51 protein-coding genes, 1 tRNA gene and 1 riboswitch (2 of these 53 cut by a window edge) are annotated in these 57,671 nt (G+C 65.2%); of the genes, 25 read left to right on the top strand and 27 right to left on the bottom strand.

The annotated features are described in order from the left end of the window. The 4 genes from gsiB to OVY01_RS01025 all read right to left on the bottom strand — a co-directional run. Positions 1–528 carry the start of a glutathione ABC transporter substrate-binding protein GsiB gene (gsiB, locus tag OVY01_RS01040; RefSeq protein ID WP_267844973.1) on the bottom strand. The gene continues 1,098 nt to the left of window position 1, outside the view, so the window shows 528 of its 1,626 coding nt (coding positions 1–528); the start codon lies at positions 526–528; the stop codon falls past the left edge of the window. 141 nt (positions 529–669) lie between these two features. Beyond that, positions 670–2,544: a dipeptide ABC transporter ATP-binding protein gene (locus OVY01_RS01035; protein ID WP_267847624.1), complete on the bottom strand. Its 1,875-nt coding sequence runs from the start codon at positions 2,542–2,544 to the stop codon at positions 670–672. Between the two features lie 263 nt (positions 2,545–2,807). After that, a complete protein-coding gene (locus tag OVY01_RS01030; protein WP_432422212.1) occupies positions 2,808–3,728 on the bottom strand; it encodes an isoaspartyl peptidase/L-asparaginase family protein in 921 nt (306 codons plus the stop codon). A 161-nt stretch (positions 3,729–3,889) separates the two neighbouring features. Beyond that, entirely contained in the window at positions 3,890–4,888 is a 999-nt protein-coding gene (locus tag OVY01_RS01025) for a MurR/RpiR family transcriptional regulator (protein ID WP_267844971.1), read from the bottom strand. 328 nt (positions 4,889–5,216) lie between these two features. Here OVY01_RS01025 and fdnG point away from each other — a divergent pair, with 328 nt between their 5' ends. The 7 genes from fdnG to OVY01_RS00990 all read left to right on the top strand — a co-directional run bounded on the left by fdnG (position 5,217) and on the right by OVY01_RS00990 (position 14,934). Continuing rightward, complete coding sequence (gene fdnG, locus OVY01_RS01020) at positions 5,217–8,285, top strand: formate dehydrogenase-N subunit alpha (protein ID WP_267844969.1); 3,069 nt, start codon at positions 5,217–5,219, stop codon at positions 8,283–8,285. A gap of 18 nt (positions 8,286–8,303) precedes the next feature. Continuing rightward, positions 8,304–9,245 carry a formate dehydrogenase subunit beta gene (fdxH, locus tag OVY01_RS01015; protein WP_267844967.1) on the top strand — a complete coding sequence of 314 codons (942 nt, stop codon included), beginning with the start codon at positions 8,304–8,306 and terminating at the stop codon, positions 9,243–9,245. Beyond that, the gene (locus tag OVY01_RS01010) at positions 9,242–9,898 is read left to right on the top strand and encodes a formate dehydrogenase subunit gamma (protein WP_267844965.1); all 657 of its coding nucleotides are present in this window, start codon (positions 9,242–9,244) and stop codon (positions 9,896–9,898) included. Before fdxH ends, OVY01_RS01010 begins: the two co-directional genes overlap by 4 nt. Positions 9,899–10,077: 179 nt before the next feature. Then, positions 10,078–11,112, top strand: a complete 1,035-nt coding sequence (gene fdhE, locus OVY01_RS01005) for a formate dehydrogenase accessory protein FdhE (RefSeq protein ID WP_267844964.1) — start codon at positions 10,078–10,080, stop codon at positions 11,110–11,112. After that, complete coding sequence (gene selA / locus OVY01_RS01000; protein WP_267844963.1) at positions 11,096–12,721, top strand: L-seryl-tRNA(Sec) selenium transferase; 1,626 nt, start codon at positions 11,096–11,098, stop codon at positions 12,719–12,721. Before fdhE ends, selA begins: the two co-directional genes overlap by 17 nt. Next, a complete protein-coding gene (gene selB, locus OVY01_RS00995) occupies positions 12,718–14,736 on the top strand; it encodes a selenocysteine-specific translation elongation factor (protein WP_267844961.1) in 2,019 nt (672 codons plus the stop codon). The genes selA and selB overlap by 4 nt, the downstream gene beginning before the upstream one ends. Positions 14,737–14,838: 102 nt before the next feature. Further along, a tRNA-Sec gene (locus OVY01_RS00990) sits at positions 14,839–14,934 on the top strand. 465 nt (positions 14,935–15,399) lie between these two features. Here the strand turns inward: OVY01_RS00990 and OVY01_RS00985 are convergent. Continuing rightward, positions 15,400–16,083: a hypothetical protein gene (locus OVY01_RS00985; protein WP_267844960.1), complete on the bottom strand. Its 684-nt coding sequence runs from the start codon at positions 16,081–16,083 to the stop codon at positions 15,400–15,402. Between the two features lie 489 nt (positions 16,084–16,572). Here OVY01_RS00985 and OVY01_RS00980 point away from each other — a divergent pair, with 489 nt between their 5' ends. Both OVY01_RS00980 and OVY01_RS00975 read left to right on the top strand, forming a co-directional pair. After that, positions 16,573–16,716: a hypothetical protein gene (locus OVY01_RS00980; RefSeq protein ID WP_267844958.1), complete on the top strand. Its 144-nt coding sequence runs from the start codon at positions 16,573–16,575 to the stop codon at positions 16,714–16,716. A gap of 101 nt (positions 16,717–16,817) precedes the next feature. Then, positions 16,818–17,018 carry a hypothetical protein gene (locus tag OVY01_RS00975; RefSeq protein ID WP_267844956.1) on the top strand — a complete coding sequence of 67 codons (201 nt, stop codon included), beginning with the start codon at positions 16,818–16,820 and terminating at the stop codon, positions 17,016–17,018. A 340-nt stretch (positions 17,019–17,358) separates the two neighbouring features. Here the strand turns inward: OVY01_RS00975 and OVY01_RS00965 are convergent, their stop codons facing one another. Further along, positions 17,359–18,666 carry an MFS transporter gene (locus tag OVY01_RS00965; RefSeq protein ID WP_267844955.1) on the bottom strand — a complete coding sequence of 436 codons (1,308 nt, stop codon included), beginning with the start codon at positions 18,664–18,666 and terminating at the stop codon, positions 17,359–17,361. 161 nt (positions 18,667–18,827) lie between these two features. Here OVY01_RS00965 and OVY01_RS00960 point away from each other — a divergent pair, with 161 nt between their 5' ends. After that, entirely contained in the window at positions 18,828–19,082 is a 255-nt protein-coding gene (locus tag OVY01_RS00960) for a hypothetical protein (protein WP_267844953.1), read from the top strand. Between the two features lie 49 nt (positions 19,083–19,131). Here the strand turns inward: OVY01_RS00960 and OVY01_RS00955 are convergent, their stop codons facing one another. Together OVY01_RS00955 and OVY01_RS00950 are read right to left on the bottom strand one after the other, a co-directional pair. Continuing rightward, on the bottom strand, positions 19,132–19,521 hold the full coding sequence (locus tag OVY01_RS00955; protein ID WP_267844951.1) for a hypothetical protein: 390 nt from the start codon (positions 19,519–19,521) through the stop codon (positions 19,132–19,134). Between the two features lie 157 nt (positions 19,522–19,678). Then, positions 19,679–20,455 (bottom strand): EAL domain-containing protein, encoded by a 777-nt coding sequence (locus OVY01_RS00950; RefSeq protein ID WP_432422211.1) that lies wholly within the window; start codon positions 20,453–20,455, stop codon positions 19,679–19,681. A gap of 274 nt (positions 20,456–20,729) precedes the next feature. Here OVY01_RS00950 and OVY01_RS00945 point away from each other — a divergent pair, with 274 nt between their 5' ends. Next, complete coding sequence (locus tag OVY01_RS00945) at positions 20,730–22,331, top strand: hybrid sensor histidine kinase/response regulator (protein ID WP_267844947.1); 1,602 nt, start codon at positions 20,730–20,732, stop codon at positions 22,329–22,331. A gap of 9 nt (positions 22,332–22,340) precedes the next feature. Here the strand turns inward: OVY01_RS00945 and OVY01_RS00940 are convergent, their stop codons facing one another. The 4 genes from OVY01_RS00940 to OVY01_RS00925 form a co-directional block, all read right to left on the bottom strand. Next, positions 22,341–23,159 carry an alpha/beta fold hydrolase gene (locus OVY01_RS00940; RefSeq protein WP_267844946.1) on the bottom strand — a complete coding sequence of 273 codons (819 nt, stop codon included), beginning with the start codon at positions 23,157–23,159 and terminating at the stop codon, positions 22,341–22,343. Beyond that, positions 23,156–23,833 carry a metallophosphoesterase gene (locus OVY01_RS00935; RefSeq protein ID WP_267844945.1) on the bottom strand — a complete coding sequence of 226 codons (678 nt, stop codon included), beginning with the start codon at positions 23,831–23,833 and terminating at the stop codon, positions 23,156–23,158. The genes OVY01_RS00940 and OVY01_RS00935 overlap by 4 nt, the downstream gene beginning before the upstream one ends. Before the next feature lie 72 nt (positions 23,834–23,905). After that, complete coding sequence (locus OVY01_RS00930) at positions 23,906–24,226, bottom strand: hypothetical protein (RefSeq protein WP_267844944.1); 321 nt, start codon at positions 24,224–24,226, stop codon at positions 23,906–23,908. Between the two features lie 108 nt (positions 24,227–24,334). Further along, on the bottom strand, positions 24,335–25,507 hold the full coding sequence (locus tag OVY01_RS00925) for an NERD domain-containing protein (RefSeq protein ID WP_267844943.1): 1,173 nt from the start codon (positions 25,505–25,507) through the stop codon (positions 24,335–24,337). 194 nt (positions 25,508–25,701) lie between these two features. Here OVY01_RS00925 and OVY01_RS00920 point away from each other — a divergent pair, with 194 nt between their 5' ends. After that, complete coding sequence (locus OVY01_RS00920) at positions 25,702–27,486, top strand: gamma-glutamyltransferase family protein (RefSeq protein WP_267844942.1); 1,785 nt, start codon at positions 25,702–25,704, stop codon at positions 27,484–27,486. Positions 27,487–27,646: 160 nt separating this feature from the next. Next, entirely contained in the window at positions 27,647–28,747 is a 1,101-nt protein-coding gene (gene selD / locus OVY01_RS00915) for a selenide, water dikinase SelD (protein WP_267844941.1), read from the top strand. A 49-nt stretch (positions 28,748–28,796) separates the two neighbouring features. Here selD and OVY01_RS00910 read toward each other — a convergent pair whose 3' ends face one another. After that, positions 28,797–29,903, bottom strand: a complete 1,107-nt coding sequence (locus OVY01_RS00910) for an S-(hydroxymethyl)glutathione dehydrogenase/class III alcohol dehydrogenase (protein ID WP_267844940.1) — start codon at positions 29,901–29,903, stop codon at positions 28,797–28,799. A 274-nt stretch (positions 29,904–30,177) separates the two neighbouring features. Between OVY01_RS00910 and shiA the strand changes: the two genes are divergently transcribed. After that, positions 30,178–31,506, top strand: coding sequence for a shikimate transporter (gene shiA, locus OVY01_RS00905; protein WP_432422210.1), 1,329 nt, complete (start codon positions 30,178–30,180; stop codon positions 31,504–31,506). Positions 31,507–31,570: 64 nt separating this feature from the next. Here the strand turns inward: shiA and OVY01_RS00900 are convergent, their stop codons facing one another. From OVY01_RS00900 to OVY01_RS00875, 6 genes are all read right to left on the bottom strand, one after another. Next, positions 31,571–32,470 (bottom strand): formate/nitrite transporter family protein, encoded by a 900-nt coding sequence (locus OVY01_RS00900; protein ID WP_267844938.1) that lies wholly within the window; start codon positions 32,468–32,470, stop codon positions 31,571–31,573. A 288-nt stretch (positions 32,471–32,758) separates the two neighbouring features. Then, positions 32,759–32,929: a hypothetical protein gene (locus tag OVY01_RS00895; RefSeq protein ID WP_267844937.1), complete on the bottom strand. Its 171-nt coding sequence runs from the start codon at positions 32,927–32,929 to the stop codon at positions 32,759–32,761. A gap of 68 nt (positions 32,930–32,997) precedes the next feature. Further along, positions 32,998–33,870, bottom strand: a complete 873-nt coding sequence (locus OVY01_RS00890; protein ID WP_267844936.1) for a pirin family protein — start codon at positions 33,868–33,870, stop codon at positions 32,998–33,000. A gap of 52 nt (positions 33,871–33,922) precedes the next feature. Beyond that, on the bottom strand, positions 33,923–34,948 hold the full coding sequence (locus OVY01_RS00885) for an FUSC family protein (RefSeq protein WP_267844935.1): 1,026 nt from the start codon (positions 34,946–34,948) through the stop codon (positions 33,923–33,925). A gap of 57 nt (positions 34,949–35,005) precedes the next feature. Beyond that, positions 35,006–36,433: a heavy metal sensor histidine kinase gene (locus tag OVY01_RS00880; RefSeq protein WP_267844934.1), complete on the bottom strand. Its 1,428-nt coding sequence runs from the start codon at positions 36,431–36,433 to the stop codon at positions 35,006–35,008. Next, complete coding sequence (locus OVY01_RS00875) at positions 36,430–37,101, bottom strand: heavy metal response regulator transcription factor (RefSeq protein WP_267844933.1); 672 nt, start codon at positions 37,099–37,101, stop codon at positions 36,430–36,432. The genes OVY01_RS00880 and OVY01_RS00875 overlap by 4 nt, the downstream gene beginning before the upstream one ends. A gap of 209 nt (positions 37,102–37,310) precedes the next feature. Here OVY01_RS00875 and OVY01_RS00870 point away from each other — a divergent pair, with 209 nt between their 5' ends. The 4 genes from OVY01_RS00870 to OVY01_RS00855 all read left to right on the top strand — a co-directional run bounded on the left by OVY01_RS00870 (position 37,311) and on the right by OVY01_RS00855 (position 40,337). Continuing rightward, positions 37,311–37,913, top strand: a complete 603-nt coding sequence (locus OVY01_RS00870) for a cytochrome b/b6 domain-containing protein (RefSeq protein ID WP_267844932.1) — start codon at positions 37,311–37,313, stop codon at positions 37,911–37,913. Positions 37,914–37,952: 39 nt separating this feature from the next. Further along, the gene (locus tag OVY01_RS00865) at positions 37,953–38,750 is read left to right on the top strand and encodes a molybdopterin-dependent oxidoreductase (RefSeq protein ID WP_267844931.1); all 798 of its coding nucleotides are present in this window, start codon (positions 37,953–37,955) and stop codon (positions 38,748–38,750) included. 134 nt (positions 38,751–38,884) lie between these two features. Beyond that, positions 38,885–39,496: a hypothetical protein gene (locus OVY01_RS00860; protein WP_267844930.1), complete on the top strand. Its 612-nt coding sequence runs from the start codon at positions 38,885–38,887 to the stop codon at positions 39,494–39,496. 160 nt (positions 39,497–39,656) lie between these two features. Continuing rightward, positions 39,657–40,337 carry a MarC family protein gene (locus OVY01_RS00855; protein WP_267844929.1) on the top strand — a complete coding sequence of 227 codons (681 nt, stop codon included), beginning with the start codon at positions 39,657–39,659 and terminating at the stop codon, positions 40,335–40,337. A gap of 205 nt (positions 40,338–40,542) precedes the next feature. Here OVY01_RS00855 and OVY01_RS00850 read toward each other — a convergent pair whose 3' ends face one another. Together OVY01_RS00850 and mntP are read right to left on the bottom strand one after the other, a co-directional pair. Next, positions 40,543–41,505 (bottom strand): ProQ/FinO family protein, encoded by a 963-nt coding sequence (locus OVY01_RS00850; RefSeq protein ID WP_267844928.1) that lies wholly within the window; start codon positions 41,503–41,505, stop codon positions 40,543–40,545. 149 nt (positions 41,506–41,654) lie between these two features. Next, positions 41,655–42,224 (bottom strand): manganese efflux pump MntP, encoded by a 570-nt coding sequence (gene mntP, locus OVY01_RS00845; RefSeq protein WP_267844927.1) that lies wholly within the window; start codon positions 42,222–42,224, stop codon positions 41,655–41,657. A 10-nt stretch (positions 42,225–42,234) separates the two neighbouring features. Next, positions 42,235–42,399, bottom strand: a riboswitch (yybP-ykoY riboswitch). 216 nt (positions 42,400–42,615) lie between these two features. On the opposite strand from mntP, the gene OVY01_RS00840 reads away from it, so the two are divergent. Then, positions 42,616–44,847: a GAF domain-containing protein gene (locus OVY01_RS00840; RefSeq protein WP_267844926.1), complete on the top strand. Its 2,232-nt coding sequence runs from the start codon at positions 42,616–42,618 to the stop codon at positions 44,845–44,847. A 56-nt stretch (positions 44,848–44,903) separates the two neighbouring features. On the opposite strand, the gene copM is transcribed toward OVY01_RS00840, so the two are convergent. The 3 genes from copM to OVY01_RS00825 form a co-directional block, all read right to left on the bottom strand. Beyond that, positions 44,904–45,338 carry a CopM family metallochaperone gene (copM, locus tag OVY01_RS00835; protein WP_267844925.1) on the bottom strand — a complete coding sequence of 145 codons (435 nt, stop codon included), beginning with the start codon at positions 45,336–45,338 and terminating at the stop codon, positions 44,904–44,906. Between the two features lie 239 nt (positions 45,339–45,577). After that, the gene (locus tag OVY01_RS00830; protein WP_267844924.1) at positions 45,578–46,579 is read right to left on the bottom strand and encodes an NADP-dependent oxidoreductase; all 1,002 of its coding nucleotides are present in this window, start codon (positions 46,577–46,579) and stop codon (positions 45,578–45,580) included. Between the two features lie 113 nt (positions 46,580–46,692). Further along, positions 46,693–48,294: a DHA2 family efflux MFS transporter permease subunit gene (locus tag OVY01_RS00825; protein ID WP_267844923.1), complete on the bottom strand. Its 1,602-nt coding sequence runs from the start codon at positions 48,292–48,294 to the stop codon at positions 46,693–46,695. Positions 48,295–48,603: 309 nt separating this feature from the next. Here OVY01_RS00825 and OVY01_RS00820 point away from each other — a divergent pair, with 309 nt between their 5' ends. Continuing rightward, the gene (locus tag OVY01_RS00820) at positions 48,604–48,861 is read left to right on the top strand and encodes a hypothetical protein (protein WP_267844922.1); all 258 of its coding nucleotides are present in this window, start codon (positions 48,604–48,606) and stop codon (positions 48,859–48,861) included. 341 nt (positions 48,862–49,202) lie between these two features. Here the strand turns inward: OVY01_RS00820 and OVY01_RS00815 are convergent, their stop codons facing one another. Continuing rightward, positions 49,203–49,406 (bottom strand): cold-shock protein, encoded by a 204-nt coding sequence (locus OVY01_RS00815; protein ID WP_267847623.1) that lies wholly within the window; start codon positions 49,404–49,406, stop codon positions 49,203–49,205. Between the two features lie 300 nt (positions 49,407–49,706). Then, on the bottom strand, positions 49,707–49,841 hold the full coding sequence (locus OVY01_RS00810) for a hypothetical protein (protein ID WP_267844921.1): 135 nt from the start codon (positions 49,839–49,841) through the stop codon (positions 49,707–49,709). A gap of 240 nt (positions 49,842–50,081) precedes the next feature. Between OVY01_RS00810 and OVY01_RS00805 the strand changes: the two genes are divergently transcribed. Next, a complete protein-coding gene (locus OVY01_RS00805) occupies positions 50,082–51,104 on the top strand; it encodes a sulfate ABC transporter substrate-binding protein (protein ID WP_267844920.1) in 1,023 nt (340 codons plus the stop codon). A 191-nt stretch (positions 51,105–51,295) separates the two neighbouring features. Here the strand turns inward: OVY01_RS00805 and prpR are convergent, their stop codons facing one another. After that, positions 51,296–53,218: a propionate catabolism operon regulatory protein PrpR gene (gene prpR / locus OVY01_RS00800; RefSeq protein WP_267844919.1), complete on the bottom strand. Its 1,923-nt coding sequence runs from the start codon at positions 53,216–53,218 to the stop codon at positions 51,296–51,298. A 201-nt stretch (positions 53,219–53,419) separates the two neighbouring features. On the opposite strand from prpR, the gene prpB reads away from it, so the two are divergent. The 4 genes from prpB to OVY01_RS00780 form a co-directional block, all read left to right on the top strand. Then, positions 53,420–54,313, top strand: a complete 894-nt coding sequence (gene prpB, locus OVY01_RS00795; RefSeq protein WP_267844918.1) for a methylisocitrate lyase — start codon at positions 53,420–53,422, stop codon at positions 54,311–54,313. A gap of 13 nt (positions 54,314–54,326) precedes the next feature. Beyond that, entirely contained in the window at positions 54,327–55,520 is a 1,194-nt protein-coding gene (prpC, locus tag OVY01_RS00790; RefSeq protein ID WP_267844917.1) for a bifunctional 2-methylcitrate synthase/citrate synthase, read from the top strand. 133 nt (positions 55,521–55,653) lie between these two features. Further along, positions 55,654–57,105: a bifunctional 2-methylcitrate dehydratase/aconitate hydratase gene (locus OVY01_RS00785; RefSeq protein WP_267844916.1), complete on the top strand. Its 1,452-nt coding sequence runs from the start codon at positions 55,654–55,656 to the stop codon at positions 57,103–57,105. Between the two features lie 192 nt (positions 57,106–57,297). Continuing rightward, positions 57,298–57,671: the start of an NAD-dependent malic enzyme gene (locus OVY01_RS00780; protein ID WP_267844915.1), read on the top strand. 1,255 nt of this gene lie beyond the right edge of the window; only the first 374 of its 1,629 coding nucleotides appear in the window; the start codon lies at positions 57,298–57,300; the stop codon falls past the right edge of the window.

Below are 57,671 nucleotides of genomic sequence, written 5' to 3'. Positions count from 1 at the left end.
ATACTTCAACGTGAAGCGCACGGTGCTCGAATCGAGCACGTCGGTTTTCGCGATCACGCTGAAGAGGTTGTAGCGCTTGAGTTTGTTCGCCGGGTCGGTCACGCGGTCGAAGTTCGCCTTGACCGCGGCGGCGTCGAAATTCGTGCCGTCCTGGAACTTGACGTTCGGGCGCAGCTTGACGATGTAGGTGAGGCCGTCCGGACTCGATTCGTAGCCGGTGGCGAGCACGTCGTGCACCTTCATGTTCTGGTCGAAGCCGAACAGTCCTTCGTAGAAGGACTTCGCCACCGCGAGCGACAGCGTGTCGTTCGCATCGTAGGGGTCCATCGTCGTGAAGGTCGAAAACACGGCCATGACGGGTTCGTTGCCGGCTGCGAGCGCGCCATGCGTCACGCTCAGCGCCACGGCGGTCAGGATGCCGGCGGCGAGCGCCTTCAGCGCGAACGGCTGGCCGGCGCGCGCGGCGCGGCCGGCGGCGGGAGCGGATGAGCGGGCAGGAACAAGCAAGTGCGCAAGCGGATTCAACATGGTGCGATTCCCTGTGACATATGAAGTAGGTGATTCGGGACGGCGATTCGTTACGGCAATATCGATACTTCGGTTTCTGTACTGCGATTCGACGCTGTCATTCAGCATTGCGGTCCGAGGCAACGGTCCGAGGGCGCAATCTCAATAAGCGCCGCCGACCGCGTGGCGTGCGACGTAGTGCCCCGGCGCGACCTCGACCAGCGGCGCGACCTGGGGCGCGTCGCCGACATCCCGGATCGCGCTGGGAATCTCGTCGGCGGACAGCAGGCGCGGCGCGTGGCGGCGCGCCGGATCGGCGACCGGCACCGCGCTCATCAGCTTGCGGGTGTACGCGTGCTGCGGCGCTTCGAACACCGCGCGGCGCGGCCCGATCTCGACGATCTGTCCCAGGTACATGACGGCGACCCGATGGCTGATGCGCTCGACCACCGCCATATCGTGCGAGATGAAGAGGTAGGCCAGTCCCAGCTCGGCCTGCAGGTCGAGCATCAGGTTGACGATCTGCGCCTGCACAGAGACGTCGAGCGCGGACACGGATTCGTCGGCGATCACGACCTGCGGGTTGAGCGCGAGCGCGCGCGCGATCGCGATGCGCTGACGCTGGCCGCCGGAGAACTCGTGCGGATAGCGCCGCGCCGCGCTGGCCTGCAGGTCGACCCGTTCGAGCAGCCAGGCGACGCGTTTCTCGGCTTCGGCGCGGCTTGCGGCGCGGTGCACCAGCAACGGCTCCATGATCGAAAAACCGACCGTCTGGCGCGGGTTCAACGAGGCGAACGGATCCTGGAAGATGAACTGGATATGGCGGCGCAGCGCCTGCAGGGCGGGGCCGCGCAACGCCGAGATGTCCTGGCCCATGAAACGGATGCTGCCGCTCTGGCTGTCGACCAGACGCAGCAGCGAGCGCCCGGTGGTCGACTTGCCGCAGCCGGATTCGCCCACCAGGGCCAGCGTTTCGCCGGGATAGAGATCGAAGCTGACGTGCTCGACCGCGTGGACCTGGCGCGTGATGCGGCCGAAGAAGCCGGTCTTGACGGGAAAGCGCGTGACCAGGTCCCGGACCTCCAGCACCGGCGGCTTGCCGGCGTCGGCGGGCTGCGCGCGCGGTGCTGCATGCACGACGGGTGCGACGGGCGTGGCCGATGCTGCCGAAGCGGCGGATCCCATCGTCTCGCTCATGCGCAGCAGGTCGAAGCGTGCGGGCAGATCGGTGCCGTGCATCGCGCCCAGCTTCGGCACGGCGGCCAGCAGCGCCCGCGTGTACGGATGGGCGGGCGCGGCGAAGACCTGCGGCGCGAGGCCTTCCTCGACCTTCTCGCCCTTGTACATCACCAACACCCGGTCCGCCACTTCGGCGACCACGCCCATGTCGTGCGTGATGAAGATCACGCCCATCTGCATTTCGTCCTGCAGCGTGCGGATCAATTGGAGGATCTGCGCCTGCACGGTGACGTCGAGCGCGGTGGTGGGCTCGTCGGCGATCAACAGCGTCGGCTTGCACGACAAGGCCATGGCGATCATCACCCGCTGGCGCATGCCGCCCGAGAGCTGATGCGGATAGCGGGCGAAGACGTTGGCGGCCTCGGCGATGCGCACGCGTTCGAGCAGGCGCAGCACTTCGGTCTTCGCCTCGGCGGCGCTCTTGCCCTGGTGCAGCATGATCGCCTCGGCGATCTGGTCGCCGACCGTGAACACCGGGTTCAGCGAAGTCATCGGTTCCTGGAAGATCATCGAGACGTCGGCGCCGCGTACGCCGCGCAGCGCCGACGCGCTCGCGCTCGCCAGATCGAGCACCGCGCCGTCGTGGCGGCGCAGCCGCATGCTGCCGCCGTCGATGCGGCCGCCGCCGTGCTCGACGAGGCGCATCAGCGCGAGCGAGGTCACCGATTTTCCCGATCCGGATTCGCCCACGATCGCCAGCGTTTCACCGCGCGCCACCGTGAAGGACAGGTCGCGCACCGCGCGCACGGGGCCGCCCTCGGCGCGAAACGTCACGCTCAGTCCGTCGACCGCCAGCACGCGCGAGGCGGGGAAATCCGCGCGCGCGCGGTCGCCGGCGGCCGCGGCGGCCTGTCCGGAAACCGGCGGCGGGGTCTGCCGGAGACCGGCAACGCCCGCTGCAGGGGTGGCGTGGGCGGCGGCGTCGCGGCGGGGGGAGCGGTCTGGGGTCTGCACCGGGTGAAATCTCTCTTGCTGGACGATGGAATGGGGGCGGATCGGAGCGAAGGCGCGCGGCGGGACGTTCGGCGTCGGGGTCCGTTCAGGGTGGGGTCAGAGCCGATTCAGGGTTCGTCGCGGTAGATCGCGACGACGGGGCGTTCGCCCACCCGCGCATGGCCCCGGTACATGCCTTCGGTATTGAACGGCATCGCGATCCGGCCCCGTGCATCGACGGCGATCAACCCGCCGCGTCCGCCGATGGCCGCCAGCTTGCCGTCGATGACGTCGCGCGCGGCGGCGTCGAGCGGCGCGCCGGTATGTTCGATGCGGGCGGCGAGCGCATGTCCGGCGACGATGCGGATGAAATGCTCGCCGCTGCCGGTCGCCGATACCGCGCAGGTCGCGTCGTCGGCGTAGCATCCCGCGCCGATCAGCGGCGAGTCGCCGATGCGGCCCACGCGCTTGTTGGTCATGCCACCCGTGGAGGTGGCCGCGGCGACATGTCCCTGGGCATCGCAGGCGACCGCGCCAACCGTGCCGAACTTGCGGTCGGGATCGATCGGGGCGGCGGCAGGCACGGCGGCAAGCTTTTCGGCATCGTGGTCGAGCAGCATGCCGGCACTCGCCGCGCGGGCTGCCTGCCACTGCGTACGCCGCGCATCGGTGCCGAAGAAAGCGTTCGGCACGGTCTCGCAGCCCTGCGCCTCGGCGAAGCGTTCGGCGCCCGCGCCCGCGAGCAGGACATGCTCGCCCTGGCGCAGCACCGCGCGCGCGCACAGCACGGGGTTGCGCAGCCGCGTGACGCCCGCCACGGCGCCGGCGGCAAGCGACGCGCCGTCCATGATCGCGGCGTCGAGTTCGTGCGTACCGTCTTCGTTGAACACCGCGCCATGCCCCGCATTGAACAACGGACACTCTTCGAGCAGGCGCACCGCTTCGGTCACCGCGTCGAGCGCGCTGCCGCCGGCGGCGAGAATCGCCTGGCCCGCTTCGAGCACGCTTCGCAGTGCCGCGCGGTACGCGATTTCCGCCGTCGCCGACATCGCGGCGCGCACCAGCGTGCCGGCGCCACCGTGAATGACGATGACCGCTGGGTTGGCGGGCGCCGCCTGGCGGAGTGCGTCCGGCGCGTCCTGCGCCTGTTGCGCCTGTCGCGCGTCTGGGTGCCCCACTGCCTGGTTCATTGCGTCGGTAATCCTGTCGGTCATTTCGTGACACCTGGCGGCTGCCGCCGTGGCGCGATGCGGGAGCCGGCGGCGCGGCGGTTCGTTTCCGATGCCGCCGCGGACGTCGCGCGGGCGCTCTCCGGGACCGGCTGCTGCACCAGCCAGGGCAACACCGACTCGGTGAGATCGGTGGCCGCGCGGACCGCGTCGTGGCTGCGGTGCGCGGCCAGGTCGCACAGCGCCTCGATCACCGTCAGCACCGCCGCATCGGAATTGGCGGCGAGCTGGCGCGTCGAACGGATGAACAGCGACACCTGCGCAAGCGCGGCGAGCGGCGACACGGGGCAATCGGTCAGCGCGAAGATCCGCACCCCGCGCTTGGCCGCGTAGCGGGTCAGCGTCACGGTGTCGGCCGAGTAACGCGGAAATCCGATCGACAGCAGCACGTCCTCGCGCCCCGCGCTCGACAGCCGCCGCGCCGCGTGCGAAGGGCCGCCCAGCAGCGCCAGCGACTGGATGTCGGGGCAGTAGGGGGTGAAGCCGTGCTCGGTCAGGCCCGCGAGGAAGGCGCTCGCGCCATATCCCAGAACATGCACCCGGCGCGCGCCCAGCATCGCATCGACGATCGTCGTGCAGGCCGCCGGGTCGAGCGCGAGCCGGGTCGTCTCGATATTGTTCACGCTCTGCGCGAGCGACGCGTCGAGCAGGCCATCGCGGCCCGGCGCGCTCGCCTGCGCGCTGTTCTGCGCGCGCCGCAGGCGTTCGACCGGCGCCAGATTGGCCTCGTAACCGCGGACCAGAGCGCCTCTGAACGACGGATAGCCATCGAAACCGAGCGCGCGCGCGAACCGGTTCGCCGTGGCCGCCGACGCGCCTGCCGCCACGGCGAACTCGTCGATGCTCATCGTCGCGGCGCGGAACATGTTGTCCTGGACGAAGTTCGCCATCCGGCGCTGCACCGGCGTGAGCGACGCAGCCGTGGCGATCGTGCGCAGAATCGAGTTCTCGGTGTCGAGGGGCGGAGACGGGGGCGGCATGTAAGTTCTATGTAATCTTGAAAATATTCTTGCACGGAAAAAATATTATGAAAATATCTTTTCGACATTCCGCAACGATCCTCCACGGAATACGCCCGTCTTATCCGGAGAGAAGGTTTTTTTCGACTGATTTTTCAGTCGTTTGGCGGAATAAACGGGGAATTGGAAGAGGTTTACAAACAACGCCGCCGATTCTCATGAAGCGGGAATGGGGATTCGCCGCCCGGGCTGTTGCTTTCCGCCCCGCGACCGATTGGCGCCGCGACGGAAAACCGCAGCTTGGACGTATAATCCAGGCGTTTTCCCACAATACAAGCCGAGGCACATCATGGTTCAGATGTCACGGCGCCAGTTCCTAAAAGTAACGGGCGCCACACTGGCCGGTTCAAGCATGGCGATGCTCGGGTTTGCTCCCCAGCAGGCGCTTGCTGAAGTGCGTCAGTACAAGCTGTCGCGCACGACCGAAACTCGCAACACCTGCACCTACTGCGCAGTAGGATGCGGCATTTTGATGTACGGTCTGGGCGACGGCGCGAAGAACGCCACGGCCAGCATCATCCACATCGAGGGCGACCCCGATCACCCCGTCAATCGCGGCACGCTGTGCCCGAAGGGCGCAAGCCTGATCGATTTCGTCCACAGCGCGAGCCGGTTGAAAGTGCCGGAATACCGGGCCCCGGGTTCCGACAAGTGGCAACCGATCTCGTGGGACGACGCGTTGAACCGCATCGCCGCGCTGATGAAGGCGGACCGCGACGCGAACTTCGTGGAAAAGAACGAGAAAGGCCAGACGGTCAACCGATGGTTGACCACCGGCATGCTGGCGGCCTCGGCGAGCAGCAACGAAGTGGGCTACCTGACGCACAAGGCGATCCGGGCGACCGGCATGCTGGCGTTCGACAACCAGGCGCGTGTCTGACACGGTCCGACGGTGGCAGGTCTTGCCCCGACGTTTGGCCGTGGAGCGATGACGAACCATTGGGTCGACATCAAGAATGCGGACGTGATCCTGGTGATGGGCGGCAACGCCGCAGAAGCGCATCCCTGTGGGTTCAAGTGGGTGACGGAAGCGAAGGCGCACAACAAGGCGCGTCTGCTGGTCGTCGACCCGCGCTTCACCCGTACGGCATCGGTCGCGGATTTCTACGCCCCGATTCGTACCGGCTCGGACATCGTTTTCCTCGGCGGGGTGATCAACTACCTGCTGACGAATGACAAGATCCAGCACGAGTACGTGAAGAACTACACCGACATGCCGTTCATCGTCAGTGAGGCTTTCCAGTTCACGGACGGCATCTTCTCGGGCTACGACGAGAAGGCGCACAAGTACGACAAGACGACCTGGGACTACGAGAAGGACGACCAGGGCTACGCGAAGGTCGACATGACCATGCAGCACCCGCGTTGCGTCTACAACCTGATGAAGGCGCATTACGCGCGCTACACGCCCGAGAAGGTCGAGAGCGTGTGCGGCACGCCCAAGGCCAAGTTCCTCGCCGTGTGCGAGATGCTGGCGACCACGGCCCGTCCGGACCGCGCCGGCACGATCCTGTACGCGCTGGGCTGGACGCACCATTCGATCGGTGCGCAGATCATCCGCACCGGTGCGATGGTGCAGCTGCTGCTGGGCAACATCGGCATCGCCGGCGGCGGCATGAACGCGCTGCGGGGTCACTCGAACATCCAGGGCCTGACCGACCTGGGCCTGATGTCGAACCTGCTCACCGGCTACATGACGCTGCCGACGGAGAAGGAGCAGGAGTACGAGGACTACATCAAGGCGCGCGCCGCGCAGCCGCTGCGGCCGAACCAGTTGAGTTACTGGAAGAACTACCGCAGCTTTTTCGTCAGCCTGATGAAGACCTGGTACGGCGACGCCGCGACCAAGGACAACAACTGGGGCTACGACTACCTGCCCAAGCTCGACAAGTCGTACGACCTGCTGCAGGCGTTCGAACTGATGCACCAGGGCAAGATGAACGGCTACATCTGCCAGGGCTTCAACCCGCTGGCGTCGGCGCCGAACAAGCAGAAGAGCACGGAAGCGCTGTCGAAGCTGAAGTGGCTCGTGATCATGGATCCGCTGGCCACCGAAACGTCCGAATTCTGGGCGAACCACGGCGCGCTCAACGACGTCGACCCGAGCAAGATCCAGACGGAAGTGTTCCGCCTGCCGACGACCTGCTTCGCCGAGGAGCGCGGATCGGTGACGAACTCGGCCCGCTGGCTGCAATGGCACTGGCAGGGCGCGCAGCCGCCGTGGGAAACGCGCAGCGACCTGGAAATCATGTCGGGCCTGTTCCTGCGCATGCGCGCGGCGTACAAGAAGGACGGCGGCAAGTATCCGGACCCGATCACCAAGCTGACGTGGACCTATCTCCAGCCGGAAAGCCCGACGCCGGAAGAGCTGGCGATGGAGTACAACGGCCGGGCGCTGGCGGATATCAAGGACCCGAAGGATCCGACCAAGATCCTCGCGAAGGCCGGCGAGCAGTTGCCGTCGTTCGCGCTGCTGCGGGATGACGGCACGACGACCAGCGGCTGCTGGATCTATTGCGGCGCGTGGACGAAGGCCGGCAACCAGATGGGTCGTCGCGACAACTCCGACCCGAGCGGCATCGGCAACACGCTGAACTGGGCGTGGGCCTGGCCGGTCAATCGGCGGATCCTGTACAACCGCGCATCCTGCGACGTGGCGGGTCAGCCCTTCGACGCGCGGCGCAAGATCATCGGGTGGAACGGCAAGACGTGGAGCGGCATCGACGTGCCGGACTACAAGGTTGACGAGCCGCCCGAGACGGGCATGGGGCCCTTCATCATGAATCCGGAGGGTGTCGCACGGTTCTTCGCGCGCGACGGGCTGGCCGAAGGGCCGTTCCCCGAGCATTACGAACCGTTCGAGACGCCGGTGGGTTACAACCCGATGCATCCGAACAATGCGCTGGCGCTGAACAACCCGGCGGCGCGCGTGTTCCCGGACGATCGGGCCGCGTTCGGCAAGAAGGAGCAGTTCCCGCACGCCGCCACGACCTACCGTCTCACCGAGCACTTCCACTACTGGACCAAGCACGCGAAGCTGAACGCGATCGTGCAGCCGGAGCAGTTCGTCGAAATCGGCGAGGATCTGGCCAAGGAGGTCGGCGTGATCGCGGGCGACCGGGTCAAGGTGAGTTCGAACCGGGGGTCGATCGTCGCGAAGGCGGTGGTCACCAAGCGGATCAAGGCACTGATGATCGAGGGCAAGAAGGTCCAGCACGTGGGCATCCCGATTCACTGGGGATTCAAGGGCGTCGCCAAGGCAGGCTACCTCGCCAATACATTGACCCCGGTCGTGGGGGACGGGAACTCGCAGACACCGGAGTTCAAGTCCTTCCTGGTGAAGGTCGAGAAAGCTTAATGCGCGAGGAATCCTGAAATGGCATTGCAATCGTTGGATATCAAGCGTCTCTCCGCGACGACCGTGCAGCCTCCCGAGGCGCGCACGCCCGTCACTGGTTCGGTCGCCAAGCTGATCGATGTATCGAAATGCATCGGCTGCAAGGCGTGCCAGACCGCGTGCATGGAATGGAATGATCTGCGCGACGACATCGGCATCACAACGGGTGAGTACGACAACCCGCGCGACCTGAGTCCGCAGTCCTGGACCGTGATGCGTTTCTCGGAATACGAGAACGCGTCGGGCGATCTCGAATGGCTGATCCGCAAGGACGGCTGCATGCACTGCGAGGACCCGGGCTGCCTGAAAGCCTGCCCGTCGCCCGGCGCCATCGTGCAGTACACGAACGGCATCGTCGACTTCCACGAGGAAAACTGCATCGGTTGCGGCTATTGCATCAGCGGCTGCCCGTTCAACATTCCGCGGATGTCGAAGAAGGACAACCGGGTGTACAAGTGCACGCTCTGTTCGGACCGCGTCGCCGTCGGCCAGGAACCCGCGTGCGTGAAGACCTGCCCGACCGGCGCCATCATGTTCGGTACCAAGGAAGACATGAAGGTGCAGGCCGCGGACCGGATCGTCGACCTGAAGGAGCGCGGTTTCGAGAACGCGGGTCTGTACGACCCGCCGGGCGTGAGCGGCACGCACGTGATGTACGTGCTGCATCACGCGGACAAGCCGTCGCTGTATCACGGTCTGGCCGACAATCCGCGCATCAGCCCGATGGTGCGGGTCTGGAAGGGCATCGCCAAGCCGCTCGCGGTGGCGGGCATCGCCCTGACCGCCCTGGCCGGCTTCTTCCACTACACGCGCATCGGCCCGAACGAGACGCATGAAGAGGATGAGGAAGCGGCCCTGGCCGAGGCGGACGCCGCGCATATCCGCACGCATCGGGAAAACGACAAGGAGATCGTGGAATGAGCCAGCTCGACGATGGTCACAAGCCGCACGGCGAACCGTTGGTGGTGCGCTACACGGCGAACGAGCGGAGCAATCACTGGCTTACCGCGATCACTTTCGTGATCCTGGCGCTGTCGGGCCTGTCGTTGTTTCACCCGTCGATGTTCTGGTTGAGCGCGCTCTTCGGCGGCGGCCAGTGGACGCGCATCCTGCACCCGTACGTGGGTGTCGTGATGTTCCTGTCGTTCTTCGGTCTGGTGTTCCGCTTCTGGCACCACAACATGCTCGACCGCAGCGACGTCCAGTGGATGAAGCAGATCGGCGACGTGCTGACCAACCGCGAGGAGAAGCTGCCGCGCATCGGCCGTTACAACGCCGGTCAGAAGCTGCTGTTCTTCGCGCTGGTCGCCTGCATGCTGGTGTTGCTGTTCTCCGGCATCGTGATCTGGCGGCAATGGTTCTCGGTGTACTTCGGTATTCCGATCATCCGCCTCGCGGCGCTCGCGCACGCGGCCGCGGCTTTCGTGCTGATCACCTCCATCGTCGTGCATATCTATGCCGCGATCTGGATCAAGGGCTCGATCGGCGCGATGGTGAAGGGCACCGTGACGCTGGGCTGGGCGCGCAAGCATCACCCGCGCTGGTTCGACGACATTATCAAGAAGAATCGCTGATGTGATTCGGCCGGCGTGAAGCCGCCGGACGAAAGGGGCCGCCGACCCGCAGCGATGCGGATCGGCGGCCTTTTTCATGAGATGCCCGGCTGCATGCCGGGCCGTACATGGGTTAGGATTGAGCGTCCGGCGTCGTTCCGCGGCGCCGGTGACGCGTGGTTTCCAAGAAAGGTGTTGTCGTGCAACGTATCCTAGAAGCAGGTCAGATCGAATCGCTCGATCATTCATCCATTCCGCGCGTGCGCCTGCCGGAGCGCTATGGCGCGTTCGGCGCACGGGCGACGCGCATGCGCCGGCTCGCCGCGAACAGCGTGGCGGGCATTCCCGTCGAACCGGCGTTGGGCGGCTACCTGAATCTGATGGGCCGGCTCGCCGACGCGCAGCAGGGCGTCCTCAACGGGCTGACCGACTCCGACGTCGGGCCGCTCGACCACGACATGATCGCCCGCTCGCAGGCGCATTCGATGCCGGTGTTGCCGGCGTCCGGCCCGCGGCAGGCGAGTTGGCACGTGGTTTTCGACCGGCTGCTGGGCGCGCTGACCGCTGCGGCGGACGCAGCAGGCGCAAACGGTGCCGACTCGCCCCTCGGCACGACGCTACGCGCATTGCAGGCCTTGTCGCCCGCCGAGCGCGACGCCGCGGCCGACGCCGTCCTGACGGGCCTGGCCGCGCCCGACGCGGCCACGGCGCCGTTTCTGTTCGCCGCCCTGCAGGTCTGGTGGACCGAGCGCGCCAGCCGTCTCCAGGTCACTGATATTCCGTACATGGAACATCCCGGGCTGTGTCCGGTATGCGGCTCGCAACCCGTCGCGAGCGTCGTGCGCATCGGTGGCGCGTCCCAGAATTACCGCTATCTGCAATGCGGCCTGTGCACGACCGAATTCCACATGGTGCGCGTGAAGTGCACGAATTGCGAATCGACGGACACCATTTCCTATAACGGCATCGTCGAGACCGGCGCCCCCGACGTGATCGAGGACGCCGGCGCGCCCGGCGGCAAGCGCCCGGCGGCCGACCCCGCGAAGTTCGCCAAAGCCGAGACCTGCGGCAAGTGCCACTGCTACCGGAAGATCTTCTACCAGGAGCACGATTACGACACCGAGCCGCTTGCCGACGATCTCGCCAGCCTGTCGCTGGACGTGCTGATGACCGAGGCGGGCTACGAACGGATCAGCGGCAATCCTCTCTTCTGGCTCGATGACGCGACTTCCTGACGCCGCCGCGGTCCCCGTGGCCGGACCCGTGACGCCGGCGCACGCAGCCGACGGGGCGTCCGTGCCGAGCGCGTCTGCCACGCGCAGCGCCGCCGCGCGCATTCCTTCCGTCGAGCGGGTGATCGCCTTTCCCGCGCTCGCGCCCTCGATCGCCCGGCACGGACGCACGCGCGTTCTCGCGGTGATTCGCGACGCGCTCGCCGCGCGGCGCGAACAATTGACGCGCGAATCGCGGGGCGAGGCGGCAAGTGCGACCCGCGGACCCGTGCCGGGCGCGGGTGCCGTCCCCGCGACGTCGGATGTGGCCTCCGACACGATGCCCGGCGCGGCGCGGGACGCCATGCTGGAGGCGGTCGTCACCGACGTCCAATGGCGGCTCGCCGCCGCCGCCGTGCCGCGTCTGCGTCTCGTCTTCAACCTCACCGGCACGGTCCTGCACACCAATCTCGGCCGCGCGCTGTTGCCCGATGTCGCGGTCGAATCGGTCGTCGCCGCGCTGCGCGCGCCGGCGAATCTCGAATTCGATCTCGAGACCGGCGGGCGGGGCGACCGCGACGACCTCGTCGCCGACCTGATCTGCGAACTGACCGGCGCCGAAGCCGCCACCGTCGTCAACAACAACGCCGCCGCGGTCCTGCTGATGCTCGGCACGCTCGGCGTGGACCGGGACGTCGTCGTCTCGCGCGGCGAACTGGTCGAGATCGGCGGTGCGTTTCGCATTCCCGACATCATGAACCGCGCGGGTGCGCGGCTGGTCGAGGTCGGCACCACCAACCGGACCCACCTCGCCGACTACGCACAGGCGATCGGCCCGACCACCGCCATGCTGATGAAGGTGCATTGCAGCAATTACGCGATCACCGGCTTCACCAAAAGCGTCGAACTCGACGAGCTCGCGCCGCTCGGCCGTCAGCACGGCGTGCCCGTCGTCGTGGATCTCGGCAGCGGCACGCTGATCGACCTCTCCGCCTACGGGCTCGCCCGCGAACCCACCGTCGCCGAGACCATCGCCGCCGGTGCCGACCTGGTCACCTTCAGCGGCGACAAACTGCTGGGCGGCCCCCAGGCCGGCATCATCGTCGGTCGGGCCGACCTGATCGCCCGGATCAAGAAAAACCCGCTCAAGCGCGCGCTGCGCGTCGGCAAGCTCACGCTCGCCGCGCTCGAACCCGTGCTCGCGCTGTATCGCGAACCGGAATTCCTGGCCGAGCGGCTCACGACCTTGCGCCTGCTCACGCGCGACGCGGCGCACATCCGCGCGCAGGCCGACACGCTTGCGCCCGCGATGCAGCGCGCACTGGGCGAGGACTGGACCGTGAGCGTCGAACCGGTGTTCAGCCAGATCGGCAGCGGCGCGTTGCCGGTCGAATCGCTCCCCAGTTGCGCGCTCGCGATCCGGCGTGCCGCCGGGCGCCGCACCGGCCCCTCGCTCAACCGTCTTGAAAAAAACCTGCGCGAACTGCCACGCCCGGTGATCGGCCGTATCGCGCAGGACGCGCTCGTGCTCGACCTGCGTTGTCTCGAAGCGCGGGAGCAGGACGCCTTCGTGGCGCAACTCGGCGGGCTGGCGCCCGCATCCACGCCGACGCCCCCCGGAGCCGCGCGATGATCGTCGGCACCGCGGGCCATATCGATCACGGCAAGACCACCCTGACGCGCGCACTCACCGGCGTCGACACCGACCGTCTCAAGGAAGAAAAAGCGCGCGGCATCTCGATCGAACTCGGATATGCGTATCTGGACCTCGATCGCGACGGCGACGGCGACGGCGCGCGCGACCCGTCGTCCGCCGACGCCATCCTCGGCATCATCGACGTGCCCGGACACGAACGGCTCGTCCACACCATGGCGTCCGGCGCCACCGGCATCGATTACGCGCTGCTCGTCGTCGCCGCCGATGACGGCGTCATGCCGCAGACGCGCGAGCACCTTGCGATCCTCGCGCTGCTCGGCGTCTCGGCCGGCGCGGTCGCCATCACGAAAAGCGACCGCGTCGATGCCGCCCGTCTGCACGCCGTGCGCGGCGAGATCGCCGCCCTGCTGGCCGACACGCCGCTCGCCGACGCGACCCTGTTCGAAACCGCCGCGAACCGCCCCGGCGACCCCGGCACGCACGCCCTGCTCGCGCATTTGCGCGGCGCCGCCCGGCACTGGCGCCGCCGCCACGACGACGGCCTGTTTCGGCTCGCCATCGATCGCGTCTTCACATTGCCCGGGCAGGGCACCGTCGTCACCGGCACCGTCTTCGCCGGGCGCGTGGCCGTCGGCGAAACCCTCGATCGCGTTCCCGAGACCGCCGGCGCGCTGCCCGTGCGCGTGCGCAGCATCCATGCGCAGAATCGTCCCGCCGCGCTGGGCTACGCGGGGCAGCGCTGCGCGCTCAACCTTGCCGGCGCCGAGCGCGACGCTTTGCGGCGTGGGGACTGGATCGTCGACCCCCGTCTGCGCGCGACGTCTCTGCGCCTCGATTGCTCGCTGACGCTGCTGGCGGATGCCGGTTTGACGTTGTCGCACTGGTTGCCCCTGCACGTTCATCTGGGCAGCGGACACCATGTCGCCCATCTCGTATTGCTCGACGACGCGCCGTTCGCCGCCGGGCGGCAGGGCCGCGTGCAGCTGGTCTTCGACACCCCCATCAGCGCGGTGCCCGGCGACCGTTTCATCGTGCGCAACGCGCAGGCGACGCGCACCGTGGGGGGCGGGCGCGTCCTCGACCCGTTCGCACCCGCACGGCGGCGGCGCTCGGCGGCGCGTCATGCCTGGCTCGATGCCATGGAAAGCCTCGTCGCCACCGGTCGGATCGACGCGCTGCTCGCCGAGTCCGGCGACGGCCTCGCGACGGACGTCCTCATGCATCTCACCGGCTTGCCGCTGGCAGCCATCGCCTTGCCCGCGGACGCGGTGCGGCTTGCGCCGCGTGGCGAGCCGCACGCCGACGGCTGGCTCTTCGACGCTGCGCGTTGGGCGGATCTCACCGCGCGCATGCAGGCGACACTCGCGCAATACCACCTGAAGGTACCGGACGAGCAGGGCGTCGAACTCGCGCGGTTGCGACGCATGGTCGCTCCGCTCGCCGCCGATGCACTCTGGCGTGCCGCCGTTCAGCAGTGGTTGCGCGCGGGCGACGTGGCATTGTCGGGCCCCTGGCTGCATCTTTCCGAGCACGCGCTGCGGCTCGATCCCGCCGACGAAGCGCTGGCCGCGCGGCTGCTGCCCCGTCTCGTCGCGGGTGGGTTCGATCCGCCCTGGGTACGCAATCTGGCCACGGCGGAAAGCGTCGACGAAGAAACCGTCCGCACCGTCCTGCGCAAGCTCGCGCGTCAAGGCCAGGTGTATCAGGTCATACGCGATCTTTTTTACGACCGGGCGCGTGTCGTGGCGCTCGCGCGCCTCGTCGCGACCGTCGCGGCGGAAGCGCCGAACGCCGACGTGTCCGCGGGCGCCTATCGCGACGCCACCGGCCTCGGCCGCAAGCGCGCGATCCAGGTGCTGGAGTTCTTCGATCGTGTTGGCTATACTCGGCGGCACCGCGACGCGCATCTGCTGCGGGTGGATAGCCGGTGGCTGGCATTGCTGGATGCCGGCGACGGGAGCGAGGATGGCTTGGTCGTCTCGCTCACATGATCCGGCAGGTGGGTTTGGGTAGCACGACCGGACGCGGTGCGTCCCGTGTTATCTTTCAAAAGGGACCGGGCCGCCGGTAGCGGTCCCTTGTCTCGGATTCAGGGAGGGCATCCGCATCCGGTGGTGCGGCCGGGCTTCAAACCCGGTTGGGGGCGTCAGCCGCTCCCATGTAGGTTCGACTCCTGCTGCCTTCCGCCATAAGGCTTTCAGCGTTTTCAGAACGCTCTGAAACCAGTCAAAAAAGGTCAGGGGTGTGGGTTTTTCTGCCTTAAAAGCAAAACTTCGCCTCACTTCCCACCTATCTTATTCACCGCTTCGGCCAGTTTGCCCGTTACCAAATGGGCATACCGTTTTGCCGGTATGGTGGTTTCGTGACCGAGCACCGCGCCGACCGTGTGCAAGTCACTCCCCACAGCCATCATTTCCAACGCCGCGCTACGATTTCTCTGAAATATGGACGCGCGCTTTTACCTCCTTCCATCCGCTGCTCCCGTCCTCGAAGTGCGTTGGGACAGGGCAATGGCGGCGCGCTCGACCACGATCAGTTCCTGCATTTTCGCGTCGCGTCCGGCTCGGCGGTTTCAGCGTGCGTCATGACACTCTCGGCGACGACGAACGCCCGTCGTCACTCGCGGCGGCGGATGCCGTCGATCGGAAGGGGGATCATTTTCCCACTGTGCCGGTCGTCCCTGCCGTTGAAACCGAGTGCCCACCTGTCGTGCTGGAATGCCCGCCGCACGCGTGCCCCACGACGCAGACGGCGATGCCTGTCGCGAGTACAAGCAACGGCACTGCGGCCAGCTTCGGATCGCCCAGCGCGGCAGCAGCAACCGCCCCGCGCGGTGTCTCCATGGAAACCGGCGCGATCGCTGCCGGGACGACCGGATCCGGTACCGCTGCCACTGCCGGCGCAGCAGAAAGCAGCGACATGGCTGCCGGAACTGGCGGGATCACTTCGGCCGGATCCGACGCGTCGGCCACTGCCGGCACGGAAAGCGGCGGCACGGCTGCCGGCAGCGATTCAAGCGTACATCCACCCCCGGGCGCTGGCTTGCGCAACACGGCGGGCACGTGGTGCCGATGAATCGGATGGTGAGGCGCATAGCTGATCCCCGCTGCCGGGCGTTTCGCCAGAACCGTCGGCGCAGCGTCGGCGCACGTAGTCAGGCCTTCGTCGGCGTGCGCCGCGCCGGCGTACATCACCGCGCCGACAGCCAGGGCCAGGCCGACGCCAATCATCCAGGCCTGCGCCGGTAGGGTGGCCGTGTGGTGAACCGCCGGCGCGCTGGGTACGCGCACCTTGATGCGCTGACGCGCCAGGTTTGCAGATCGAGTGATGTTCATCATGTCAGACTCCGGCGCCCCGGCAGTACGCCGGCGCAGATGCGGCGAGCATGCCGCTCGCAGTGGTGTGGGCAGCGCAGCGGTCGGCGCTTGCTCACGAAACGCCGATCTTCAATCGTTTCTTCGAGCAGGACAGTGCGGACGCGCTCATAGCGGGCGTGCGCGACTTGCATCGCCTCGGCGTGAACCGGGAGGAGGTGGACCGGTGGCAGTCGACTCGGGCGAGAGTTGCCCGGCCAAAGAGGGCGCTTCTCGATGACGCGCCAGAAATTCCGACGGTGGTAGCCGTCATGAGCAGGGCGGCCACGACGGCAGTCAGCGCTTGGCCGATGGCGATTTCCATGTCGGACGCCGGTCGGTACCGGGAAGCGCAACCCAGGCATCGCAGGATTCGCGCGACACCGAACGTCGGAAATCAGGCGATGCACGGCGTTTCGGGACGCATTCGGCGCAGTTCGTGCGCGAAGCGAGCAGCGTCGCGGGTGCACTCAAATGGCCCGAATCAAGGTCGCGCTGGTGAAGGACTGGCACAGCGCCAAAAAGTGGGCGTCCGTCCGTCTCGCCGCGGGGCTCACGCTGCCATACGGGCTGCCGGCCACGGTGGCGCCCTGGATCGGGTCTCTGTCGGATCGCTGACCCGATTGACGCCGACACTGCCGCGTGTGGCACACCCACCGCAAAATAGCGATGCTGATGCGGAAAAACAACATTATTGAAAAAGCGCAATCAGTCTGGCCATGCTGGAGGCGGTCGCACGCATCACGGACGCGGTCGAGCGCGAGTATGGGGTGTTGCACGTGCCTGATCCGAATGTCACCTTGGTTGGGGCGCACCGGTTCGGGGAGCGCCTGCGATCGCTCTGGGTGAAGACCAAGTTGTCGCAGGTGGTGCTGACAGACATGATGGCCAATATGCTGTGTTTGTATACAGCATATTGATGGGAGAGCCCTCGATCGATGGCAGATCCGGTTATTCCCCGGACGGGCGGCAAACCCCGATTTGCCCAGCACATCGTCTCCCCGGTTCCCGCGGAATAAATGCTACGTCGAGGTGTCTGCTGGCGGCGCCGCGCTGTTTTTCCAGCGTCCGCCGGCCGGTATTTTTAGCCTCTCGCGCGATGAGGGTCCGACAACGTCGATAATGGCCATTGCGGAATGTGGGGTGTCGCAACCCCATGATCTTTATATATCGATAGATGGGCTTCAAACCCGATTGGGGTGTCAGCCGCTCCCATGCAGGTCCGACTCCCGCCGTCCTCCACCACCATTACCCCGACGTTCAATCCAGCGAACGCCGTCCCGTCTCTTCCAGCATCGACACCGCGACCAAAGAAACCATCACGCAAACGATCATGTACCACGCCGGAGCCATCGTATTGCCCGTCACGCGAATCAGCCACGCCACCACGAGCTGCGCGGTTCCGCCAAATAACGAGACGGCGACGGCATAGGCGCTGGCGAGATACCCCGCGCGCACGTGTTTCGGAAAATTCTCCGGCATCAAGGCATAGGCCGGCGCGGATCCCATCGTGTAAAAAAACATCAGTAACACGATCAGCGCGGTGACGACGCCTGCCGAAGGGAAATGATTCATCAACCAGAAACTCGGATACAACAGCACGATCAAGGCGGTCCGGCCAAAAATCGTCAGCGGCTTGCGGGCCTTCATCCTGTCGGACAGCGCGCCCCAAAGCGGGCACATCAGCAGCGATATCAGCGGGGCGGCGGTGGCGACGAGCACCGTGGTCTTGCGGGGCAGGTGCAGATACTGAATCGCATAGGTGGGGATGTAATACATCATCACGTAGGTCGCGACCGTCATCCCCATGATCGCGAATACCGTCAGGAACCATTTCTTCACCAGCGCGGGTTCGAGCGTTGAACGCGCACCCGAGGCTTCCCTTGCCGGTTCCTCGGCGAGGTGCCGGCGCAGGTAGATGCCGACCGGCATGATCAGCGTGCCTATCAGAAAAGGGACGCGCCAGCCCCAGTCCAGCAATGCCTCGCTGCTCAACCGGTAGGTGAGGATCGCGGCCAGACCGGACCCCATCAGCGCGGCGGCGCCCTGGCTGGCCAATTGCCAGCTCGCCCGGAAGCCGCGACTGCCGGCCGCGCCCGTCTCCAGCAGCGTCGCGGTCGCCGCACCGAATTCGCCGCCCTGCGCGAAGCCTTGCAGCAACCGCGCGCCGATGATGATGACCGGCGCGGCAAGACCGATGGTGGCATACGTGGGCGTCAGGCCAATGATGGCGGAACCCAGCGCCATCAGCGCGATCGTCAGCGTCAGCGCGGCGCGGCGCCCCCGGCGGTCCGCGTAATGACCCAGCACGAATCCGCCGACCGGGCGCGCCACGAAGCCGATCGCAAAGGCCGATAGCGCAAGCAGCGTCGACACCACGGGGTCCGTCGCGGGGAAAAACAGCTTGGCGATCGTCAGCGCGAAGAAGCTATAGACAGTGAAATCGTAGAATTCGAGCAGATTGCCCGCTACCGCGGCAGCGACGATGCGCCGCTGCGAAACGGTGCTTGTTCGCGGTCCACCGCGGTGGACGCGATTGTCGTCGTAATTGTCTGGAAAGGATTTCATGGTCATTCGATACATTGTCGAGCGCGGTGGCGATCCGGTCCGGATGGCCACCGTTGACCCAAGGATGCACAGTGTGTCAGAGGCGGGGGAAAAAAATAAAAGAAAAGCCTTTCATGGCGTCATGGATGTTTTACGCTATACCCATCCACAAGGGGCCGATCATGACGCCAGACGAGGTGCTGCAGCGATTTGCCGAGCAATACGTCACGGGGGCGATGCCTCTCGACGAAGCGACGAGCAGCCTGGCGGAGTGGGTCTCGGCCAACGAGAATCGGTTGACGTCGCGCGACCTGGCAGTGTTCCACGCCGTGGGCGGCGCGATATTCGACTGGGCGATCGCCGAGAAAATGCGTAGTCAGAAGTATTCAGGCATCGCGGCGGACATGCTGATCGCCTTGATCAGGCGCCGGATATGAAGCAGCCGAACCGGTCGTTTTTTTGGTGCCGGCTCCTCATGCCGCCTTTTTAATCCGCGCAATGGGCGACGATATCTGCCAGTTCGCCCACCCTCAGGGCATTGTCCTGCACTTTGGAACGGCGCACCGTCACGCGCGATCCGCGTCCTTCCTCGATTATGTCTATCCGATAATAGTTCTGATAGTGGGAACCGTCATCGCCACCCAGTGTCAACCGGGTGACGCCGAAATCGATGTCGGGGAAGTTGCCCAGATCGCTGCCGAATCTCGAAAGATTGTAGGAAAGGCAGGCGGCCACTTGCGCGCGGGACTTTGCACTGTCGCGCTGAAAGGTCGGCGGCGCCTTCTCGATTTGTTCGAAAGTGTCCCCGCCGCATCCGGAGAGTGTCAAGGCCGCGCTCCCCATCACGAGCAGCGCGCCCAAAAACGAACGCTTCATTTCTGGCTTTCCTGGTCAAAATCGCGATCATATACTGCTCCGCTACCAAAATTCCGAGGTGGTAATGGAGGGTAACGAATAATACGACGAAAATATCGCGAAGGGGATCGGCCGACCGCATGGCCATGGAGCCGGCCGATCACTTTCGGGCGCCGCGTCATCCCGCATTGGCGATCGCCGGCATCCCCTTGAATGCCGGCTTCGCGAACAGGTAGCCCTGCATCAGCGTCACGCCGACCCCCGCGAGAAAGTCGCGCTCGCCCGGCGTCTCGATGCCCTCCGCGATCACGCGAACGCCCAGACCGTTGCAGATGTCCAGCACGCCGGTGACGATGCGTTGCCGTACATTGTCCGTATCGATGCCGCGCAACAACGCCATGTCGAGTTTGATCAGGTCCGGCTGGAAGTCCGTGAGCAGGGTGAGGCCCGAATAGCCCGCGCCGAAGTCGTCGATCGCGGTCTGGAAGCCGAACGATTTGTACGAGCGGAAAATATGGACAAGGTGCTCGCGGCTGATGATGTTCTCGCCCTCGGTCGTCTCGAAAATAATCCGGTTCACCGGAAAGCCGTATTTTTGCGCGGCCTCGAAGGTGCTGCGGATGCATGCGGCGGGTTGGTAGACCGCATTCGGCATGAAGTTGATCGACAGGAAACCCGCCATTCCCATTTCGGCGGCCTGCATGATGGCGGTGGTGCGGCACCGCTGGTCGAAGCGGTAGCGGTTCGATTCGTCCACCTGCGACAGGACCGATGCCGCCGATTCGCCGTTCGGTCCGCGCACGAGGGCTTCATGCGCATAGGCATCGCCCGATGTCAGATCGACGATGGGTTGAAACGCGAAAGCCATTTCGATCGGCGCGCGTTCGGTGGTTTGGCAACCGCCGCAGCGGTTCGCCCGCTCGGCTGGTTGATCCACATCCTGAATTTCGATGATGTTCGACTGGTTCATAAGAGGGTCAGGTTCAAAAATGTCGTGGTATAGCAATTCCCCTTGCGTATATCGGAATTCCGGTTGCGCTACTTGAGTGGAATCGTGCGTTTCGACGACGACCCGACACGGATGGGGCATTTTGCGGCATTTGTCGGTCCGGATGGTACGGGGAATGTGTCGGTCTGTACGGAATACCACGCCTGGAGCGAAATTTGCTTGTACGGGTTCACCCCCAGACGAGCCCCCCATGAAGAATGATTCCGCAGACGCCGATCGAATGAGTCGTTTAACGGCGCTTGGCATTCTCGACAGCCCGGCCGAGGCCTCGTTCGACCGATTGGTCGAGCTGGCGGCGCACGTGATGAATGCGTCGGTTGCGTCGATCGATTTCATCGACGATCACCGCGTCTGGTGCAAGGCCGCGTGGGGAAGGCCGCGCGGCGAGACGCCGCGCGCGAAATCGCTGTGCGACGAGACCCTGCGGCGTGGAACCCGGCTGGTCCTGGCCGATGCGCGCGAGGATGCGGCGTTCAGCCAGTGCCGGGAGGTCATCGACGAACGACGTGTGGTCTTCTACGCCGGTATCGTCCTCAGGGGCACGGATGGGGTGGCTCTGGGCGCCTTGTCCGTCACCGACCAGACGCCACGCAGGATCGACGAAAACGGCATCTCGGCGCTCGAACTGATCGCCGGTCAGGTAACGGAATTGCTCGAATCCCGTCGTTTGAATCAGGAAAACCTACAGCAGAAATCCCAGATCGACCAGGTCCAGGAAAATCGCGACCGGTTCCTGGCGATGCTGGCGCATGAACTCCGCGCGCCGCTTGCTCCGATTCTTACGGCGGCCCAGGTGCTGAATGCGCAGACGGCGACAGCCGATCAACAGCAATGGTCGAGGCAGACCATTCTCCGGCATGCCACGCACATGGGAGAGGTGATCCAGCACCTTCTGTCCGCCTCGCTCGTGGCGAGTGGCGCGGTCGATCTGAAACTTCAGCCGGTGTCGGTGGCGGCCTTGTTGCAGAGCGCGTACGAGATGAGCGAGTCGGCGATACGCGAGCAGCAGCATATCTATTACCCGGCCGATACGGCGGAGTGGGTGATGGCGGACCCGGCGCAACTGGTGGTGGTGCTGGTCGACCTGCTGAAGAACGCGGCGCGGTATACGCCCGCTCGCGGCAGGATCCACGCGCGGGTGGATGTCGCGGGGGATTGGGTGAACATTCGGATATCGGACAATGGCGCGGGAATCGCGTCCCACGATATCGATGAGATATTCCAGGTCTTCGGGCAATCCCGGCAGCCGCTGGATCGCGCGAAAGGCGGAATCGGGCTGGGCCTTGCGCTCGGCCGGCGTATCGCGGAGTGGCATGGGGGGACGCTCACCGCCTATAGCCGGGGGCCGGAGCAGGGCAGTGAGTTCACGCTGACGCTCGCGCGCGCGACGCCCGAGGCGCCGCAGCGCGTGCCGGTTCGCGACGAAGGCTGGGCATCGCTTTCGCCGCCGCTCGAGATCCTGGTGATCGACGACAACGTCGATACCGCGGAGGCGCTGGCGATGTATTACCAGTCCCTGGGCCAGCGCGTGCGCCTCGCCCACAATGCCAAGGATGCGCTGGCCGCGATGGACCGCTGGCACCCGGACGTTGTGCTGAGCGATATCGGCCTGCCGGACATCAGCGGCTACGAGCTGGCCAAGCGGTTGAGCCGCAACGATACGCTCGTGGAAACCCTTTTGATCGCCATCAGTGGCTATGCCGACGCCCGCGCCCGCGCGGCGTCGAAAGCGGCAGGCTTCCACGCGCATTTCGGCAAGCCGGTGGATCTTCCGGTGATGGACCGGCTCATCGTCAATCATTTCCTCCAGTCGGATTCCTGACCGAGCGGCTCAGCGCAGTGCAGCGATGAATTCCAGGAGCCGTTGCGTGATATCCGCGGGCCGTTCCAGGCTGGGCAGGTGGGCGGCACCGGTCAGCGTCGCGTGCGAGCCATGCGCTACGGCCGCGGCGACGTACCGGCTTCGCGCCTGCACGTTGGGTAAATCGAGGTCGCCCCACATGACATGCACCGGCATCGCGAGCTCGCTCAGCCGGTCGAAGGCGGCCGCGACATCGAGGTTCGATCCGGTCGGCCCCAACCGGTGAGCGGCTGTATTCATTTCAGCGAACAGCGCGCGTGGTTTACCCAGCACGCGGGGTTCGGATGCCAGGGGGCCATCCAGAAAGAGGCGTGTCCGGAGTGCGATGATGTCGTCCAACGCGCCGGTGTCTCGCGCGTGGGCAAGTCGCGCCATAAGATGTCCGATCGCGGGCGGATAGTCGGGCAGGGGCGCGCCGCTCACGCTGGGCGAAACCAGTACCAGGCCACGAATGGCGGCTGGGTGCAGCAGTGCTGCGTCCAGCGCGATACGTCCCCCTTCCGAGCATCCGACGAGAACCGTCGGCATACCGTTCGTCGTGGCGTCGATCACCGCCATCAGATCCGCGACGGCGGAGAAATCTTCCTGCCTCGCGCGGGTATCGCCAAAGCCGCGCCGGTCGTAGGCAATGGTCCGGTGGCGGGCGCCGACGGCAGTCAGCTGCGCATGCCACATGCGACGATCCGCGACGCCGGCATGCAGGAAAACGACGGGATGGCCGACGCCGACGACGTCCACCGCCAATGCGGCGCGGCCGGATGGGATGCGAAGATGGCCGCGGGCGGTCACAGCGCGTCCAGTTCGACCAGACTCAGTCGTCCGCCGGGGAACACGGCGCCCGTATCGATGAACACGACATTGCCCAGCGTCTTCACGCCGTCCAGCACCGGCGTGTGGCCGACCACCAGACGGTGCAGGTCCGGCACCCCGGCCGTGTCCCCGGCCGCGATACGCGTACGGGACCACAGGGCCGTCCTGGCGACGGCACGCAGCCCGTCGTCCGACTGCGTATCCCGCAGGCTGTCGCGGAATGCCGCCCATGTCCGCCCGGCGATGTCGGCATGGACGAAACCGACGGTGCCGTGCCGCGTCGCGACTTCGATCGCGATCGGCAACCGCGCCAGGCGGCCCACGATCGCGCTCCGGCGCGCCGGCGACAGACGCAGGAACCATGTTCCCCCATTGATCCGATAGTTATCCGCATCGTACCGGCCCGCGGCGACGTCGATCGCCATCTGTTCATGGTTGCCGCGCACCGCATGGAACCAGGGCAGGTCGAGCCAGTTCAGCGCCGCTTCGGATCGGGGCCCGCGGTCGATGAGATCGCCGACGCTGAAAAGCCGGTCGCGATGCGGGTCGAAGCCGGCCTTTTCCAGTTCACGCTCAAGCAGGCGAAAGCAGCCGTGAACGTCTCCCACGGCGAAGTCGCGCCCGGCCGCGTTGCATGCGAAATGTTCGACCATCGCGTTTTCCCGAAAATCGATGCCGTGGGTTGGCTTGCGGTCGGGAGCCTGGAATGCCCCCGCTTCCACCCGTCACTGGCCGACGGTCAGTGCCTCGACGGGGGCATACACTTCCATCGATCCTTTCGGGAGATACACCCGCGCCTGGATCACGCCCTTTTTGGGATGCCCGGTCAACGCGGCGTCGTAGGCCGCCAGATGATCGGTCAGGATGCAGCCGTTCTGTCCCAGATAGGCGATCGCGTCCCGGTCGTTTTGCGCGGCGGCGGTGACGAACTGGTCGAACAGTTTTTCCGTCAGACAGGCTGCGTAGCCGGATCTGAAATGGGCTTGCGCCGCGACGGCGGTGTGCGCAGCCGTCGCAAGGATCAATGTGGCAAGCAGGCGGATCATGGGGTGGGGCGCGGGTCGGGATGAGATTAAAGGGATTGTGCCACCGCACGACGGCACGCGCCTTGGGATGCAACGCTCGCGCTCGGGATAGCGTTGCGGACGAGGCACTCAGGGCGCGGTGCGAGCCGGATCGACCAGTACGCTGGGGCAGCCCAGGCGATCGACGCCTTCGGGGCAGACGCTGGACGGCGTGGCCGCGTCCGGTTCATTCCCTTCGCGCGGGGAGGCCACGGGCGCAGACGGTTCGGCGGCGTCGTGCGTCGTGCGCGCAATGGGCGTTGCGGTATGTGGTTTTTCGTGATGTCGAGTTGCTCGACGAGGATGGCTGCGCCGCTCCGGCGTGGCATGTGCACTGCTGCCGTCCGGCTCTTGCCGGGCCGAAGGGGCGGAGCCATCGCCGGTGTCCGTGGCTCTCCCGGGTTTGTGCGAGATCGCCATGCCCGCCGCCGCGACGAGTAGCACGATCGCGATCGCCGTCAGGCGTCGGGCCTGACGCCCCTTATCTGCCTTGGCCCGGGGCAGCGCGTCTTGTGCAACACGCGTCGATGTCAAACGCGATGCCGACACGGACGGGCTTGCGTCGCATTCGGTTGCGGGCGGACTGGAGCGCGTTCGATCGTCGGGGCGCGGCGTTGCGTGAGCCGATGAGTTCGGCACCATGGTGCCGACAACACGTAAATTTCGGCTATTTTCCGTTGCCCGCGGCGGAGCATCGTCTGCTCGGGAAAGATTCAACGCTATGGCCAGCGAGCGGACATCGTCGAACGCCCATGGCCGTGTGCGAGCGTTGCGAAGCGCGGCTTCGAAGTTTTCCATTCGGCAGACGTGTACGCGATAGTCGCTGCATTCCTCTACGTTCGAATCTGCCCATAGTCCGTGACGGAAGACGAGAATGCCTCGGGGATAAGACGGCGGCGATACCGCGACTGTCCGGAACGCGTCTCGCAGTGCCTGATTTTGTCCCACCGTCTGGCGGTACGCGTTGCCCAGCGCTTTGGTATCGCCGCCGGGCCGTACATGCATCCAGGGCCCATTTATCTGCCCCCGCACCTGTGCGCGCCAGGCCTTTACCTCGACCACGATCGCCGCCTGGTGCGTGAAGACCACCAGATCGAGTTGAGGAGGCAGGTCGACGTTCGCAAAAATAATCCCTGCCTGTTTCGTATCCTCAAGCCACTGCCGGATACGCAGGAGCACATATGTTTCCGCTTCATCGGAAACGGAGGCGCCCTGGAATATTTCGATGTGCGGCACGCGGACCTTGCATGGAAAGAACGTCATCGGACAAAACGCCGATGACAGTCGGCGGCTTTACCGGACACATTCCGTGCCGCCACGACACGCCGGGAATGTAGCAGCCGCGTCGGCGTCTGTCCATTTTCGGCGGCTGTGCATCTTGCCATCCTTCCGAGCATGGGTTGACATGACTCGCGTTCGAGCCAAAACTGCCTCCTCACCCCGTGCCGGAGCCATCGATGACCTTCACCACTCGCCCGGAACTGATCGGCACCTTTGGCATGGTCGCCTCGACCCACTGGCTGGCGAGCGCGTCGGCGATGGCCGTTCTCGAAAAAGGCGGCAATGCGTTCGACGCGGCGGCCGCCGCCGGTTTCGTATTGCAGATCGTCGAGCCGCATCTCAATGGCCCCGGGGGCGAGTTGCCGGTGGTCTTTCACAGTGCTCGCGAGTCGCGCGTGCGCGTGCTGTGCGGGCAAGGCGTCACGCCGGCGACGATGACCATCGCGAAGATGCATGAACTCGGGCTGGACGTCGTGCCGGGAACCGGGCTGCTGCCGGCGGTGGTGCCGGGCGCGTTCGGCGCGTGGATGGCGTTGCTGCGCGACTATGGTCAATTGCCGCTCGCCGAGGTGCTCGGCTATGCGATCGATTACGCGGAAAACGGCTATCCGGTAATCCCGCGCATGACGCAGTCGATTCTCGCGATCAAGGATTTTTTCCTGAAGGAATGGCCGAGTTCCGCCGCGCAATGGCTGAAGGATGGCGAGGCCCCGGTGCCGAACCGGCTGTTCGCGAATCCGGCGATCGCGGCGACGTATCGGCGCCTGTTGCGCGAGGCGTCCACACGCACGGACCGCGCCGAACAATGCGAGGCGGCGCGGCGCGCCTTCTACGAGGGCTTCGTCGCCGAGGCGATCGACCGGTATTTCCGCACGACGGCGGTATTGGATACCTCGGGACGGCGCAACGCCGGCTTGCTGACCGGCGACGATCTGGCGCACTGGGCGCCGCATTACGAGACGCCGGTATCGTACGACTACGCGGGGTTCCAGGTTCACAAGACGGGGCCGTGGGGACAGGGGCCGGTATTCCTGCAGCAGCTGGCCCTGCTCAAGGGGTTCGACCTGGCATCGATGGATCCCCTCGGCCCGGACTATGTGCACACCGTGATCGAATGCGGAAAACTGGCTTTCGCGGACCGGGAAATTTTCTACGGGGATCCGGATTTCAGCGCCGTGCCGATGGACCTGCTGCTCGGCGACGCGTACAACGACGCACGGCGCGCGTTGATCGATCCGCTGCAGGCGTCGCATGATTTCCGTCCCGGCGCCCATGGCGACAGCGCGGCCCGGCTGGCGCGCGTGCTGGAAAGCGCCGGGCGGCAGCAGCCGGGCGGCTTCGGGCAGGGTGAGCCGACCTTCGCGACGCTGCCGGAGATGCGCGGCGACACGGTGCACCTCGATGTGGTCGACCGCTGGGGCAATATGGTGTCGGCGACGCCCTCGGGCGGCTGGCTGCAGGCGTCGCCGGCGGTGCCCGGGCTGGGGTTCAACGTCACGACGCGGGCGCAGATGTTCTGGATGACGCCGGGCTTGCCGTCGTCGCTCGGGCCGGGCCGCCGGCCGCGCACGACGCTGTCGCCGACGCTGGTGACGCGCGACGGCGCGCCCTATGCCGCGTTCGGCTCGCCGGGCGGGGACCAGCAGGATCAATGGTCACTGCAGTTGTTCCTGAAGCATGCACATTTCGGTATGAATTTGCAGGCGGCGGTGGATTCGCCGACCTTCCAGACGTCCCATTTCCCCGCGTCGTTCTATCCGCGCGACATGCAGCTGGGCCGGATGTCGGCGGAAGCGCGCTTCCCGGAGACGACTCTGGCCGCGCTGCGCGCGCGCGGCCACGATCTCACCGTGGCCGCGCCCTGGTCGCTGGGGCGGGTGTGCGCGGTGAGCGTGCGGCAGGGTTTGCTGCGCGGCGCGGCGACGCCACGGATGATGCAGGCCTACGCGGTCGGGCGTTGACGGGGCGGGGCGGTCCGTGCGGCACCCATGAGATAATCCGCCAATGGCGTGGCGTTGCCCGCTGCCACGTGGCGTGTCCCCGCCCAGCCCGCCCAACCCTGCCGGACAGATGACAGCGTGCCCGCCCGCCCCGATCCACCGCAACCGAACGGTTTCCGACGTGACCCTCCCGACTGTCTCCTCCGCTTCCCTCGCCGACGCCGGCGCGCCGCCCACCCCCGTCCGCCTGACCGACCTGTCGCACGGCGGTGGCTGCGGCTGCAAGATCGCGCCCGGCGTGCTCGCGTCGCTTCTGGCGCGCAGCGCGCCGATGCAGGTGTTTCCGCAGTTGCTGGTCGGCAACGAGACCGCCGATGATGCGGCGGTATACAAGCTCAACGATACGCAGGCGCTGATCGCCACGACGGACTTCTTCATGCCGATCGTCGACGATCCCTTCGATTTCGGTCGTATCGCGGCGACGAACGCGCTCTCCGACGTGTACGCGATGGGCGGCACGCCAATCCTCGCGCTGGCGATCGTCGGCATGCCGGTCAACACCTTGCCGCACGCGACGATCGCACGCATCCTGGAGGGCGGGGAGTCGGTCTGCGCGGCGGCGGGCATTCCGCTGGCGGGCGGCCATTCGATCGACTCGGTCGAGCCGATCTACGGCCTGGTGGCGCTCGGGCTGGTGCATCCCGACCGGATCAAGAAGAATGCCGGCGCGCGGCCGGGCGACCTGCTCGTGCTGGGCAAGCCGCTGGGGGTGGGCATCCTGTCGGCGGCGTTGAAAAAGGGTCGGCTCGACGCGGCGGGTTACCGGCGCATGGTGGACGTGACGACGCGCCTGAACACGCCGGGTATCGCCCTGTCGTCGATCGAGGGCGTGCATGCGTTGACCGACGTGACGGGCTTCGGCCTGCTCGGTCATGCGCTGGAAATGTGTCGCGGCGCGGGGACGCGCGCGCGCATCGCGCTATCCGACGTGCGTTGGATCGACGGCGTGCGCGACCTTGCCCGGGAAGGCGTCGTCACCGGCGCATCGGGCCGCAACTGGGCCGCCTATGGCGACGAGGTAGCGCTGGCGGACGGGCTGACGGCGGAAGCGGGCGCGCTGCTGACCGATCCGCAAACCTCGGGCGGCCTGCTGGTATCGGTCGCGCCCGAGGCGCTGGGTGCGGTGATGGACGTCTTCGCGGCGGCCGGTTTCGCCGACGCATCGGTCATCGGCGAGATGTTGCCGGCCGCTGCCGGACCCCGGGTGAGCGTGGTCGCCTAGCCTGGCCGCCGCACCCGGCAAGTCCGTGGCGGCGCCGCCCGGGCCGGGCTCAGTAAACGACCACCGAACGAATCGATTCGCCGCTTTTCATCAGTTCGAAGCCGCGGTTGATGTCGTCGAGCGGCAGCGTATGCGTGATCAGGTCGTCGATATTGAGCTTGCCCTCCATGTACCAGTCGACGATCTTCGGCACGTCGGTACGTCCGCGGGCGCCACCGAAGGCCGACCCCTTCCATTCGCGCCCGGTGACCAGCTGGAAGGGCCGCGTGGTGATTTCCGCGCCGGCTTCCGCCACGCCGATGATGATCGACTGGCCCCAGCCCTTGTGGCAGCACTCGAGCGCCTGACGCATCGTCTTCGTGTTGCCGATGCACTCGAACGAATAGTCGGCGCCCCCGTCGGTCAGCTGGACGATCGCGTCGACGACGTTCTCGACGTTCTTCGGATTGATGAAGTGCGTCATGCCGAACGTGCGGGCCAGCGCTTCGCGTTCCGGATTCAGATCCACGCCGATGATCTTGTCCGCGCCCACCATCTTCGCGCCCTGGATGACGTTCAGGCCGATGCCGCCCAGACCGAAGACGACGACGTTCGCGCCGGCCTCGACCTTGGCGGTAAACAGCACCGCGCCCACGCCGGTGGTGACGCCGCAACCGATGTAGCAGACCTTGTCGAACGGCGCGTCCTCACGGATCTTCGCCATCGCGATTTCCGGCGCGACGATGTAGTTCGAGAACGTCGAGGTGCCCATGTAGTGCAGGATCGGCTTGCCGTCGAGCGAGAAACGCGAGGTGCCGTCCGGCATCAGGCCGCGGCCCTGCGTCGGGCGGATCGCCTGGCAGAGATTGGTCTTGCGCGACAGACAGAATTTGCACTGGCGACATTCCGGCGTGTAGAGCGGAATGACATGATCGCCTTTTTTCAGCGAGGTGACGCCCGGGCCGACGTCGACGACGATGCCCGCGCCTTCGTGACCGAGGATGGCGGGGAAGGCGCCTTCGGGGTCTGCGCCGGACAGCGTGTAGTAATCGGTGTGGCAGATCCCCGTCGCCTTGATCTCGACGAGGACCTCGCCGGCGCGCGGGCCGTCCAGGTCGACTTCTTCGATCGTCAGGGGCTGTCCAGCCTGCCAGGCAACTGCGGCGCGTGTTTTCATCGGTCGGTCCTTTGCAAAAATACCCGCGGAGCATAACAATGGAACGCAACTAACAGGCGTAACGTCATACACTTCGCGACAAAAATTCATTGCCTCCGGTCGCGCTTTACGCTAAAAGAGCACGCCCGGGACGTTTTCCAGGAAAATCCGAGTCTAGCAGAGAGCGGGAAAACGCATCGCCGGACGCGTGAAAAATGGCATGCGGCGCGGCATTTCCGCAGACGCGGCAGCGGGGAATCAAAGACGAATTCAAAGACGAATGACGAGCAGCGAAATGGATGTTTCTTCTTCACTCGAGCAGGCGACGCGCCATCGGCAGCGTGCGGAGCGCAATGCACGCCGCGCGGCGCTGGGCAGTTTCGTCGGGGCGGTGGTCGACTGGTACGACTTTCTGTTGTACGGGATCGTCGCCGCGCTGGTCTTTCAGTCCGCGTTTTTTCCGAAAATCAGTCCAGCGATGGGTACGCTCGCCGCGCTGGCGACCTTTGGCGTCGGCTTTCTGTTCCGGCCGCTTGGCGGCATCGTGTTCGGTCACTATGGCGATCGTCTGGGACGCAAGCGGATGCTGGTGCTGACGGTCGGATTGATGGGCGTGTCAACGGCGCTGATCGGTCTGCTGCCGCCTTTCGCGGTGATCGGCTGGTGGGCACCGGCGCTGTTGGTGACACTGCGCGCGATCCAGGGCTTCGCGGTGGGCGGCGAATGGGGCGGCGCGACGCTGATGGCGGTGGAAAGCGCGCCAACCCGCCGCAAGGCGTTCTACAGCAGCGGCGTGCAGGTCGGCTATGGCGTCGGACTGGTGCTGGCGACCGGTTTGGTGTCGTTGCTCAGCCGCTCGATGAGCAACGCGGCGTTTCTGTCGTGGGGCTGGCGGCTGCCGTTCCTGTTCAGCATCCTGCTGGTGCTGGTCGGCCTGTGGGTACGTTCGAGCATGGAGGAGTCGCAGGAATTTCTGGACCGGGTGGCGAAACCCGCGGGCCGCAAGCTGCGCCTGCCGGTGATCGAGGCATTGCGCCGCCACCCACGCGCCTTTTTACTGATCATCGGGCTGCGACTGGCCGAACTGTTCACGATGTATATCGTGACGGCATTCGCGCTCAGCTATTCGACCTCGCATCTGGGCCTGCCGCGATCGCTGTTCCTGAACATCGGTTTACTGATCGGCGCGGTCAGTTGCGTGACGATTCCGTGTTTCGCATGGCTCGCGGACCGTTTCGGGCAGCGGCGCATCTATATCATGGGCGCCGTGATCGGCATGGCGTGCGCGGTGCCGTTCTTCGTCGCGCTCGAGGCGCGGGCGACCGTCTGGATCGTCCTGTGGGCGGTGCTGCTGGGCAACGTCGCGCACGATATGGTGGTCAGCGTGCAGCAGCCGATGTTCACCAGCCTGTTCGGCACCGCCTACCGCTATAGCGGGGCCGGCGTCGGTTATCAGCTTGCGAGCGTGGTCGGCGGGGGATTCACGCCGTTCATCGCCGCGGCGCTGGTGGACTTCAACGGGGGTTCATGGCACCCGGTGGCGGCGTACCTGGCGCTCGGCTGCCTGCTGTCCGTCGTGGTGGCAAGCTGCATGCGCGCGCGTCCGGCCGACGCAACGGTCTGAGAATCCCATCCGTTTGACCCAACCGGGTAAGCGGTTCGGCAGGCGTAGGCGACGGCGCCTGCCCCTAGCCGCCGTCGTCCCGGATTTCCGGCGCGATGGCGGCGTGATTCAGCAGGCCGACCAGCGAGATGCCGCCCAGCACATTGCCCAGCAGCGTGGGCAGCAGGAAGCTGGCGAAATAGGCGCCGATCGGCATCACGCCGGTGATCACGCCATAACTCGCCTCGACCGATCCCGCGATGATGTGTGACAGCTTGGCCACCGCGACCACATAGGTGATCAGCATCACCGTGACGAGCCGTCCGGAGCGGGCGCTGGGCAACAGCCAGACCATCAGCGCGATCAGCCAGCCGGCCAGCAAGGCCTTGAGAAAGGTCAGCCCGAAGGGATGCGCGATGGTCTCGCCGGCGATCTCGTGCATGGCGTGGACGACATCGTCGTCAAACAGCCCATGGACGGCGAGAAGCGCCGCGAAGATCGCGGTGCCGATCAGGTTGACCACGAGCACGATGGCCCATACCCGCAGCGCCGATTTCAACGTCGGCCAGTCGCGCCGCGTGAGCACGGGGAGCACGACCGTGAGCGTGCTTTCGGTGAACAGTTGCTGCTTGCCCAGCACGACGATGACGAAACCGATCGAATAGCCGAAGCTGGCCACCAGCGGCGTCCAGTGCGCCTGCGGCAGATAGGCGCGCATGATCGCGAGGCCGACGAAGGAAAATCCCATCGACAGGCCCGCGGCAAGTGCGGACCACATCAGCGCGCCGCTGTCGCGCTCGAGCGCGGCTTCGCCTTCCTCCCGAACGATTTCATGGAGGATCAGTGCATGGGGCGACGAATGGTCGGCGGCCTGGCTTTTTTCGCCTTCGTCCAGATGCGGCGAGTTCTGGCCGGCCTCGTTGGCATCGGGCGCCGCGTCCTGCGCTTTCTGCGGGCCTGGCGCATCGTGGGGAGCCTGAGCCATGGTGTGGCGAATCCTGTGGGATCGAATCGGGTCGTTATGGCGGGCCGGCGGAAGCGCCGACGTCATGCAGCGGCCGATATGGGACAAATCCCGAATCGGTCTTTGCTGCATGATCCATTCTGCCTTCAAAACCCCGACAGCGTCGAACGGCGGAGGCTCGGTTCCCGCCGCACGATGTGGCGCGAGGCCGGGACCTTGCATCAGTCCATCGCCCGTTGACCGCCCCCGGAAGACAATCTGCCACAGCGTTCCCGGACGGCGTACTACCCGGGAACCTGAAAATGTCTCTTAAAAGCCTGTTTTCCGACGGCGTGTGCTGTCGACGGTCATCATGACGCGCATTTCCGCGTGGGCGGCGTACGACGTCCATACTTCGCGAAAGAACCGGCGCAGCGCGCCGCCCGCCGGCCGACCGGCCGTCGCGACATTCGAAGCAAGGGTGGTGTGGGGGACGTTCATGATCGTATCCTGGTTAATAGCTAAGTATTAACCCTAATACTACCTGAGAATCCCCGAACGTCACATGGCTAGGCGCGCAGATCGTCCAGACTGTTGCCAAAAAGCCCCGCCTGATAGTCGTGGATGGCCTGCTGAATTTCTTCCCGCGTGTTCATGACGAAGGGCCCGTGGGAGACCACCGGCTCACCGATCGGCGCGGCGCGGCCGAACAGAACCACGGCATCCTCGTCGGCCGACAGCACCACCGTGTCGCCGTCGGCACGCAGCCGGGCGAGCGTGAAGGCCGGCACCGCTTCTCCCGCCACCGCGACGCGGCCACGGACCACATACAGAAAAACGGTCAGCGCGGCGGGTGCCGGAAGCGTCAGGCGCGCGCCCGGGGACAGGTTCAACACCATCATTTCGACGCCGGTCAGCGAGACGATCGGGCCCGTGTGTCCGTCCCATTCGCCGGAAACGAGTTCGATCCGCGCCTTGCCGTCGTCCGCGCTCAGTTGCGGGATCTCCTCACGCTGCAATCCCGTATAGGCGGGCCGGGTCATTTTGAGACGCGCGGGCAGATTGACCCAGAGCTGCAGTATTTCGAGCGGGCCGCCGGCGCGTTTGAACGGTTCGGGAGAAATCTCCGCATGCACCAGACCGCTACCGGCCGTCATCCATTGCACGCCGCCGGCCCGGATCACGCTTTCGTGACCGCCGGTATCGAGATGGGCGAGTTCGCCTTCGAGGATGAACGTCACGGTTTCGAAGCCGCGGTGCGGGTGCGGCCCGAACGGCAGACCGCGGTTGTGCGGCGGATAGGTCTGCGGGCCGTGATGGTTGAGAAACAGGAAAGGGTCGAGCTGTTCGATCCCGGGCCCCGGCAGCGGCCGGCGGGTGGACAGGTCGCCGATGTCGTCGCGGTGGGCGGGATGTCGGGTGTCGATCGTTCTCGATGTCATGGCGGTGTGGGGGTAACAGGTGGTTGGCCGCGGCCCGGAGCAAGCCGGGCCGTCACGGCGCGGTCTGCGCCTGCGGTGCCTGCGACTGCCGGTTCGCATCCAGACCGAACTGCTTCAGCACGGTATCGACCAGCAGCGATGCGGCGCAGCCGAGCAGCGTCGCGGTGACGCGATGTATCAGCAGATCAAGCTCCTGCGGACGCGCGACGGACAATAAAAACACGATGAAGGCGGTCAGGCACAGGCTGAAGAGAAAATAATTCACGCGTTGCAGCGAATACGCGCAGGCGGCCAGGACGCAGGTCATCGTCATCAGCGTCACCGGGTTGTCGCGGCTCAGATAGACGCATCCCGAGGCGATGGTTGCGCCGACGATCGTGCCCAGGCAGCGCTGCAGCACGCTGTGGAATTCGTCGTGCAGCGAGGGTTTCAGCACGGCGAGCGCGGTCATCGGCGCCCAGTAACCGTTGCGCAGCAGCAGTACCAACGCCGCGACCGACGCGAGCACCGAACTGAGCGAGGAGCGCAGCGCCGTGGCGAGCGCGACCGGACGCGTGGTCGCAATCGATTTCTTCGACGTGTCCGGCGGCCGCAGCGCGGGAAATACCAGAATCAGACTGCCGAGGATGGCGATCTGGATCAGGCCGCCGGCGCCCACCAGCAACGCACGGTCGACCGCCTGCGCCGCGCCGGGAAAACCGCCGGCGACGAACAGCGCGATACTCCACTGCAGCGAAATCCAGGTGGCGCCTGGACCCAGCAGCGAGGCGATGCCGGTGACCGCCGCCCAGGCGGCGCTGGCGAGCAGCAGCGCGGCGACGGAACCGCCGAGCATCGAGCCGGCCCACGCCGAGGCCATCATGCCCACGCAGGCGAGCAACATGGGCGCGAGCGAAAAGCGCGTGAAGCGCTGCATCGCGCCCAGACCGACGGTGAAGGCGCCGCCCGCGGCGACGACGGCCTGCAGACGGTGGCCGTCGTGCACGCCCAAGAAGAGACAGATGGCGATCGCGGGCCAGCCCACCGCGCCGGTGCGCCAGAGCAACTGGGTCCAATCGGATTCGAAGAGGGTTTTCACCCATCGATGATAGAGGAAATTGCACCGAGGAGAATCGAACCAGACAGAATCAGGCGATCATGCCGCGGCGGGCCATGGAAATACCATGCGCACGGTGATCCAGCCCCGCGGCGTGCAATCGATCGTGGCGCTGCCGCCATGCAGCGTCAGGATGGCGCGAACGATCGCGAGACCCAGGCCGCTCGATTCGGTGAAGGCGCTGCGCGAGTCGTCGCCCCGGTAGAAGCGATCGAACAGCCGTTCGAGTTGGTCGGCGGGAATCGGTTCCGCCTGGTTGCCGACGGTGATCACCGCCCCTTCGCTGGTGTCCTCCCCGGAAAGCGTGATCGTCGTGTTCGGCAGCGCATAGCGCACCGCGTTGACGACGACGTTACTGATGGCGCGCCGGCACATCACCGGATGGGCCCGCATCGTGCCGGCGGCGTGGAGCGCGAAGCGCAATCCGCGTTCGTCGGCGAGGCCCTCGAAATAGGTCTGGATCGTGTCCAGTTCGTCGCCGATATCGAGCGTCGTGCGTTCGATCCGCTGCGTTTCGTGATCGGCCTGGGCCAGAAACAGGATGTTCTGGGCGATGCGCGCGAGATGCTCGAGTTCTTCGAGATTCGATTCCAGCACGCTGCGGTATTCCGCAGCCGACCGCGCATGCACCAGCGTCACCTGGGTCTGTCCGATCAGCACGCCGATCGGTGTGCGCAGTTCGTGCGCGAGGTCGGCGGAGAACTGCACCAGGCGATGGTATCCGGTTGCGAGCCGGTCGAGCATATCGTTGAACGAGTGCGCGAGTTGACGCAGTTCGGGTGGCGATGCCGCGATGTCGAGCCGGGTGGACAAACGCTCCGGCGTGATCTCGGCCGCGCGGCCGGCCATCTCGCGCAACGGCGACAGGCCGCGTCGCAGCGCCCAGAAACCGCACAGGGCCGCGGCCAGCACCGCGCCGGCGATGGTCCAGAACACCCGGGCGCGATAGACGCGCAGCACCCGTTCCTCCTGGGTCATCACATGCGCGGCGACGATTTCGACGTTCTCTCCATGGCCGCCGATCTGCGCATTCGCCGCGAGCCAGCGCGTGCGCACGCCGTCGCCGCGGCGGCCTTCGCGCAGCGCGCCGAGCGTGACCGCGCGGTTCGCGGGAACCGGCGTGAAAGCCGGCAGCGGCACGTGTTCCGGATTGACGTCGATGAACGGCGGGACGCCCGGCCGGCGAAACACGATCACGTCCTGCTCGTCGCCCAGCATGGTTTCGAATAGCGCGGGCCGCGTCTCGATCTGCTGCACGGTGTAGAGATCGTGCAGGAGCGCGCGCATGTGCTCGACCCGCGCGATCAATTGATAGTCGGCGCGTTTGGCGAGCGCCGCCCGGGTGGCGTCGTAGAAGGACATGCCCACCGCGCAGACGGCGACGGAGGCGATCAGCGCGAACAGGCATGTGACGCGCGCGGTAATCGAGATCGCGCCCGACACCCGGCGCGTACGCCCGCGGCTCATGCGGATTCCCCGAATGCATAGCCGATGCTGCGGATGGTGTGAATCAGTTTCAACTCGAAGGGTTGGTCGATCTTGGCGCGCAGCCGCTTGATGGCGACGTCGACGACGTTCGTGTCGCTCTCGAAATTCATGTCCCAGACTTCCGAGGCGATCAGCGTGCGCGACAGCGCCTCCCCCTGCCGCTTGCAGAACAGATGCAGCAGCGCGAATTCCTTGTTGGTGAGCACGATGTCCATGCCCTGGCGACTGACCTTGCGGCGCAGCACGTCGAGGTGCAGGTCCGCGACCTGGAAGGTATCCGATTCGCGTCCGGCGCCGCGCCGCAACAAGGTACGCACGCGCAGCAGCAGCTCGACGAAGGAAAAGGGCTTGACCAGATAATCGTCCGCGCCCAGCTGGAGCCCGTGGATGCGGTCGTGCAGTTGGTCGCGCGCGGTGAGGAAGAGCACGGGCGTGTCGCGGCGGCTGCGCAGCGCCTGCATGACCTGCCAGCCGTCGAGACCCGGCAGCATCACATCGAGCACGATCAACTGGTACGCGTGGTTCAGCGCAAGATGCAGCCCGTCGCTGCCGTCGCGCGCCAGTTCTACCTGATAGCCCGATTCGCCGAGACCTTTTTTGAGGTAGTCGCCGGTCTTGCGGTCGTCTTCGATTACGAGAATGGTCATGCCGGATGCGGGAAGGAGCGGACGGCGCAGCGGCCGCCGCGCGCAGTGGCTGTCGCGCGGAGCGGGAAACAGGCGATTTTATGTGAAAGCGGCGCCGCTGCCGGCACGAATTTCATGACAAAAAAGTCATTTTCCGGTCATGCGCAAGTCAGTGGCTTGCTTTTATAATCAATGCACGATCTTGCCACGCCTTTCCTGCAGAGGTTTCCTTGAAACAACCGGCGCACCTGACGATTCAACCCTGGTGGGTGCGGCTGACGCACTGGCTCACCGCGCTCGCCGTGGTGGTCATGGTCGGCAGCGGCCTGGGAATCTACGATGCCTCGCCGATTTTCCCGGCGCTGACCTTTCCCGGCAGCGTGACACTGGGCGGCTGGCTGGGCGGGGCGCTGTTGTGGCACTTCGCGGCGATGTGGCTGCTGTTCGCCAGTCTGGCCTTTTACCTCGCGATGAATCTGCTCACCGGGCGGTTCCGGAACCGCTTCCTGCCTTTCAACCCCCGCATGCTCTGGGAAGACGGCGTCGCCGCGCTGCGCGGGCGGCTGGGTCATGCCGATCTGTCGCGTTACAACGCGGTGCAGAAATTCGCGTACCTGACGGTCAGCATCGATCTGGTCCTGCTGGTGCTGTCGGGGTTGGTGGTGTGGAAGTCCGTTCAGTTTCCGTTGTTGCGCGACCTCATGGGCGGTTACGACAGCGCCCGCATCGTGCACTTTTTCGCGATGACTTTCGTGGTTGCGTTCTTCGTCGTGCATATCGTCATGGTCGCGTTGGTGCCGCGTTCGCTGCTGTTGATGACGCGCGGACGCTGACACGCGTCGAATCGCCAAGCCGACCAAGGATCCGTCACCATGTCTCTCAAGAAACCCTCGTCGCCGCGTCGGGCGCGGCCAGCCGACGCGCCCGACGCGGCCGGCATCATCGCCGATGTGCGCGGCGAACTGGGTGCACCGGCGCGCCGTCTCTTCGGTCAGCGTATCCTGACGCTGGGCGGTATCGCGATGCTGTCCGGCTGCGACCTCACGAACGACACCTCGGTGAACACGGCACTGCGCCGCATGTCGCGCTTCAACGACACGGTGCAGGCGTGGATGTTCAATCCGAACCATCTCGCGCCCACCTATCCGGAAGCGATGATCACGCGGCCGTTTCCGTTCAACGCGTTCTACGATATCGATTCGGTGCCGCAGGTGGACCCGGCCACGTACAAGCTGCAGGTCAGTGGTCTCGCCAACGGCAAGAAGATCTGGACGCTCCCCGAACTGCATGCATTGCGGCAGGAGAGCCAGATCACCCGGCACATCTGCATCGAAGGATGGAGCGCGATCGGCAAATGGGGCGGCGTGCGTTTCGCGGATTTTCTCAAGGCCGCGGGCGCGGATCTCACCGCCAGATACGTGTCGTTCAAATGCGCAGACGACTATTCGACGAGCATCGACATGCCGACCGCGCTGCATGCGCAGACGCTGCTGACGCTCACCTACGACGGCCAGATCCTGCCGCCCAAGTACGGGTTTCCGATGAAGCTGAGAATGCCCACGAAACTGGGCTACAAGAATCCCAAGCACATCATGTCGATCGCGGTGGGCAACACCTATACCGGCGGGTATTGGGAGAATCAGGGGTATAACTGGTTCGGGGGCAGTTGAATCGCCGGCCTGTCCACTGCCTTGACCGCGCCATGCACAAGCTGGCGACGGCGGTTCGGCCGGGCGGCGCGGCTGCCGTGATGTTCGGTTCACCCAGATTGCATCATCCGTTTTTTCACCTGTTTGGAGTTTACATGTCCCATCGCACGAAAATCGTTATTGGCGCCATCGCGCTGGCCCTCTCCGCAGGCGCGTTCGCACAGGGCACCCCCAAGCCGTCCCGCATTCGCGGCAGCATCGTGTCCGTCACCGGCGACACGCTGGTCGTACATCGCAACAGCGGCGATGACGTCAAGATCGCGCTGAAGGAAACGACGCCGGTTTCGGCGGTGAAGAACATCAAGCTGTCGGACATCAAGCCGGGTTCCTTCGTCGGTACGGCGGCGACCACGGGCGTCGACGGCAAGCTCACGGCGAAGGAAGTCGTCGTGTTCCCGGAATCGGCGCGCGGCACGGGCGAGGGTCACTATGCGTGGGATCTCGGCGACAACAGCACGATGACCAATGCGAATGTCGATACGGTCGTGCAGTCGACGAACGGGCGTGACCTCAAGCTGTCGTACAAGGGCGGCACCAACAACGTCACGGTTCCCGAGAACGTGCCGGTCGTCACGTTCGCGTCCGCGACGCGCGCGGACCTGCTCAAGGGCAAGAAGGTATTCGTCGTAGCCACGCCGGGCGAGGGCGGTGCCTTCGTCGGTCAGCGCGTCGTCGTCGAGAAGGACGGCGTCGCGCCGCCGATGTAAGTGGTTTTTTCGGCACAGGGGTCGGTAGGCATGCGCTTTACGCGATGAAGACCGCCCTGTTACCCTAGGCGCGCATGCTCGAAACGGCGTGGCGCGCCGTTCCCGTGGCGGGCCATCCGGCGACGTGCACTCTATGTAATGGACTGTGCGGAGCAGGGCGATGGCGTTCGGATTGGTCTCGGAAATACTGTTCGGCTTTACCGGTCTGATCAGCATCGTCAACCCGTTCGCGATCGCCTTCGTGTTTCTCGAACGCACGGAAACCCTCAGCGACGACGAACGCGACGCGCTCGCGAAAAAGATCGCGATCAACGCGGTCTGCGTCCTCTGCGTGGCGTTTTTCGTCGGCACCCCCATTCTCCATTTTTTCGGCATCTCGATGCAGGCGCTACGTATCGGCGGCGGTCTCGCCGTGGCGGTGAGCGGCTGGAAAATGCTGAATGCGCCGGATGTCGTGCGCAGCGTCGGCGCCGTGAAGAATGTCGACTCCGACAATGCGATGTCGAAAGCATTCTTCCCGCTCACCGTGCCGCTGACCACCGGACCCGGTGCGATCGCGACGGCGATTGCCCTGAACGCCAACCGCAGTCATAAATTCTCCGAATTTCTGCTGTCGATCGTGGCATCGCTGTGCATTTCGCTGCTGGTCGGCGTGGTGATCTACTGGACCTATAGCCGCGCGAACATCTTTTCAAGATATCTGGGCATCGAAGGTACGAAGGTCGCGATACGCGTGTCGGCCTTTCTGCTGCTCTGCGTGGGCGTGCAGATCATGCTCACCGGGATCTCGGATTTTCTCGGGCCCTTGATCGGCGCGCATGACGTGACGTCAACAGGGTAAGCCTGCGGTTGCGAAATGCCGAAGCAAACCAAAATAAGCAACTAACAGTCTAAGAACTCAAAAAAATACAATCCAGCTTCACACACCGCACACCGCACACCGCACACCAGAAATGACAGTGCCGCCGAACCCGCCCGGATTTCATTCTTCACGCGCAGCCCTGTTTGCCGCCGCCATCACGGCGACGGCAAACACACACTGCGTATCACACCACGGCGGCAGGATGATCCGATGCCGGACCCGCGCTGGCGTCATGCGCATTCGACGACGCATCGACTGATTGCGCTGATTGCGCCACGGAAGATGCGTTTTCGACCACACGATCGACGGATTCGGAAGCGGGCATCATGCCATCCGTCGGATCCGCCGATTCCGCCGCCTGCTCGGGCGGGGGTGTCGGCGTCTCGCCGCCCAGGCCGGCATCCGCCGCGGCGGGCTCGGTCTTCTTCACGGCGGGACGCTTGGCGCGCCGATGCGTCGCCGACAGGCTGCGCGCGCGCGACGCCTGTTCCGGCGTGACCGTGCCTTCCGGCTCCCCAGCGAGGTCGACACGCGGGGAATCCTTCGTCATAGACGACCAGTAACGGTTTCCCTGGCACCAAACCTTGATCGCCTCCAGCAACTCCGCTTCGCTCAACGCCAGGGACTCGGCCTGCGCCAACAGATCCTTGCTGATGCCCAGTTTCAACGGCACCTTGGGCAGGGGATTCTTCGGAAAGGCCTTCGGGAAGCGCTTTTGCAACTGCCCGATGGTAATGACAACCGGATCGACCGGCGTAGTAGGGCGCCTGGCGTCCTGGCGTTGTCCGACACGCGGCGTGTCACGCTGCTGAGCGCGATGACGCACGCCTTCGCTGGCCGGCCCTTCGGCGCGTTTCGACGCGCGGGAATCCGTACGCCGTTCATTGCGCTGCGCGCCCGCCGGCGCCTGTCCTTCGGCGGAAGCACTGCCTCCCGAGCGAGGACCGCGATGCGCGCCGGGCTTTCCAGCATTTTGCCCATGGGATCCGGGCGTTTGCCGGCGCGGCGGACGCGGCGCGGCCGCGGCCGTGCCTTCGGATGCGACAGCGGCACGCGCCGCGCCCTGCGTGTCCGCGCGTTCCGGCTTGGCGGCCTGCGTGCGTTTGCTCAACTGTTGCTTGAGTGCTGCAAGTTCTTCGAAACCCATGATGTCGTCTAAATCTGTGGTGTAGGCCGAGTGTAGCAGCAGCGCTTTGCGCTCCGCGGCCGGTTTCATCTAAAAAACGACTGATATCCATTGCCGGGCCGGATGCGCCGGAGTCTGGCTCCTTTCGCGACCGGCCGCTGTCAACGGTCTCACGACATGTAGCCCAGATGTTCCGCGAGGATCACCGAACCGATGCCGATCAGAATCAGACCGCCGCCAATTTCCGCACGTCGGCCAACCATCACGCCGAGCATTTTTCCGACCATGAAACCGATCGTAACCATGATCATGGTCGCGAAACCGATGGTCGCGGCGGTGGACACGATGTCCACGTCGATAAAGGCCAGACCCGCGCCTACCGCCATGGCATCGATGCTGGTCGCCAGCCCGGTCAGCGCCAACACCCAGAAGGAATGACTGTCGGGCTTTTCTTCAGTGACTTCCGGAGCGGTGAAGCCCGAGCGAATCATGCGCAGGCCGAGAATCGTCAACAGGCCGAACGCCAGCCAGTGGTCCCAGGACATGACGTAGGGCGCCGCGGCGCGTCCCAGCCCCCAGCCGACCAGCGGGGTGATGGCCTCGATCACGCCGAAGATCACGCCCGTCTTGAGCGCTTCTCGAAGTCGGGGCCGGTGCAGTGCCGCTCCCTTGCCCACGGCGGCGGCAAACGCATCGGTCGACATCGCCAAGGCAAGTAAAAGGGTCGAAGCAATATTCATGGCGTAGCATTCGGGTCGGGCAGAATCCATGACATACGGCGCGCCCGACCGGGAACGTCCACATATCGATGGTCTTGCCAACCACGACGGTTGCTCATACCACGGCGCCTGGCCGAGTGTGTTGATATGAGCGCTTCCGCGAGGCGGAAGCCGGCTACTCCCCAAAGAGGCCTGAAGGGTAGCACAACCGCGCGGAATCCGACATCGTACTGAACGGTAAATTTCTTACGTGGCGGACCGATGCAACAGGCGTTTCGGGCGCGCGACCCGTTTCCCGTCCGGCGTTAAAATAGGATGAAACCGGCAAACGGCACGCTTGCGTTCGTGCTTGCGTTCGTGTTCCGTGCGGCGGCATAGCGGTATGTCGCCGACATTTCAGAGACAAGCATTCATGCATGACAAGTTGACGGAAGCGATCGCGAATTGCGAGCACGAGCCCATTCACGCGCTGGGCAGCATTCAGTCCCACGGTGCGCTGCTCTGTTTCGACCGGCAGGGCGCGCTGCTGGCGAAGAGCCGCACGGCCGAAGACTGGCTGGGCCGGCTACCGGCGGTCGGCGAAACTTTCGACGACCGCCATTTCGATGCGGTGGCGCGGCAGGCGCTGCGCGACGCGCTCGCGATGCCCACGATGCTGCGCGACGGCGCGGTGAGCCAGGGCGTGGGCCAGGAATCATTCGATCTGGTCATTCACTGGTCGGGCGACACGCTGATCGCCGAATGGGAACAGATCCCCCCGGATGCCTTCGCGACCGGTCATTACGCGATGTTGGCGCAACGCGCGATCCAGCGCCTTCAGGAACAGGATCACGACCGCATCGAGCCTCTGCTGCAGGCGGCGGTGGAGGCTGTGCGGTCGATGACCGGATTCGACCGCGTCATGGGCTACCGCTTTCTTCAGGACGATAGCGGCGAGGTCATCGCCGAGGCCCGGCGCGAGGATTTGAGCCCGTTCCTGCACCAGCGCTACCCGGCGGCGGATATTCCCGCGCAGGCCCGCAGACTTTATGTGCTGCATCCGATTCGCCAGATCGTGTCGGTCAACGAGGTGCCGGTGCCGATCGAACCCGCGCTGCGGCCCGATACCGGTCAACCGTACGACCTGAGTCATGCGCATCTGCGCAGCGTCTCGCCGATCCATATCGAGTACCTGAAGAACATGGGCGTGGCGGCATCGATGAGCATTTCCATCGTCATCGATGGCAAGCTGTGGGGCTTGATCGCCTGCCACCACATGCGCCCCTATCGCGCCTCGCTCGCGGTGCGACTGTCGTGCACGGTCCTCACGCAGGTGCTGTCGATCCTCATCGAGCGCACCGAATTCAAGCGGCATACCGGTGCGCGGACCCGCACCCAGTCGCTGTGCCGCGATATCGCCGACATATTGGCCGATGCGAGCGAACTGTCCTCGGGCCTCACGGCCGCGGGCGCGGCCATCGCCTCGCTGGTCGATTGCGACGGGGTTTCGGTGGTGATCGATCAACAGGTGCTGCTGTTGGGCGGGGCCGCGAGTTCCCAGGGCTTGCTGGAACTGGCTCAGCACATGACCGATACCCACCGCGACGATCTGGTCGTCAAATCGATTCAGGCGGAGTTGCCCGACCTTCCCAGGCCGCTGACCCGCGACGGCGAGGCCGCCGGCCTGCTCGCGGTCCAGATCGCGAGCGAAGTCCGGATCACGGTGGTCTGGCTGCGCGACGAACTCGTCGAGACGATTCGCTGGGGAGGGCCGCCCGGAAAGGTCATCGCCTCCGGCCCGAACGGGCCGCGTCTGACGCCACGCGGCTCGTTCGAGACGTGGAAGCAGACGGTGAAGGGGAGCAGCCGCCAGTGGACGGCGGCGGACCACGACGCCGCCCGGACCCTGAAAACCATTTTTCAGGACGTCGCGCTCGAGCGCCTGCGCGAGACGGACCGTGAACGGATGACCCTGCTGGCGACCCTCGGCCACGATCTGCGCGACCCGCTGCAAACCATCAATCTGGCGATGCAGATGATGGGGCGCGGGCTCGCGACCTCGAACGACACCGCACGGCGCGTGGAGGGTTCGACGCGCCGGATGCAGTCGTTGATCGCCTATATCCTGGACGTCAGCCGCATCCGTTCGGGCATCGGCCTGGGCCTGATCACCCGCCCGGTGTCACTCGACGACCTGCTCAAGGGACTCGTCGAAGAGCTGCGCTTCAGCTACCCCGGCATGGCGGTGGAACTGGACAGCGACGAACTGGGCGAGGCCGCGCTCGACGAGGACCGCTTCATCCAGGGTTTGACCAACCTGCTGAGCAACGCCCGTCAGCATGGCGACGCGAGCGCGCCGATACGCATCATCGGCAGACGTCGCGAAAACGAATGCAACATTCAGATCTGCAACCGTACGCGGCAACGGCCCGGCGTCGTTTTCAATCGTCTGATCGATCCCTTCAAGGGCGGGCCGCCGAACCTCAACAACCGCAATGGGCTGGGATTGGGACTGTATATCGCCAATGCGATATTTCGCGGCCACGGCGCCCGCTTCGAAGGGCATTTCGACGACCATCAGGCCTGCATGGGGATCACACTGCCGGGACTCACGCCGCCCTCCGCCGCGCCTCCCGCCAACGCCGCGGCCGCGGTCGTGGTCTGAACTGAACTGAACTGAACTGGACGGCGTACCCGGAAAGAGGGGGTGCTGCGCGGGGCTTACCGGACGCCGTGCCGCGCCTGCCACTGCTTCATGAAGGTGATTTCACGGTCCTGCGAGCGCACGATCTCGCGCGCCATCCGTTTGAGGGCGGGGTCCTTGCCATATTGCAGTTCGATCCGCGCCATCGCCACGGCGCCCTCGTGATGCGGCATCATGTGCGCGACGAAATCCTTGTCGGTGTCGCCGGTGTACGGCGCGGCCATTTCCTGCATCATCGTCCGGTCCGCGGCCTGAAACGCGGCCGTGGACGGGTTGACCTTGTCCTGCGGTGCGTTTCCGGCCGCGTCGGCGTGTGGCGCCATGCCCGGTTTCGTGCCTTGCATGCCCGTCATCGGCGCGGGCGATTGCGCTGTCTGCGCCAGCGCCGAGGCGGCGGAGAAAGTGAGGCCCAGGGTCAGCGCGAGCAGACTCACGGTGCGACGTTGAATCATGGTGAGGCTCCTTTTCATGAAGGGGGTCCAATTCATGCGCCAGGGCGGCGAACGATATGCGCGCACCGGCGGAGTGGACGGGTACGCGCGGCACAAAGCGAAATCAGCATAAAGCTTCCCGCCGTGGCAACGTCAAGCGCGGCCGGCTTTCAGCAGATCGAATTATGGCAACGGGATGCCGTGCGTTTCGATGGTCCGGTGGACCGCGCGCGGCGCGATGGCCGCGCTGCGCAAGGTACTCAGATGAGCTTGACGACCTGCTTGCCGAGATTGCGTCCCTTCAGGAGTCCGATCAAGGCCTCGGGCGCCTTTTCCAGACCCTGCGCGACGCTCTCGCGATAGTGCAGGCGCTTGGCGGCGAGCAGTCCCGTGATTTCCTCCAGCGCCCTGGGCCAGAGATCGAGATGTTCGCTGACGATGAAACCCTGCACCTTCAGCCGCGCGGTGAGAATCAGGGAGGGCCGCTTCAGCGGCATCGGCTGGCCGTCGTAGCCCGCGATCATCCCGCAGACGGCGATGCGCCCGAATGCATTCATCCGTTCCAGGACGGCGTCGAGCACCACGCCGCCGACGTTCTCGAAATACCCGTCGATGCCGTCCGGTGTGGCTGCCGCAAGGTCGGCCTCCAGCTGGCCGGCCTTGTAGTCGACGCAGGCGTCGAAACCAAACGTTTCGGTGACAAGGCGGCACTTTTCCGGGCCGCCAGCGATGCCGACCACACGGCAACCGCTTTGCTTGGCGAGTTGACCGACGACACTGCCAACCGCGCCCGAGGCGGCGCTGACCACCACCGTTTCTCCGGCTTTCGCCCCGATGATATGCCGCAGGCCGACCCAGGCGGTGACGCCCGGCATGCCGGCCACGCCCAGATAGGCGGATAGCGGAATCGCCGTGGTATCGACCTTTTTCAAACTGCCGCCATCGCTCGTGCCGAATTCCTGCCAGCCGTCGAAGCCGCTCACCGCGTCCCCTACCTGAAACGCCGCGTTCTCGGAGGCCACGACTTCGCCCACCGTGCCGCCCAGCATGACGGTATCGAGCGGATGCGGAGGCGCATAGGACTTTCCTTCGTTCATGCGGCCGCGCATGTAAGGGTCGACCGACAGGAAGTGATTGCGCACCCGCACCTGGCCGGCCGCGAGCGGCGCGAGGGGCGTCTCGACCAGCCTGAAGTTATCTGTCTGGACTTCGCCTTGCGGACGCGAGACGAGCAGGATCTGCCGGTTGACGGTCGTATGCATTTTCTGCTCCTGATTCATGATGAGTGACGGGAAACGGGGCGCAAGAAGCCTGCCAGTTCGGTCAGCGCCGCGAAACCGCGCCAGCCCAGACGGCGGCGCCCCGCCAGGCGCACTCAGTGCGCGCCCGCCGCCGCGTCCGCTCCCGGCGCGCCGCCGGACGCAGCCCGCTTCGCGCGCCGGGTGATCCAGATCAACGGAATAATGAGAATGAAGATCAGCGCGGACCCGTAAAAGATATCGTTGAGCCCCATCATCGCCGCCTGCGTCGACAGCGATACGTCGAACAGGCCGCGAGCCTGCGCCGCGTCGATGTGCAGCGCGGATTGCGAAGCGGCAATCGAGGCGGAGAACGTTGGATTGTAAATATTGGCCTGTTCCGTCAGCCTTTCATGATGCAGGGCGATGCGATCGGTCCACGCATTGCCGATCAGCGAGGTGCCCACCGCGCCGCAGAACACCCGTGCGAAATTCGACAGACCCGCGGCCGCCGGAATTTTCGACGGGGGCAGGCCGCCCAGCAGGATCGATGTCAGCGGCACGAAGAAGCATGCCATGGGGATGCCCTGCAGCAGGGTCGGCAGCACCAGGTGCCAGGTATCGATCTCGGTGACGTAATTGGACCGCATGTAGAACACGATCGCGAAGCCGACGAACGCGGCCGTGGCGAGCAGCCGCGCGTCGGTGCGTGGCAGAATCTTGCCGATGACGGGCGCCAGAATCACCGCGAAAATACCCAACGGTGCCGTGACCAGCCCGGCGTCGACCGATCGGTAGTTCAGATATTGCTGCATCCATTGCGGCAGCAGCACGAGGTTGCCGAAGAAGACGCCATAGGCGACGGAGATGGCGACCGTCCCGCCAAAGAAATTGCGCCCCGCGAACAATCGCAGATCCACCACCGGGTTGGCGTCGGTCAGTTCCCAGACGACGAACACCGCGAAAGCGATCGCCGCGATCACCCCGAGCCAGACCACCAGCGGCGAAGCGAACCAATCGAGGTCCCGCCCCTTGTCCAGCATGATCTGCAAAGACGCCACCCAGGTGATCAACAGCAGCAGTCCCACCCGGTCGATCGGTACCTTGCGCGTGGGCGATTCGCGCTGGCGATAGAGAAACCAGGTCACGCCGGCCGAGAACAACCCGACCGGAATATTGATATAGAAGATCCACGACCAGCTGTAGCTGTCGGTAATCCAGCCGCCGATCGACGGGCCGGCAATGGGTCCGACGACCGCTGTCATGCCCCACAGCGCCAGGGCCATCGACGCTTTTTCCTTGGGATAGGACCCGAGCAGGATCGCCTGCGACAAAGGGATCAACGGTCCGGCGACCGCCCCCTGAAGCACCCGCGCGGCGAGCAGCACCGGCAGATTCGGCGCGAGCCCGCAAAGCCATGAGGACATGACGAACAGCAGGATCGCACTCACGAAAAGCTTGATCTGACCGATGCGCTGCGTCAGCCAGCCCGTCAGCGGAATCGATACGGCATTCGCCGCGGCGAACACCGTGACGACCCACGTGCCCTCGTCCACCGAGACGCCGAGGTTACCCGAAATCGTGGGGATCGCGACATTGGCGATCGACGAGTCCAGCACGTTCATGAAGGTGGCGAGCGCGACGGCGATGGTGGCGAGCACCAGTTTGCCGCCCGTGAAAGGCGCCGGTGCCGTGGCTGAGGCCGAAGCCGGCGGCGCGGCGGGGGGAGGCGTGCTCATGACATCTTCCAGAAGGCAGCCGCGCGCAGAGAGGCGTGCGGTGAGGACGACAGTTTGCCAGCTTTAACGCGATACCGCTCTTTCCATCCTGTATCGCCCGTGACGGTATCGCGGCACGCGAGGGCTAAAGTCCGCGCCGGTTGATCCGTTAAACAGGTAGGGAGTCAATCGGACCCGTGCGGGATACGAGAGCGAAAAGCGGGAAAAACGACGCGCTCTGATCCAAATCGGGAAAGTTGTCGTACATGAATTCGGGATGGCGCCGCCCATGCCGATGCCGTCAGTCAAAATTTTGGAACCGTAATGAAAGTGCAGGGGGTCGAGATTCCACAAGTCGTACAAGACGATGCCGTCGCATTCATCCGGCGCCAGCCGTCGTTTCGTTCGTTCGATTTGCAGCGGGCCATCGACGCGCATCCGATGATCGAAGAGCTTTCCTGGAAACCCAGTGGGCTGGCGATGCGCGTCGCGGACCGCATCATTCAGCAGCAGCGGAAGGCCGGCAATATCGGACCGGGAACCGAAGAGAAACCGCGTACCGCATCCTGGCGGTGGATTCGCCGTTGATCGAACGAACATTGCGAAAATGACGTGTCGGTCGCGCACCGACGCAACGGGTCCGACGCATGGCGCACGGGGAAGGCGACAGGAATGGCGACTGCGTAAAACACTACGGGGAAGGGGACGGCAGGAAAACGGCGGGGAAATGGGAGGAAAGCGCAGCGCGCCGCGTGGGCTGCCCGAGCGGGTGCCACGAAACGAAAGCGGACGCAAAACGGGGTGCAGCGTGCCAGTGACTGACTGTGCACCGCCAAAGAAGCGCGTTGCCTGAAGGCATCGGGATACCACCGTTGCGCCGCTGTCGCGCGATTGCGGAACAGCGACGCAACGGACCGGCTACCGGAACCTTACAGCGGCTGGATGTTGGACGCTTGCTTACCCTTCGGGCCCTGCTTCACTTCGAAGCTGACCTTCTGGTTTTCCTGAAGGGACTTGAAACCGTCGGCGCGAACTTCGGAGAAGTGCGCGAACAGATCCTCACCACCGTCGTCCGGCGTGATGAAACCGAAGCCCTTAGCGTCGTTGAACCATTTTACGATACCGGTTGCCATTTTTCTTCCAAGTTTGTGCATAAAGTGGACGCCGCCGATGTTTCGGCCGTCCGAATAATGCCTGGTCACTGCGGCCTTCGCAGCCATCAAGCAATAAGTGCTGCGGGACGTATTGTTCGCGGATGCCGGGAGTTCGTCAATAATGATTTTTTCCCCTTATCGCAATGTTTTGACAAACATCTTCCTTTGACGCCTCCAGGCGGTGCGGCCCGGACGAATTTCCTCGTTTTCGCACCAGAATGAGACACAATGCGCCGGTTTTCGCCGCGCTTTGTGCGTTTGCGCACATGATTGTGGTTTTCAGACCCATTCCGCATCGGGCAGCGTGATTGCGATCCCGAAAGCAATGAAGCGTTCCCAGCCGTGCCCAGACTGGGCAAGACCGGGCAAAATCGACACATCGGAAGGTTTTTCACGCGAATCAATCAATCGCATGAATCAATTTATAAATACAATTATTTTTTGTTCTTGACTTTTTTTGAATTATATAAATTTTAAGTATAAACCCGAACAAGCGCGGCAACGCGCAAGGCGTCCGGCACGGTCGGCAATCGCAGGCGATACCCCGCAGCGCGCGGCACGCCCATCCTTCGCGGTATTGACCCAAGCGGAATACGTGGCGAAAATCACGACTGGAAGCGGTGAAAAGCGACGAAACGAACAATGGGAAACGAGATGAAGAACAAAACGGCGCGGCTGGCCTGCATCGGCGGCCTCGTATTGGCGACGGTCTGCGCGACCGGCGCCGCGCGCGCGGATACCGCGCTGCTGAACGTCTCGTACGATGTCACGCGCGAGCTGTACAGGGACATCGACGTCGCGTTCGTCGCAAGTTGGAAAAAATCGTCGGGGGAGTCGATCACGGTGCGGCAGTCGCATGGCGGCTCGAGCCCGCAGGCGCTCTCGGTCCTTCAGGGCCTGCAGGCCGATGTCGTGACGATGAATCAGACCAGCGACATCGATCTGCTGGTGCAGCGGGGCGGTCTGGTCGACAGGAACTGGCGTCAGGCCTTTCCCTATGGCGCGAGCCCCTATACGACGACGATGGTGTTCCTCGTCCGAAAGGGCAATCCCAAAAAGATCAGGGACTGGGACGATCTGGCGAAACCCGGCACCGCCGTCATCCTGCCGAATCCGAAAACCTCGGGCAACGGTCGCTACAGCTACCTTGCCGCCTGGGGCTGGCGATTGCAGCACGGCGGCAACGACGCACAGGCGAAAATCCTCGTCACCCAGATCCTGAAAAACATCCCCGTGCTGGACACGGGTGGCCGCGGCGCCACGACCAGTTTCGCGCAACGCGGCCTGGGAGACGTTCTGGTCACGTTCGAGAACGAGGTCGCGCTGATTCAGCAGGAATTCGGTCCGGGGAAGTTCGAAACGATCTATCCGTCGTCGAGCCTGCTTGCCGAGCCACCGGTGGCGATCGTCGATAAATATGTCGATGCCCACAAAACGCGCACCCAGGCGAAAGCCTATCTGGACTTCCTGTATTCGCCGGCGGGTCAGGAAATCATCGCCGGACACCATCTGCGTCCGCGCGATCCGCAGGTGATGCAGCGGCATCAAGGCGATTTCCCGCCGATCAAGACGTTCACGGTGGATCAGGTATTCGGCAGTTGGGACAAGGCGCAGCAAACGCATTTCGCCGATGGCGGCACTTTCGATCAGGCGATGATGGCGGCGCGCAAGCAATAGACGCCGGATGCGGGCGCGATCGCCGCCGCCGCGTCGCGGCGTTCGAAAGCCGCGGCAGCCGCGTTCGCCTGGGTGGGTGGCGGCGCAAAGACGCGCTCCGGCCACGCCGATTTCTTAATTTAACATAATCTTAATTATCGATTAAAAATCGCGGTGGCCATGCGGTACGCGGTCAGCCACGACAGGCTTCCTTAAGCCTCGCGCAACCGCCGCCACAATGTCGTCTTGCTGATACCCAGTACCGCGCATGCCTTGTCGCGGTCTCCGCCGCAGCCCGCGAGCGCCGTGCGGATCTCGTCGATCTCGATCCGCCGCGCGCGGGCTTTCAGGGAAAACGCCCGCCGGTCGCCGCCGATGAGCTCGGGAGCGATGCCGCCGAGCCGTTCGCCGGTCAGGCGCGTGCCGGCAAGCGCGCCTCCCGGCGCGAGTTCGACCCCGATCCGTTCGATCACATTCTGCAATTCGCGTACATTGCCCGGCCAGCGATAGTCGGCCAGCATGGGCAACACGCCGTTCAGGATCTGCCGCGCGGCTTCGCGCGACGCCACGCGGCCGGTGCGCAGCAGCAGATGCGACGCCAGCAGCGCCATGTCCGTCCCGCGCTCGCGCAACGGCGGCAACGCGACGTTCAGGATATTGAGCCGGTAGTACAGGTCGGCACGAAACTCTCCCGTCTCGATGCGTTCGAGCAAGGGCCGATGCGTGGCGGCGATGATCCGGACATCCACCGGGATCGGCTCGCCCGAACCGAGCCGCACGACCTCTCGCTCCTGCAGCACGCGCAGCAAACGGCCCTGCAGGGCGCGCGGCATCTCGCCGATCTCGTCGAGAAATACGGTGCCATGATGGGCGATTTCGAACAGGCCGGGCTTCCCGCCCCGCCGCGCCCCGGTGAAAGCGCCCTCCTCATAGCCGAACAACTCGCTTTCGAGCAGGCTCTCGGGAAACGCGCTGCAATTGAGCGCGACGAAGGCACCGTCGCGCCGCGCGCTGGCATGATGAAGACTCTGCGCCACCAGCTCCTTCCCGGTGCCGCTTTCGCCACGGATCAGGACCGTCGCGTCGGTGGCGGCGTAACGCAGCACGCGCTGACGCAGCGCCGCGATGGCGGCACATTCGCCGATCATGTCGTCCAGGCAATAGCGTGCCGGCGACGATGCACGCTGCCCCCGCTGCGGCGCGCGCACCGAACGGTCCAGGCGCGGCATCGCGACCGACGCCTGGAAAGTCACCAGCGCGCCCACCGGCGCCTGTCCCGGATCGCCCCAGACGCTGCGATGCACGAGGTAGCTCGCGCCACGCACGCTTTCCAGCGACTCCCCCGGCACCGCCGGCACCACCGCGGCGATCTCCGGTGCCACCGCGGCAAGCTGCCGGCCGATCACCTGCGAGGGGGTGCAGCGCAGCATCTCGGCCATCCTGGCGCTCATCGCCTCGATGCCGCCCTGCGCGTTCAGCGCCAGCACGCCATCGCGCAGATTTTGCATGATCTGGTCCAGACGCCGACGCCGTGCGCGCTCGCCCAGCGTCGCGCGCGCCACCTCCAGCGCGGTGTCGAGCGCGGCCTGCACCGAGGCACGCGAATACAGAAAAACCGCCTTCATGCCGGCGCGTTCCGCAATTTCCGTCACCAGCCCGGGGCCGACGATCGCGTCCACGCCCCGGTCCCGCAGGTCGAGCACGCACCCTTCGGCATCTTCCGCGCTCAGATACGAGGCATGCCGGACGTCGATGCCGAACACCGTGCAGAACCGCAGCACTTCAACGGGCGTCTCGCCATGCATGACCAGGGCGAGACGCCTGCTCCCTTCACGGCGCGCACGCGCCAGAGCATGCATGACGTCGAAGCCCGTCGGCGTGACCAGGACGACCGGGATGTCGACGCGCGTCTTCAGGTAATTGCCGTTCGATCCCGCGGCGACGATCACGTCGGGCCGGTCCGCGCCCGCGTTCTCCAGGTCCCGCAGGGCTTCCTCGAAGCCTCGGGTGACCAGGGTCAGGTTGGCGACCGGATCGTATGCCGCGGCGATATCGCGATACAGCGCACCGAGTCTGCTGATGCCGACGGCCCAGATCCTGGGCAGGGGGAATGGCGTGTTCACTGCGCGTTCCATCGTCGAAGGGTGGGCCGGGCCAACCGCAGGCATGCGGCGATCCCATTCTATCCACCCCTTTCATATCCGAATAGCGAAATTTCATTTATGAAAAATCTCGTTTTTTCGTAGTCGTTAAACCCAGTTGAATCAATTACTTTTCAATTAGCCGTGCACTGGCTTGCAAATTGCATGAAGCCCGGGAAACTTTGGAGACACGCCATGAGCCGTTCCGGGCCGAGTACCACCGCTGGCGCGAAATTTCGCGCCGCCCTGACCCGCGAGGCGCCATTGCAGGTCGTCGGCGCGATCACCGCCTACGCGGCCAGGATGGCCGAGGCCGTGGGTTTCCAGGCGCTCTACCTGTCCGGCGGCGGCGTCGCGGCGAACTCGTTGGGGGTGCCCGACCTGGGCATCAGCACGATGGAGGACGTGCTGACCGATGCGCGCCGCATCACCGAGGCGTCGTCGCTGCCGCTGCTGGTGGATATCGACACCGGCTGGGGCGGCGCATTCAACATCGGGCGCACCGTGAAGGCCTTCATCCGCGCCGGCGCGGCGGCGGTTCACATCGAGGACCAGGTCGGACAGAAACGGTGCGGCCATCGTCCCGGCAAGGAAGTCGTCAGTACCGCCGAGATGGTCGACCGCGTCAAAGCCGCCGTCGACGCCCGCACCGACGACCGGTTCGTGATCATGGCGCGCACCGATGCCGCGGCCGTCGAAGGCATCGACGCGGCGATCGAACGCGCGCTCGCGTATGTCGCGGCCGGCGCCGACATGATTTTTCCCGAAGCCATGCAGTCGCTCGACGATTACCGCCGCTTCAAGGCCGCGGTCGGCGTACCGATTCTCGCGAACCTGACCGAGTTCGGCTCGACGCCCTTCTTCACCGTCGACGAATTGCGGGACGCGAACGTCGATATCGCGCTGTATTGCTGCGGCGCCTATCGCGCGATGAACGCGGCCGCGCTCAATTTCTATGAAACCGTCAAACGCGACGGCACACAGAAAGCCGCGGTCCATACAATGCAGACGCGCGCGGATCTGTATCGCTACCTGGGCTATCACGCCTACGAGGAAAAACTCGACCAGCTGTTTGCCGCACAAAAATGACAGGAGAACGGTGATGAACGAACGCATCCCGCACGCCGCGGAAAAAGATGCCGACACGGGCCCGGCGGGCACGTCCTTCAAGCCGAAGAAGTCGGTCGCGCTGTCGGGCGTGACCGCGGGGAATACCGCGTTGTGCACCGTCGGCAGGACCGGCAACGATCTGCACTACCGCGGCTATGACATTCTCGATATCGCGGGCCATGCCGAATTCGAGGAGATCGCCTATCTGCTGGTACACGGCAAGCTGCCAAACGTCGCCGAACTGGCCGCCTACAAGGCGAAACTCCGGGCCTCGCGCGGCCTTCCCGCCAGTCTGAAGGCCGCGCTCGAACTGATCCCGGCCGCCGCCCATCCGATGGACGTGATGCGCACCGGTGTCTCGCTGCTCGGCACCCTCCTCCCTGAAAAAGACGATCACGGGCAGCCGGGCGCGCGGGACATCGCCGACCGCCTGATGGCGTCGCTGGGTTCGCTGCTGCTGTATTGGTACCACTATGCGCACAATGGCCGGCGCATCGAGGTCGAAACCGACGACGATTCGATCGGCGGACACTTCCTGCACCTGCTGCATGGCACGCGCCCGGCGCATGCGCGGGTCAAGGCGATGCATACGTCGCTGAACCTGTACGCGGAACACGAGTTCAACGCCTCGACCTTCGCCGCGCGCGTGATCGCCGGCACGGGCAGCGACATCCATTCTGCGCTGGCGGGCGGCATCGGCGCCCTGCGCGGTCCGAAGCACGGCGGCGCGAACGAAGTCGCCTTCGAGATCCAGTCGCGCTATGCCACACCCGACGAGGCCGAGGCGGACATCGCGACCCGGCTCGCCGCCAAGGAAGTGGTGATCGGTTTCGGTCATCCCGTCTATACGATCTCGGACCCGCGCAACAAGATCATCAAGGACGTGGCGTATGGCTTGTCGAAACACGCCGACAACATGGCGCTGTTCGATATCGCCGAACGCATCGAGTCGGTCATGTGGGACACGAAGCAAATGTTCGCGAACCTCGATTGGTTCAGCGCGGTTTCGTATCACCTGATGGGCGTGCCGACGGCGATGTTCACGCCCCTGTTCGTGATCGCCCGCACGGCGGGCTGGAGCGCGCATATCATCGAGCAACGCATCGACAACAAGATCATCCGGCCGAGCGCCCATTACACGGGACCGGACCCGCTTCCATTCGCAACGCTCGACCAGCGCGCCTGACGTCAACGCCGCCGGACCATGGACCGACGCTGCCGATCCATGACCCGGCATGCGCCCCGCCGCGGCCGGCACTCGGCCGGCACGCATGCGGCACCAATAACATCGGATCGCTCCGACACGACTCCATTTCGCCATGTCCCATCCTGTATCGAACGTTCGCCCCGCCCCCGACGGCGTCCTCGTCGACATCGTCGATTACGTCCTGAACCATCCGATCGAGAGCCCGCTCGCGCTGGAAACCGCGCGCCACTGCCTGATCGACACCCTGGGCTGCGGCCTCGAAGCGCTGACCTACCCCGCCTGTACCAAATTGATGGGGCCGCTGGTTCCGGGCACGATCGTGCCGAACGGTGCGAAGGTGCCCGGTACGTCCTATGCGCTCGACCCGGTACAGGCGGCATTCAATATCGGCACGATGATCCGCTGGCTCGATTTCAACGACACCTGGCTCGCGGCGGAATGGGGTCACCCGTCGGACAATCTCGGCGGTATCCTCGCCACGGCCGACTGGCTCTCGCGCAACGCCGTCGCCGCCGGCAAGCCGCCGCTGACGATGAAGGACGTGCTGGTCGGCATGGTCAAGGCGCACGAGATTCAGGGATGCATCGCCCTCGAGAATGCGTTCAATGCGGTGGGCCTCGATCACGTGCTGCTGGTGAAGGTCGCCTCCACCGCCGTGGTCGGACAGTTGCTGGGCCTGACGCGCGACGAACTGATCAATGCGGTGTCGCTGGCCTTCGTCGACGGGCAGGCGCTGCGCACCTATCGGCACGCGCCGAACACCGGTTCGCGCAAGTCATGGGCGGCCGGCGACGCCACCTCGCGCGCGGTGCGGCTTGCGTTGATCGCGAAGACCGGCGAGATGGGGTACCCGTCGGTGCTGACGGCGCCGACCTGGGGCTTCTACGACGTGCTGTTCGCCGGCAAGCCGTTCAAGTTCCAGCGTCCGTACGGCACCTATGTCATGGAAAACGTGCTGTTCAAGATCGCGTTTCCGGCCGAGTTCCACGCGCAGACGGCAGTCGAGGCGGCAATGACGTTGCATCGGCAGCTTCGGCAAACGGGCAGGCGCGTCGAGGATATCCGCCGGGTGACGATCCGCACCCACGCGGCGGCGCTGCGCATCATCGACAAAAAAGGCCCGCTCGACAATCCCGCCGATCGCGACCACTGCATCCAGTACATGGTGGCCGTGGCCCTGATCCACGGGCGGTTGACCGCGCCGGACTACGAGGATGCGATCGCGCGCGATCCCCGCATCGATACCCTGCGCGCGACGATGGACTGTGTGGAGGTGCCGCAATATACGCGGGATTACCACGACCCGGAAAAGCGCTCGATCGCCAACGCCCTGACCGTCGCGTTCCACGACGGCACGACGCTCGGCGAAGTCGTCGTCGAATATCCGATCGGGCACAAGCGCCGCCGCCAGGACGGCACGCCGCTGCTGATCGAGAAATTCAGGACCAATCTGGCGCGTCGTTTCCCGCAAAAACAGCAGGAAGCGATTCTCGCCGTATCGCTCGATCAGGCAACGCTGGAAAATCTCGCCGTGAACGATTACGTCGATCTTTATGTGATCTAGCCAGTTCGGTCCGATTGATCAGCCCGATTCATCAGGCCGATTCATCAGCCGATGCGGGGGCGGCCGGTTCGCCCTTTTTTCAGGAACGAAACCTGCGCGCGCTTGCACCCCCGGCCGTGTACGCCGTCGCGCCCGTTCATCCCGGCGCGCGACGCGCCCCGGCCGGCAGCCACCTCGTTTCCTGGAGCGAAAATGACCGAGCGAATCCGCCCCGTAACCGATATCCTGAACGATCCGCTACGCAACAAAGGTACGGCTTTCACCGAAGACGAGCGCCGCAAGCTGCATCTCGAAGGCCTGCTCCCCTCGGGCATCGACACCCTCGACAAACAGATCGATCGCGTTCTCGGACATCTCGAATCGAAGCCGAGCGACCTCGAACGTTATATCTACCTGATGGGCCTGTGCGACCGCAACGAGACGCTGTTCTATGCGACGTTGATGTCGGACCCCGCGCGCTTCGTCCCGATCGTCTACGATCCGACGATCGCGGACGCCTGTCTGTCCTATGGGCACCTGTACCGCCGGCCGCGCGGCATGTATCTCACCCGGCACATGAAGGGGCG

This window comes from Robbsia betulipollinis, from assembly GCF_026624755.1.
GTDB lineage: Bacteria > Pseudomonadota > Gammaproteobacteria > Burkholderiales > Burkholderiaceae > Robbsia > Robbsia betulipollinis.
Note: the sequence above shows the minus strand (reverse complement) of the source record. Positions and strands in the feature narration are given on the sequence as shown.

Bases quoted from the DNA above. Each gene is read 5' to 3' on its own strand.
- OVY01_RS01030 (WP_432422212.1), bottom strand. From the start codon at position 3,728: ATGTCGGCGACGGCGGAAATCGCGTACCGCGCGGCACTGCGAAGCGTG.
- OVY01_RS01025 (WP_267844971.1), bottom strand. From the start codon at position 4,888: ATGCCGCCCCCGTCTCCGCCCCTCGACACCGAGAACTCGATTCTGCGC.
- fdxH (WP_267844967.1), top strand. From the start codon at position 8,304: ATGGCATTGCAATCGTTGGATATCAAGCGTCTCTCCGCGACGACCGTG.
- OVY01_RS01010 (WP_267844965.1), top strand. From the start codon at position 9,242: ATGAGCCAGCTCGACGATGGTCACAAGCCGCACGGCGAACCGTTGGTG.
- selA (WP_267844963.1), top strand. From the start codon at position 11,096: ATGACGCGACTTCCTGACGCCGCCGCGGTCCCCGTGGCCGGACCCGTG.
- selB (WP_267844961.1), top strand. From the start codon at position 12,718: ATGATCGTCGGCACCGCGGGCCATATCGATCACGGCAAGACCACCCTG.
- OVY01_RS00985 (WP_267844960.1), bottom strand. From the start codon at position 16,083: ATGATGAACATCACTCGATCTGCAAACCTGGCGCGTCAGCGCATCAAG.
- OVY01_RS00980 (WP_267844958.1), top strand. From the start codon at position 16,573: ATGGCCCGAATCAAGGTCGCGCTGGTGAAGGACTGGCACAGCGCCAAA.
- OVY01_RS00975 (WP_267844956.1), top strand. From the start codon at position 16,818: ATGCTGGAGGCGGTCGCACGCATCACGGACGCGGTCGAGCGCGAGTAT.
- OVY01_RS00965 (WP_267844955.1), bottom strand. From the start codon at position 18,666: ATGAAATCCTTTCCAGACAATTACGACGACAATCGCGTCCACCGCGGT.
- OVY01_RS00960 (WP_267844953.1), top strand. From the start codon at position 18,828: ATGACGCCAGACGAGGTGCTGCAGCGATTTGCCGAGCAATACGTCACG.
- OVY01_RS00955 (WP_267844951.1), bottom strand. From the start codon at position 19,521: ATGAAGCGTTCGTTTTTGGGCGCGCTGCTCGTGATGGGGAGCGCGGCC.
- OVY01_RS00945 (WP_267844947.1), top strand. From the start codon at position 20,730: ATGAGTCGTTTAACGGCGCTTGGCATTCTCGACAGCCCGGCCGAGGCC.
- OVY01_RS00935 (WP_267844945.1), bottom strand. From the start codon at position 23,833: ATGGTCGAACATTTCGCATGCAACGCGGCCGGGCGCGACTTCGCCGTG.
- OVY01_RS00930 (WP_267844944.1), bottom strand. From the start codon at position 24,226: ATGATCCGCCTGCTTGCCACATTGATCCTTGCGACGGCTGCGCACACC.
- OVY01_RS00925 (WP_267844943.1), bottom strand. From the start codon at position 25,507: ATGACGTTCTTTCCATGCAAGGTCCGCGTGCCGCACATCGAAATATTC.
- OVY01_RS00920 (WP_267844942.1), top strand. From the start codon at position 25,702: ATGACCTTCACCACTCGCCCGGAACTGATCGGCACCTTTGGCATGGTC.
- OVY01_RS00910 (WP_267844940.1), bottom strand. From the start codon at position 29,903: ATGAAAACACGCGCCGCAGTTGCCTGGCAGGCTGGACAGCCCCTGACG.
- shiA (WP_432422210.1), top strand. From the start codon at position 30,178: ATGGATGTTTCTTCTTCACTCGAGCAGGCGACGCGCCATCGGCAGCGT.
- OVY01_RS00900 (WP_267844938.1), bottom strand. From the start codon at position 32,470: ATGGCTCAGGCTCCCCACGATGCGCCAGGCCCGCAGAAAGCGCAGGAC.
- OVY01_RS00895 (WP_267844937.1), bottom strand. From the start codon at position 32,929: ATGAACGTCCCCCACACCACCCTTGCTTCGAATGTCGCGACGGCCGGT.
- OVY01_RS00890 (WP_267844936.1), bottom strand. From the start codon at position 33,870: ATGACATCGAGAACGATCGACACCCGACATCCCGCCCACCGCGACGAC.
- OVY01_RS00880 (WP_267844934.1), bottom strand. From the start codon at position 36,433: ATGAGCCGCGGGCGTACGCGCCGGGTGTCGGGCGCGATCTCGATTACC.
- OVY01_RS00875 (WP_267844933.1), bottom strand. From the start codon at position 37,101: ATGACCATTCTCGTAATCGAAGACGACCGCAAGACCGGCGACTACCTC.
- OVY01_RS00865 (WP_267844931.1), top strand. From the start codon at position 37,953: ATGTCTCTCAAGAAACCCTCGTCGCCGCGTCGGGCGCGGCCAGCCGAC.
- OVY01_RS00860 (WP_267844930.1), top strand. From the start codon at position 38,885: ATGTCCCATCGCACGAAAATCGTTATTGGCGCCATCGCGCTGGCCCTC.
- OVY01_RS00855 (WP_267844929.1), top strand. From the start codon at position 39,657: ATGGCGTTCGGATTGGTCTCGGAAATACTGTTCGGCTTTACCGGTCTG.
- OVY01_RS00850 (WP_267844928.1), bottom strand. From the start codon at position 41,505: ATGGGTTTCGAAGAACTTGCAGCACTCAAGCAACAGTTGAGCAAACGC.
- mntP (WP_267844927.1), bottom strand. From the start codon at position 42,224: ATGAATATTGCTTCGACCCTTTTACTTGCCTTGGCGATGTCGACCGAT.
- OVY01_RS00840 (WP_267844926.1), top strand. From the start codon at position 42,616: ATGCATGACAAGTTGACGGAAGCGATCGCGAATTGCGAGCACGAGCCC.
- copM (WP_267844925.1), bottom strand. From the start codon at position 45,338: ATGATTCAACGTCGCACCGTGAGTCTGCTCGCGCTGACCCTGGGCCTC.
- OVY01_RS00830 (WP_267844924.1), bottom strand. From the start codon at position 46,579: ATGCATACGACCGTCAACCGGCAGATCCTGCTCGTCTCGCGTCCGCAA.
- OVY01_RS00825 (WP_267844923.1), bottom strand. From the start codon at position 48,294: ATGAGCACGCCTCCCCCCGCCGCGCCGCCGGCTTCGGCCTCAGCCACG.
- OVY01_RS00815 (WP_267847623.1), bottom strand. From the start codon at position 49,406: ATGGCAACCGGTATCGTAAAATGGTTCAACGACGCTAAGGGCTTCGGT.
- OVY01_RS00810 (WP_267844921.1), bottom strand. From the start codon at position 49,841: ATGCGATTGATTGATTCGCGTGAAAAACCTTCCGATGTGTCGATTTTG.
- OVY01_RS00805 (WP_267844920.1), top strand. From the start codon at position 50,082: ATGAAGAACAAAACGGCGCGGCTGGCCTGCATCGGCGGCCTCGTATTG.
- prpR (WP_267844919.1), bottom strand. From the start codon at position 53,218: ATGGAACGCGCAGTGAACACGCCATTCCCCCTGCCCAGGATCTGGGCC.
- prpB (WP_267844918.1), top strand. From the start codon at position 53,420: ATGAGCCGTTCCGGGCCGAGTACCACCGCTGGCGCGAAATTTCGCGCC.
- prpC (WP_267844917.1), top strand. From the start codon at position 54,327: ATGAACGAACGCATCCCGCACGCCGCGGAAAAAGATGCCGACACGGGC.
- OVY01_RS00785 (WP_267844916.1), top strand. From the start codon at position 55,654: ATGTCCCATCCTGTATCGAACGTTCGCCCCGCCCCCGACGGCGTCCTC.